Source organism: Streptomyces sp. NPDC022910 (assembly GCF_055561075.1).
The window spans coordinates 54318-109466 of the sequence record NZ_JBVHHL010000025.1 but is presented as its reverse complement, the minus strand read 5'-3'; the positions used below and the strand labels follow the sequence as shown (position 1 = coordinate 109466).

At 71.4% G+C, this 55149-nt stretch carries 51 protein-coding genes and 4 pseudogenes (2 of these 55 running past the window's edge); 25 read left to right on the top strand and 30 right to left on the bottom strand.

Going from position 1 to position 55149, the window contains the following annotated elements:
* The 4 genes from ACZ3TS_RS23675 to ACZ3TS_RS23660 all read left to right on the top strand — a co-directional run.
* Window positions 1-315: the end of an aldo/keto reductase gene (locus ACZ3TS_RS23675; RefSeq protein WP_467621107.1), read on the top strand. Its footprint begins 663 nt before the window's first position; the window shows 315 of its 978 coding nt (coding positions 664-978); its start codon lies off the left edge, out of view; the stop codon is at window positions 313-315.
* Between the two features lie 26 nt (window positions 316-341).
* The gene (locus ACZ3TS_RS23670; RefSeq protein ID WP_467621091.1) at window positions 342-1193 is read left to right on the top strand and encodes an aldo/keto reductase; all 852 of its coding nucleotides are present in this window, start codon (window positions 342-344) and stop codon (window positions 1191-1193) included.
* An 877-nt stretch (window positions 1194-2070) separates the two neighbouring features.
* Window positions 2071-2397: a carboxymuconolactone decarboxylase family protein gene (locus ACZ3TS_RS23665; protein WP_467621088.1), complete on the top strand. Its 327-nt coding sequence runs from the start codon at window positions 2071-2073 to the stop codon at window positions 2395-2397.
* A gap of 321 nt (window positions 2398-2718) precedes the next feature.
* Window positions 2719-4104 (top strand): MFS transporter, encoded by a 1386-nt coding sequence (locus tag ACZ3TS_RS23660; protein ID WP_467621086.1) that lies wholly within the window; start codon window positions 2719-2721, stop codon window positions 4102-4104.
* Window positions 4105-4224: 120 nt separating this feature from the next.
* On the opposite strand, the gene ACZ3TS_RS23655 is transcribed toward ACZ3TS_RS23660, so the two are convergent.
* From ACZ3TS_RS23655 to lnt, 4 genes are all read right to left on the bottom strand, one after another.
* Window positions 4225-6153, bottom strand: a complete 1929-nt coding sequence (locus ACZ3TS_RS23655) for a helix-turn-helix domain-containing protein (protein ID WP_467621083.1) — start codon at window positions 6151-6153, stop codon at window positions 4225-4227.
* 68 nt (window positions 6154-6221) lie between these two features.
* Window positions 6222-7004 carry a 3-hydroxybutyrate dehydrogenase gene (locus tag ACZ3TS_RS23650; RefSeq protein WP_467621081.1) on the bottom strand — a complete coding sequence of 261 codons (783 nt, stop codon included), beginning with the start codon at window positions 7002-7004 and terminating at the stop codon, window positions 6222-6224.
* Between the two features lie 54 nt (window positions 7005-7058).
* Window positions 7059-7538: an NUDIX hydrolase gene (locus tag ACZ3TS_RS23645; RefSeq protein WP_467621078.1), complete on the bottom strand. Its 480-nt coding sequence runs from the start codon at window positions 7536-7538 to the stop codon at window positions 7059-7061.
* A gap of 9 nt (window positions 7539-7547) precedes the next feature.
* Window positions 7548-9209 (bottom strand): apolipoprotein N-acyltransferase, encoded by a 1662-nt coding sequence (gene lnt / locus ACZ3TS_RS23640; protein WP_467621075.1) that lies wholly within the window; start codon window positions 9207-9209, stop codon window positions 7548-7550.
* Window positions 9210-9446: 237 nt separating this feature from the next.
* On the opposite strand from lnt, the gene ACZ3TS_RS23635 reads away from it, so the two are divergent.
* The gene (locus tag ACZ3TS_RS23635) at window positions 9447-10496 is read left to right on the top strand and encodes an O-antigen ligase family protein (RefSeq protein WP_467621073.1); all 1050 of its coding nucleotides are present in this window, start codon (window positions 9447-9449) and stop codon (window positions 10494-10496) included.
* 78 nt (window positions 10497-10574) lie between these two features.
* Here ACZ3TS_RS23635 and ACZ3TS_RS23630 read toward each other — a convergent pair whose 3' ends face one another.
* Window positions 10575-11108 (bottom strand): hypothetical protein, encoded by a 534-nt coding sequence (locus ACZ3TS_RS23630; protein ID WP_467621070.1) that lies wholly within the window; start codon window positions 11106-11108, stop codon window positions 10575-10577.
* Between the two features lie 98 nt (window positions 11109-11206).
* Window positions 11207-11995 (bottom strand): glutamate racemase, encoded by a 789-nt coding sequence (locus ACZ3TS_RS23625; protein ID WP_467621068.1) that lies wholly within the window; start codon window positions 11993-11995, stop codon window positions 11207-11209.
* Between the two features lie 57 nt (window positions 11996-12052).
* Between ACZ3TS_RS23625 and ACZ3TS_RS23620 the strand changes: the two genes are divergently transcribed.
* On the top strand, window positions 12053-13228 hold the full coding sequence (locus ACZ3TS_RS23620) for a glycosyltransferase (RefSeq protein ID WP_467621065.1): 1176 nt from the start codon (window positions 12053-12055) through the stop codon (window positions 13226-13228).
* A 34-nt stretch (window positions 13229-13262) separates the two neighbouring features.
* Here the strand turns inward: ACZ3TS_RS23620 and ACZ3TS_RS23615 are convergent, their stop codons facing one another.
* Entirely contained in the window at window positions 13263-14684 is a 1422-nt protein-coding gene (locus tag ACZ3TS_RS23615; protein ID WP_467621062.1) for a TerD family protein, read from the bottom strand.
* Window positions 14685-14977: 293 nt separating this feature from the next.
* Between ACZ3TS_RS23615 and ACZ3TS_RS23610 the strand changes: the two genes are divergently transcribed.
* From ACZ3TS_RS23610 to ACZ3TS_RS23595, 4 genes are all read left to right on the top strand, one after another.
* The gene (locus ACZ3TS_RS23610) at window positions 14978-15415 is read left to right on the top strand and encodes a DUF6643 family protein (protein ID WP_467621059.1); all 438 of its coding nucleotides are present in this window, start codon (window positions 14978-14980) and stop codon (window positions 15413-15415) included.
* Between the two features lie 48 nt (window positions 15416-15463).
* Complete coding sequence (locus tag ACZ3TS_RS23605) at window positions 15464-16291, top strand: MOSC domain-containing protein (RefSeq protein WP_467621056.1); 828 nt, start codon at window positions 15464-15466, stop codon at window positions 16289-16291.
* A 213-nt stretch (window positions 16292-16504) separates the two neighbouring features.
* Entirely contained in the window at window positions 16505-17110 is a 606-nt protein-coding gene (locus tag ACZ3TS_RS23600) for an Rv1733c family protein (RefSeq protein WP_467621053.1), read from the top strand.
* Between the two features lie 124 nt (window positions 17111-17234).
* Window positions 17235-19673 (top strand): right-handed parallel beta-helix repeat-containing protein, encoded by a 2439-nt coding sequence (locus ACZ3TS_RS23595; protein ID WP_467621050.1) that lies wholly within the window; start codon window positions 17235-17237, stop codon window positions 19671-19673.
* Here ACZ3TS_RS23595 and ACZ3TS_RS23590 read toward each other — a convergent pair.
* On the bottom strand, window positions 19643-22027 hold the full coding sequence (locus ACZ3TS_RS23590) for a hypothetical protein (RefSeq protein WP_467621047.1): 2385 nt from the start codon (window positions 22025-22027) through the stop codon (window positions 19643-19645). The genes ACZ3TS_RS23595 and ACZ3TS_RS23590 overlap by 31 nt on opposite strands.
* 288 nt (window positions 22028-22315) lie before the next feature.
* Between ACZ3TS_RS23590 and ACZ3TS_RS23585 the strand changes: the two genes are divergently transcribed.
* Window positions 22316-23146: a DeoR/GlpR family DNA-binding transcription regulator gene (locus tag ACZ3TS_RS23585; RefSeq protein WP_467621044.1), complete on the top strand. Its 831-nt coding sequence runs from the start codon at window positions 22316-22318 to the stop codon at window positions 23144-23146.
* Window positions 23147-23227: 81 nt separating this feature from the next.
* Complete coding sequence (locus ACZ3TS_RS23580) at window positions 23228-23746, top strand: SRPBCC family protein (RefSeq protein ID WP_467621041.1); 519 nt, start codon at window positions 23228-23230, stop codon at window positions 23744-23746.
* Here ACZ3TS_RS23580 and cds1 read toward each other — a convergent pair.
* Complete coding sequence (cds1, locus tag ACZ3TS_RS23575) at window positions 23714-24838, bottom strand: L-cysteine desulfhydrase Cds1 (RefSeq protein ID WP_467621038.1); 1125 nt, start codon at window positions 24836-24838, stop codon at window positions 23714-23716. The genes ACZ3TS_RS23580 and cds1 overlap by 33 nt on opposite strands.
* Before the next feature lie 394 nt (window positions 24839-25232).
* Here cds1 and ACZ3TS_RS23570 point away from each other — a divergent pair, with 394 nt between their 5' ends.
* Window positions 25233-25556, top strand: a complete 324-nt coding sequence (locus tag ACZ3TS_RS23570) for a hypothetical protein (protein ID WP_467621035.1) — start codon at window positions 25233-25235, stop codon at window positions 25554-25556.
* A 243-nt stretch (window positions 25557-25799) separates the two neighbouring features.
* On the top strand, window positions 25800-26324 hold the full coding sequence (locus ACZ3TS_RS23565; RefSeq protein ID WP_467621032.1) for an ATP-binding protein: 525 nt from the start codon (window positions 25800-25802) through the stop codon (window positions 26322-26324).
* 51 nt (window positions 26325-26375) lie between these two features.
* Here ACZ3TS_RS23565 and ACZ3TS_RS23560 read toward each other — a convergent pair whose 3' ends face one another.
* Genes ACZ3TS_RS23560 through ACZ3TS_RS23550 form a run of 3 tightly spaced genes read right to left on the bottom strand, consistent with a single transcriptional unit; the run spans window position 26376 to window position 29967 of the window.
* Window positions 26376-28937, bottom strand: coding sequence for an FtsX-like permease family protein (locus ACZ3TS_RS23560; protein ID WP_467621029.1), 2562 nt, complete (start codon window positions 28935-28937; stop codon window positions 26376-26378).
* The gene (locus tag ACZ3TS_RS23555; protein ID WP_467621027.1) at window positions 28934-29683 is read right to left on the bottom strand and encodes an ABC transporter ATP-binding protein; all 750 of its coding nucleotides are present in this window, start codon (window positions 29681-29683) and stop codon (window positions 28934-28936) included. The genes ACZ3TS_RS23560 and ACZ3TS_RS23555 overlap by 4 nt, the downstream gene beginning before the upstream one ends.
* Window positions 29680-29967 carry an SHOCT domain-containing protein gene (locus ACZ3TS_RS23550; protein WP_467621024.1) on the bottom strand — a complete coding sequence of 96 codons (288 nt, stop codon included), beginning with the start codon at window positions 29965-29967 and terminating at the stop codon, window positions 29680-29682. Before ACZ3TS_RS23550 ends, ACZ3TS_RS23555 begins: the two co-directional genes overlap by 4 nt.
* A gap of 188 nt (window positions 29968-30155) precedes the next feature.
* On the opposite strand from ACZ3TS_RS23550, the gene ACZ3TS_RS23545 reads away from it, so the two are divergent.
* Complete coding sequence (locus tag ACZ3TS_RS23545) at window positions 30156-30716, top strand: TetR/AcrR family transcriptional regulator (protein WP_467621021.1); 561 nt, start codon at window positions 30156-30158, stop codon at window positions 30714-30716.
* A 94-nt stretch (window positions 30717-30810) separates the two neighbouring features.
* Here ACZ3TS_RS23545 and ACZ3TS_RS23540 read toward each other — a convergent pair.
* From ACZ3TS_RS23540 to ACZ3TS_RS23520, 5 genes and pseudogenes are all read right to left on the bottom strand, one after another.
* Window positions 30811-31029: pseudogene (locus tag ACZ3TS_RS23540) on the bottom strand (DUF7848 domain-containing protein); the annotation flags it as partial.
* Window positions 31030-31275: 246 nt separating this feature from the next.
* Entirely contained in the window at window positions 31276-31788 is a 513-nt protein-coding gene (locus ACZ3TS_RS23535; protein WP_467621104.1) for a DUF6879 family protein, read from the bottom strand.
* Between the two features lie 2 nt (window positions 31789-31790).
* The gene (locus tag ACZ3TS_RS23530) at window positions 31791-32237 is read right to left on the bottom strand and encodes a transposase family protein (RefSeq protein ID WP_467621018.1); all 447 of its coding nucleotides are present in this window, start codon (window positions 32235-32237) and stop codon (window positions 31791-31793) included.
* Window positions 32238-32673: 436 nt separating this feature from the next.
* Window positions 32674-32895, bottom strand: coding sequence for a helix-turn-helix domain-containing protein (locus tag ACZ3TS_RS23525; protein WP_030724363.1), 222 nt, complete (start codon window positions 32893-32895; stop codon window positions 32674-32676).
* A complete protein-coding gene (locus tag ACZ3TS_RS23520) occupies window positions 32895-33386 on the bottom strand; it encodes a DUF2975 domain-containing protein (RefSeq protein WP_467621016.1) in 492 nt (163 codons plus the stop codon). Before ACZ3TS_RS23520 ends, ACZ3TS_RS23525 begins: the two co-directional genes overlap by 1 nt.
* Before the next feature lie 299 nt (window positions 33387-33685).
* Between ACZ3TS_RS23520 and ACZ3TS_RS23515 the strand changes: the two are divergent.
* Window positions 33686-34010: pseudogene (locus tag ACZ3TS_RS23515) on the top strand (phosphotriesterase family protein); the annotation flags it as partial.
* 232 nt (window positions 34011-34242) lie between these two features.
* On the opposite strand, the gene ACZ3TS_RS23510 reads toward ACZ3TS_RS23515, so the two are convergent.
* Both ACZ3TS_RS23510 and ACZ3TS_RS23505 read right to left on the bottom strand, forming a co-directional pair.
* Window positions 34243-35481, bottom strand: coding sequence for an ROK family protein (locus ACZ3TS_RS23510; RefSeq protein ID WP_467621014.1), 1239 nt, complete (start codon window positions 35479-35481; stop codon window positions 34243-34245).
* On the bottom strand, window positions 35478-36167 hold the full coding sequence (locus ACZ3TS_RS23505; protein ID WP_467621011.1) for an alpha-ketoglutarate-dependent dioxygenase AlkB family protein: 690 nt from the start codon (window positions 36165-36167) through the stop codon (window positions 35478-35480). Before ACZ3TS_RS23505 ends, ACZ3TS_RS23510 begins: the two co-directional genes overlap by 4 nt.
* Before the next feature lie 151 nt (window positions 36168-36318).
* On the opposite strand from ACZ3TS_RS23505, the gene ACZ3TS_RS23500 reads away from it, so the two are divergent.
* A complete protein-coding gene (locus tag ACZ3TS_RS23500; RefSeq protein WP_467621008.1) occupies window positions 36319-37461 on the top strand; it encodes a methyltransferase in 1143 nt (380 codons plus the stop codon).
* A gap of 112 nt (window positions 37462-37573) precedes the next feature.
* On the opposite strand, the gene ACZ3TS_RS23495 is transcribed toward ACZ3TS_RS23500, so the two are convergent.
* Together ACZ3TS_RS23495 and ACZ3TS_RS23490 are read right to left on the bottom strand one after the other, a co-directional pair.
* Window positions 37574-38428, bottom strand: a complete 855-nt coding sequence (locus ACZ3TS_RS23495) for a ketose-bisphosphate aldolase (RefSeq protein ID WP_467621005.1) — start codon at window positions 38426-38428, stop codon at window positions 37574-37576.
* Window positions 38429-38440: 12 nt separating this feature from the next.
* Window positions 38441-39343, bottom strand: a complete 903-nt coding sequence (locus tag ACZ3TS_RS23490; protein WP_467621002.1) for an SIS domain-containing protein — start codon at window positions 39341-39343, stop codon at window positions 38441-38443.
* Between the two features lie 125 nt (window positions 39344-39468).
* Here ACZ3TS_RS23490 and ACZ3TS_RS23485 point away from each other — a divergent pair, with 125 nt between their 5' ends.
* The gene (locus ACZ3TS_RS23485) at window positions 39469-40248 is read left to right on the top strand and encodes a DeoR/GlpR family DNA-binding transcription regulator (protein ID WP_467620999.1); all 780 of its coding nucleotides are present in this window, start codon (window positions 39469-39471) and stop codon (window positions 40246-40248) included.
* A gap of 179 nt (window positions 40249-40427) precedes the next feature.
* A complete protein-coding gene (locus ACZ3TS_RS23480) occupies window positions 40428-42263 on the top strand; it encodes a glycoside hydrolase family 15 protein (RefSeq protein ID WP_467620997.1) in 1836 nt (611 codons plus the stop codon).
* An 84-nt stretch (window positions 42264-42347) separates the two neighbouring features.
* On the opposite strand, the gene ACZ3TS_RS23475 is transcribed toward ACZ3TS_RS23480, so the two are convergent.
* From ACZ3TS_RS23475 to ACZ3TS_RS23465, 3 genes are all read right to left on the bottom strand, one after another.
* Window positions 42348-42866, bottom strand: a complete 519-nt coding sequence (locus tag ACZ3TS_RS23475) for an AMIN-like domain-containing (lipo)protein (RefSeq protein ID WP_467620994.1) — start codon at window positions 42864-42866, stop codon at window positions 42348-42350.
* Between the two features lie 116 nt (window positions 42867-42982).
* The gene (locus ACZ3TS_RS23470; protein ID WP_467620992.1) at window positions 42983-44623 is read right to left on the bottom strand and encodes a thiamine pyrophosphate-binding protein; all 1641 of its coding nucleotides are present in this window, start codon (window positions 44621-44623) and stop codon (window positions 42983-42985) included.
* Complete coding sequence (locus ACZ3TS_RS23465; RefSeq protein WP_467620989.1) at window positions 44623-45405, bottom strand: cyclase family protein; 783 nt, start codon at window positions 45403-45405, stop codon at window positions 44623-44625. Before ACZ3TS_RS23465 ends, ACZ3TS_RS23470 begins: the two co-directional genes overlap by 1 nt.
* Window positions 45406-45982: 577 nt before the next feature.
* On the opposite strand from ACZ3TS_RS23465, the gene ACZ3TS_RS23460 reads away from it, so the two are divergent.
* Together ACZ3TS_RS23460 and ACZ3TS_RS23455 are read left to right on the top strand one after the other, a co-directional pair.
* A complete protein-coding gene (locus ACZ3TS_RS23460) occupies window positions 45983-47152 on the top strand; it encodes an MFS transporter (RefSeq protein ID WP_467621102.1) in 1170 nt (389 codons plus the stop codon).
* 148 nt (window positions 47153-47300) lie between these two features.
* Window positions 47301-48041, top strand: a complete 741-nt coding sequence (locus tag ACZ3TS_RS23455) for a maleylpyruvate isomerase family mycothiol-dependent enzyme (protein WP_467620987.1) — start codon at window positions 47301-47303, stop codon at window positions 48039-48041.
* Window positions 48042-48084: 43 nt separating this feature from the next.
* Here the strand turns inward: ACZ3TS_RS23455 and ACZ3TS_RS23450 are convergent, their stop codons facing one another.
* A complete protein-coding gene (locus tag ACZ3TS_RS23450) occupies window positions 48085-48477 on the bottom strand; it encodes a MarR family winged helix-turn-helix transcriptional regulator (RefSeq protein ID WP_467620984.1) in 393 nt (130 codons plus the stop codon).
* Window positions 48478-48561: 84 nt separating this feature from the next.
* Here ACZ3TS_RS23450 and ACZ3TS_RS23445 point away from each other — a divergent pair, with 84 nt between their 5' ends.
* Together ACZ3TS_RS23445 and ACZ3TS_RS23440 are read left to right on the top strand one after the other, a co-directional pair.
* The gene (locus ACZ3TS_RS23445) at window positions 48562-50043 is read left to right on the top strand and encodes an MFS transporter (protein WP_467620981.1); all 1482 of its coding nucleotides are present in this window, start codon (window positions 48562-48564) and stop codon (window positions 50041-50043) included.
* 71 nt (window positions 50044-50114) lie between these two features.
* On the top strand, window positions 50115-50408 hold the full coding sequence (locus tag ACZ3TS_RS23440; protein WP_467620978.1) for a DUF6332 family protein: 294 nt from the start codon (window positions 50115-50117) through the stop codon (window positions 50406-50408).
* On the opposite strand, the gene ACZ3TS_RS23435 is transcribed toward ACZ3TS_RS23440, so the two are convergent.
* The 3 genes and pseudogenes from ACZ3TS_RS23435 to ACZ3TS_RS23425 form a co-directional block, all read right to left on the bottom strand.
* Complete coding sequence (locus tag ACZ3TS_RS23435; protein ID WP_467620975.1) at window positions 50369-51034, bottom strand: response regulator transcription factor; 666 nt, start codon at window positions 51032-51034, stop codon at window positions 50369-50371. The genes ACZ3TS_RS23440 and ACZ3TS_RS23435 overlap by 40 nt on opposite strands.
* The gene (locus ACZ3TS_RS23430) at window positions 51031-52260 is read right to left on the bottom strand and encodes a sensor histidine kinase (RefSeq protein ID WP_467620973.1); all 1230 of its coding nucleotides are present in this window, start codon (window positions 52258-52260) and stop codon (window positions 51031-51033) included. The genes ACZ3TS_RS23435 and ACZ3TS_RS23430 overlap by 4 nt, the downstream gene beginning before the upstream one ends.
* 91 nt (window positions 52261-52351) lie before the next feature.
* A pseudogene (locus ACZ3TS_RS23425) lies at window positions 52352-52528 on the bottom strand (TetR-like C-terminal domain-containing protein); the annotation flags it as partial.
* A 1-nt stretch (window position 52529) separates the two neighbouring features.
* Between ACZ3TS_RS23425 and ACZ3TS_RS23420 the strand changes: the two are divergent.
* Window positions 52530-52853 (top strand): annotated as a pseudogene (locus ACZ3TS_RS23420) (zinc-binding dehydrogenase); the annotation flags it as partial.
* Here ACZ3TS_RS23420 and ACZ3TS_RS23415 read toward each other — a convergent pair.
* Window positions 52850-53542: a TetR/AcrR family transcriptional regulator gene (locus ACZ3TS_RS23415; protein ID WP_467620970.1), complete on the bottom strand. Its 693-nt coding sequence runs from the start codon at window positions 53540-53542 to the stop codon at window positions 52850-52852. The pseudogene ACZ3TS_RS23420 and the gene ACZ3TS_RS23415 sit on opposite strands and share 4 nt — an antisense overlap.
* Window positions 53543-53676: 134 nt before the next feature.
* On the opposite strand from ACZ3TS_RS23415, the gene ACZ3TS_RS23410 reads away from it, so the two are divergent.
* Complete coding sequence (locus tag ACZ3TS_RS23410) at window positions 53677-54126, top strand: nitroreductase family deazaflavin-dependent oxidoreductase (protein WP_467620967.1); 450 nt, start codon at window positions 53677-53679, stop codon at window positions 54124-54126.
* Window positions 54127-54138: 12 nt separating this feature from the next.
* Here the strand turns inward: ACZ3TS_RS23410 and ACZ3TS_RS23405 are convergent, their stop codons facing one another.
* Window positions 54139-55149, bottom strand: partial view of a geranylgeranyl reductase family protein gene (locus ACZ3TS_RS23405; protein ID WP_467620965.1) — the 3' portion only. Its footprint extends 222 nt past the window's final position; the window shows 1011 of its 1233 coding nt (coding positions 223-1233); its start codon lies beyond the right edge, outside the window — the gene reads right to left on this strand; it ends in the stop codon at window positions 54139-54141.

The following is a 55149-nucleotide window of genomic DNA, read 5'->3' as shown; positions in this document are numbered from 1 at the left end:
GAGGACGACTTCCGGCGGGACAACCCGCGCTTCACCGGCGAGAACTTCCAGCACAACCTGCGCCTGGCCGACGAGGTCCAGGCCGTCGCCGCCGAAGCCGGCGCCACCCCGGCCCAGATCGCCATCGCCTGGCTGCTCGCCCAGGGCGACGACATCGCTCCCATCCCCGGCACCAAGCGCGTGAGCCGCCTCGAAGAGAACACCGCCGCAGACGCCGTCCGGCTCACCCCCGCCCAGCTCGACCGGCTGACGAGCCTCCCGCCCGCGGCCGGCGCCACCCACACCGAAGCCCAGCTGAAGATGCTCGAACGCTGAGCCACCCGCACCAAAAGAAAGAACCCATGCAGAACGTCACCCTGAACAACGGCGTCGAGATGCCGATCCTCGGCTTCGGCGTCTTCCAGATCCCGGCCGACGAGACCGAACAGGTTGTCACCGAGGCCCTCGCGGCCGGCTACCGGTTGCTCGACACGGCGGCCTCGTACGGCAACGAGGAGGCCGTCGGCCGTGCGATCAAGAGCAGCGGCATACCGCGCGAGGAGCTCTTCGTCACCACCAAGCTGTACGTCCAGGACGCGCCTGCCGAGGAGAACACCAAGCCTGCCTTCGAGGCGTCGCTGACCAAGCTCGGGCTCGACTACCTGGACCTGTACCTGATGCACCAGCCTTACGGTGACGTGTACGGCCAGTGGCGGGCCATGGAGCAGCTGAACCGGCAGGGCCTCGCCAAGGCCATCGGCGTCTCCAACTTCTACCCCGACCGCCTCCTCGACCTGATCATCAACAACGAGGTCACGCCCGCCGTCAACCAGATCGAGACCCACCCCTTCTTCCAGCGCGCCGACTACCAGCAGCTGATGCGCGAAGAAGGTGTCCAGCTCCAGGCGTGGGGCGGTTTCGCGGAGGGCAAGAACGATCTGTTCACCAACCCCGTGCTGAGCGAGATCGCCCAGCGGCACGGGAAGTCGGTGGGCCAGGTGGTACTGCGCTGGGCGGTCCAGCGTGGCGTCGCCTCGATCCCGAAGTCGGTACGGCCCGAGCGGATGGCGGAGAACCTCGACGTCTTCGACTTCGCGCTCACCGATGCCGAGATGGCGTCCATCGCCGGCCTGGACACCGGAGCCTCGCTGTTCTTCGACCACCACGACCCGGAGATCGTCAAGTGGCTCAGCGCGCGGCGCCTGGACAGCTGAACCGAAGCGCCCTGGCGATGAGCGGATTCACGCTTGCCGACAGGCCGCTCCGGTGCAAGGCGCCGCACGGCCTGTCGGCGAGCGGGGCTGCCGTGTCATCCGGTGTCGCGGCGCCTGCTTGTTCGCCTTCCGCCCTGACGAGGCCGGACCGCCTCCGCCTCGCGACAGCAGAGCGGTCCGCTGCGTCGCCCGTCGGAAGCGCCCCTCGACCGGCCAGTCGAGAACTACCACTACGGCCGGCGCCGGAACTTCGAGGCCAAGACACCGAGATACTGGCCGACAGCGTCTCGCGTCCGTCGCCGTAGGCGGCCTTGCCGCCAAGGCCGTAGCCGACGCTGCGCGCCTCCGTGACCGCGGCGGTCGTGACGTCCGGCGGGGTCTGGAAGACTCCGAGCCGATGGCCGGGATCTTCGCACCGTCGTTCAGGGAGAAGGCGCTGGTGGACATGTTCGACGCCAAGTACCCCGCCGGTGCCCCGCATGCCGGTTGAGGGGTCCTGCCACACCCCTGTCGCCACCCCCACGGCTCGGCACGATCCCCTGCACGACCGGGCCACCACGCCCCGATCCACACAAGGTTTCCCGCAACGCAAGGACTGATCGAGGCGAACTCACGGTGCTCGGGCGGCCAGTCCTTCCGGCTGACCGGCCCCGGCGCATCCGGGCCAGGGCTGCCGCGGGTGACGGGAACCGGAAAGTGGAAGGGCTCTCATCCGATGGCGCGCCTTGGACGCGACCCCGAGACTGCTGCTGACGGGACGGCCGCCCACGCCGTCCGCCCCCCGGGCCGAAGTGATCGTGCCCTTCACCGACTGCCGCCCATGACGCACGGTGCGCCGACCCGCATGCCCTCACCATTCACTAAGGAGAAGTCCTCCATGCCCAAGCAACCCTCCCGGGCTCAGCAGTTGCTCGGTGATCTCGCGCCGAAGATGGTGCGGCTCACCGACGACGTGCTCTTCGGCGACGTATGGCAACGCGAGGGCCGGTCCCCTCGCGACCGCAGCCTGATCACCGTCGCGGTGCTCACCGCCACCTACTGGCCCGGTCAGCTCGACAGCCATCTGAAGCTCGCCCTTCAGAACGGGCTGACCCAGGACGAACTCGTCGAGGCCCTCACCCACGTGGCGTTCTACGCGGGGTGGCCCAGCGGCATGGGCGCGTTGGTGCAGCTCAAGGGCATCGTCGAGGACGAGAAGGCGTAGGAGACCGAACTCATGGAACTCTCGCACGGAAGGCCACCGCCAAAGCCCCGGCCGAGCGGTTCACCGGCGAAGTCTGGCTGACCATGCTCGCCGAGGGGCAGCCACCGTCCCGGCTGACCGCGGGTGTCTGAACAGTGCAACTCAGACAGCGCCCTGCGACCTCATTGCGGCCATCGACGATGCCCGGCAGCGCCTCCATGGTGTGCGCGCGCACTCCGACGCCCAGAACTATGGTGTCCCACCACATACGCCTCTGACCTGCACGTTCCTACGGTGTGGCGACACGCAAACGTCCCCGTCGAACGTCAGGAAGTGGTGCCGATGTCGTCGCCCGCGACCGCTCCGCCAGCCCCGTCCAACCTCAAGCGCATCGTCGCCGCCAGCCTCATCGGCACCACCATCGAGTGGTACGACTTCTTCCTCTACGGGTCAGCAGCCGCGCTCGTCTTCAACAAGCTGTTCTTCCCCGACTCCGACCCGCTGGTCGGCACCCTGCTGTCGTTCCTCACGTATGCGGTCGGGTTTGCCGCCCGGCCGCTCGGTGCCCTGGTGTTCGGTCACTACGGCGACCGGCTCGGGCGCAAGAAGTTGCTGGTGCTGAGCCTGCTGCTCATGGGCGGGGCGACCTTCGCCATAGGGCTGCTGCCCACGCACGCGACGGTCGGCACCGCCGCGCCCGTGCTGCTGACGACACTGCGTCTGGTGCAGGGCTTCGCGCTCGGCGGTGAGTGGGGCGGCGCCGTCCTGCTCGTGTCCGAGCACGGTGACGCGCGGCGTCGTGGCTTCTGGGCCTCCTGGCCGCAGACCGGCGCACCGGCCGGGCAGCTCCTCGCCACGGGTGTGCTGTCGCTGCTGACCGCCGTGCTCTCCGACAGCGCGTTCGGCTCCTGGGGATGGCGCATTCCGTTCCTCCTGTCCGGAGTGCTGGTGATCGTCGGTTTGTGGATTCGTCTGTCTGTCGATGAATCGCCCGTGTTCCAGCAGGCGTTGGCGCAGGCCGAGGCCCGCAAGGGGACCCAGGACACCGACGCGGAGAAGCTGCCGCTGGTGTCCGTTCTGCGTCACCACTGGAAGGACGTGCTGGTCGCCATGGGCGCGCGCATGGCGGAGAACATCAGCTACTACGTGATCACCGCCTTCATCCTCGTCTACGCCACCACCTCGGCCGGCGTCTCCAAGCAGACCGCCCTCAACGCCGTCCTCATCGCCTCCGCCGTGCACTTCGCCGTCATCCCGGCCTGGGGCGCGCTCTCGGACCGGGTCGGCCGCCGGCCCGTCTATCTGCTGGGCGCGGCGGGGGTCGGCCTGTGGATGTTCCCGTTCTTCTCGCTCATCGACACGGCCGACTTCGGGAATCTGGTCATCGCGGTGACGGTCGGTCTGGTGCTGCACGGAGCGATGTACGCGCCCCAGGCGGCCTTCTTCTCGGAGATGTTCGCGACCCGCATGCGCTACTCGGGTGCGTCCATCGGCGCCCAGTTCGCGTCGGTGGCAGCCGGTGCACCGGCCCCGCTCATCGCGACGGCGCTGCTGTCCGAATCCGGCGGCTCCACGCTGATCGCCCTGTACGTCATCGCGGCGTCCGTCCTGACCCTGATCGCGGTGGGCGTCGCGAAGGAGACGCGCAACCGCGATCTGGCCCACGTCGACTCCCCGGCCGACACGGAGCCGGCGGGGGCGCGTACGGCGGACGCGCGTACCGCCTGAGTCCCGCTCAACCACCGGTCCCGTGTGTCTGCGCGCGCGGGGCCGGTTCGTGTCGGCTTCCCCGCCCCTCGGCCCCGTGGCCGCGCGTCGCAGCGCGGGGCCGGCTGTGGCGCGCACGGATCAGCGGGAGCCCGGTGACGCGGACAATCGGTGCAGCCGCAGCGCCAGTTGTATCTCCAGGGCGCGGGCCGGGCTCTGCCAGTCGTCACCGAGGAGCCGGCCGACGCGCTCCAGGCGCTGCGCCACCGTGTTGACGTGCACGTGGAGTTCGTCCTTGGTGCGCGCCGGGCTCGTCCCGCAGGCGAAGTACGCGTCAAGGGTGCGTACGAGGTCGGTGCCGCGTCGTTCGTCGTAGTCGACGACCTCGCCGATCGTGCGCTCCACATAGCCTGCGATGTCCCGGTCCCCTGCGAGCAGCAGCCCCAGGAATCCGAAGTCCTCGGCGGCGGCACCGTCCCCCGCCCGGCCCAGCAGGCGTAGCGCGTCAAGGCAGCGCTGTCCCTCCGCATAGGCCGCGGCCACCGCGTCGGGGCGGCCCGCGAGGTTCTCGAGGGGTGCGGACGCGCCGACCGTGACCTTCTCGTGGACCGCCGTGCCCAGTTGCCGTGCGGTGCGGCGCGCGAGGTCCGTCGCGGTGGCGCCCGGTCCGAGGGGCAGCAGCAGGACCGTACCGCCGTCGCGGGCGGCGGCGAGCCCGTGCCGGGTGGCCGCCAGGTGGGAGGCGGCGGACCACAGACGACGGCGAGCGGCGGCTTCCTGGTCGGCGTCGGCCGACGCGCCGTCGAGGCGGGCGGCGAGCACCACATGAGTGGCGTCGAGATCGGCGCGCAGCCGCGCGGCCCGCTGGCGCAGCACGCGCGGGTCGCGGTCGCGGGCGTCGAGGAGGTCGTCCAACAACTCGCCGCGCACGCGCTGTTCGGCCTCGACGGCCGAACGGCGGGCGAGCAGCAGCAAGGAGGTGACCATCGCGGCGCGCTCCAGGGTGCGCTGGTCGACGGGGTCGAGCCCCGGATGGCCGCGCAGCACCAGCGCGCCGAGCAGCTCGCCGCCGGCCGCCACGGCGGCGATCCAGTCGTCCCCGTTCCGCACGGCGTGGCCCTCGGCGCGGGACGCCTCCAGGGCAGCGGTGGGGGCGGCGTCCGCCTCGGCGAACTGGACCGTGCCGGCGAGGACCTGGGAGACCGCAGCCGCCACGTCGTGGACGCCACCGCCGCGCAGGACGAGCTGGGCGAGCCGGTCGTGGACGTCCGAGGCCCGCTCGATGACGCCGCTGCGGTCGCGGATGATCTCGTTGGCCCGGGCGAGCCGGTCCAGGGCCGAACGGGTCTCGGTGAGCAGGTTCGCGGTGTCGATGGCCGCGGCTGCCAGCGCGGCGAACGAGCCGAGGAGGGCGATCTCCTCCCGCTCGAAGACCCGGGCCCGCCGGTCGGCGGCGAAGAGCACCCCGATCACCTGCGGTCCGATCATCAGGGGCACACCGAGGATCGCCACGAGCCCCTCGTCGCTCACGCCCGTGTCGATCGTCCGCGTGTGCTGGAAGCGGTCGTCCTTGAAGTAGTCGGGCGTCACATAGGGGCGTGCGGTCTGGGCGACCAGTCCGCCGAGCCCCTCCCCCATGCCGAGCCTCAACTGCTGGAAACGCGCGGCGACCGAACCCTCGGTGACCCTCATATAGGTGTCGCCCGCCGCCTCGTCGTGCAGGGTCAGATACGCGACGTCGGTGCTCAACAGCGACCTGGCGCGCTGCACGATTGCCTGCAGGACGGCGTCGAGGTCACGGAGTCCGGCCAGATCGTGCGCCGTCTCGAAGAGCGCGGACAGCTCTGCCTCACGGCGGCGTCTGCCTTCCATCTCCGCGCGCACGCGCAGCGCCAGCCGTTTGGTCTGCTCCAGGACATCGACGCGCTGTGCCGGCAGGCCCTCGGCGCGGGCGAGCAGCACCGGCTGCTCGTACGCGTCGGCCGACGCACCCCGGGCAAGGAGCTCCAGGAACGGCGCCTCAGCACAGGTGCCGGGGCGCTCCGCGGACTGAACGTGATCGCGAGACATGCCCCCAGGATGGACCACACTCGGCCCGCTCCCACCGCCTCTGTGGACAACTTCTGACATGTCCCCGCTCAGTGTGCAGTCCAGCCGCCGTCGAGGACCAGCGACGTGCCGGTGACGAAGGACGCCTGTGGGCTGCACAGATAGGCCACCGCCTCGGCGACCTCCCCCGGTTCGATCAACCGCTTGACGGCACTGTCCTGGAGCAGCACCTCGGACAACACGCGCTGCTCGGGGATTCCGTGCGCCCGCGCCTGGTCCGCGAGCTGCTCCTCGACGAGCGGCGTGCGCACGTACGCCGGGTTCACACAGTTGGACGTGACCCCGTGGGGAGCACCCTCCAGGGCGGCTGTCTTCGAGAGCCCTTCGAGTCCGTGTTTGGCGGCGACGTACGCCGCCTTGAACGCCGAGGCGCGCAGCCCATGGACCGACGAGATGTTGACGATGCGGCCCCAGCCCTGTCCGTACATATGGGGCAGCGCCCCGCGGATGAGGCGGAACGGCGCCTCCAGCATCACCGTCAGCACGGTGTGGAAGACGTCGGGCGGGAATTCCTCCAGCGGGCGGACCAACTGCAGCCCGGCGTTGTTGACGAGGACGTCGGTGCCGGCGGCGGCGAGTTCGGCCGCGTCCAGGTCGGTGAGGTCGAGGACGTGCGGCTCGACGGTGCCCGCGAGGCCGCGGGCAGCGCCGGTGAGGCCTTCGAGGCCGGCGGCGTCCCGGTCGACCGCTCTCACCTTGGCCCCGGCGGCAGCCAACCGCAGCGCGCAAGCGCGGCCGATACCGCCGGCGGCACCGGTGACGAGGGCGGTGCGTCCGCCGAGATCGAGGGCGAGGGCGTGAGGCGCGGTCATGCGTCGACCCTAGGTAGGGCCCACCCCTCGCCCCATATGGTCACCACCCATACTTCACAGCGGATTGGTGGGGTCGAACCATGTGGGTGCATCCGACAGTGCCTGCTTGATCCGGAGTAGCCCGAACTCGTTCAGCTCCGGCAGCGCGTCCACCGCGAACCAGCCCACCTCCAGCGACTCGTCGTCGTTGACGCGCGCCTCGCCGCCGACTGCCCGGCAGCGGAACGTGATGTCCATGTACTGGCACACGTCGCCGTTCGTGTATGTCACCGGTTCCAGTGCCTGGACGAGGACGACTCGTTCGGCGACGCACCGCACCGCCGTCTCCTCGTACACCTCGCGCACGGCACAGACCGCCGGCTGCTCGCCCGGCTCCGGAATGCCTCCGATCACCGACCACTTCCGGGTGTCGGTACGGCGCCCGAGCAGCACCCTGCCGTCGTCGTCGAAGACGATGGCGGTGACGCCCGGGAGCCACAGCAGCTGATGACCGGCGGAGGCGCGGATGGTCCGGATGAAATCGGGAGTAGCCATGGCCAGACCCTAACGGGCCGGTTCCCTCACTCCCGGCTCTTCGGCCCGCACGTCGGGAATGCCATGGTCGCGCCGGCCGCGTGCCGCCGACACCACCGCCCAGCCGAGCCCACCGGCCGCGACGAGCAAGAGAACCATCTCAGGCAGGGTGCCGAGCCGTGTCGCGGGCGTCAGGGAGGAGCGCAGCGGCACCTTCTGGACGAGCGAGGCGGCCACGAACATCCCGGTCCGCTGGGTGATCTTTCCGTCCGGCATGATGACGGCGCTGACGCCGCTGGTCACCGGCACGGTGACGGTACGGCTGTGCTCCACCGCCCGCACCCGGGACATGGCCAGCTGCTGGTAGGTCATCTCGCTGCGGTCGAAAGTCGCGTTGTTGCTGGGCACCGAGATCAGCTGTGCGCCGTCCGTGACGGTGCTGCGCACGGTCCAGTCGAAGGCGGCCTCGTAGCAGGTGACGAGCCCGACTTTGGCGTCCGCCATGGTGAACACGCCCGGCTTGTGTCCCCGGCTGAAGTCCTGGCGCACCATCGACGTCCAGTTCTTGTTGATGACGCCGAGAAGCGAGCGCAGCGGGAGGTACTCGCCGAACGGCTGCACCTGCCGCTTGTCGTACGTGTCCACGGGGCCCTTGTCCGGGTCCCACAGGATCTGCTCGTTGTAGAGCTTGCCGTCACGCTCGACGACACCGCCGACGGAGATGGGCGCACCGATCGCCTTCACGGCACCTTCGATCACGGCGGCGGCGTCGGGGTTGGCGAAGGGGTCGATGTCGGAGGAGTTCTCGGGCCACAGCACGAGGTCGGGCCGCGGGGCCTTGCCTGCCTTGACCTTCTCGGCCAGGCGCTCGGTCTCACGCACGTGGTAGTCGAGGACGGCGCGCCGCTGTGCGTTGAACTCGAGCCCGGCGCGCGGCACGTTGCCCTGGATGACGGCGACGGTCGCGGTGCCGTTCTCGGCCTTGTCGGTGACCAAGGAGCGCGCGGCGACGGCGCCCACCACGGGAGCAGCGACGCTGATCAGTGCGGCTACGGCGGCCCCGCGCCGCAGTACACCGCCGCTGCGCCGCCCGTCCACCACGACGCGCACGATCTCGTACAGCCCGAAGCCGCACAGCACGACCGCGAAACCCAGCACCGGGGTTCCGCCGACGGCGGCGAGCGGCAGGAAGACACCGTCCGCCTGGCCGAAGGCGATCTTCCCCCAGGGGAAACCACCGAAAGGCACGCGCGCGCGTGCCGCCTCCCCCGCGATCCACACGGCGGCCGCCCACACCGGCCAGGCGGGCAGCCGGGAGACCCACGCGACACCGACGCCCACGAGCGCGATGAAGATCGCCTCCACCGCGACGAGCGCGAGCCACGGACCGGAGCCGACCTCGACGCCGGTCCACACGAGCAGCGGCAGCAGAAAACCGAGGCCGAACAGATATCCGAGACCGAGGGCCGCCTTCCAGGTGCGCCCGCGCAGAGTCCAGCCGAAGACGGCGAAGGCCGGAAGGGCCAGCCACCACAGGGTCCGGGGCGGGAAACTGACGTAGAGCAGCACTCCGGAGAGCGCCGCGGCGGCGGCCGGAACGAGGCGCCGAACCCGGCGGGCACCACGGGGTGCGGGCCCGGCCTGGGGTTCGAGCCGCTCCGGCTCTCCCACGGAAGTTGCGGTGACGGTCACCCCGGGAGTGTACGGCGCGTGACCAAGACGCCGACAGGTCGGTCCGCTCCGCACCCGGGACGTTCCATTCACCCTTGCCCCGTTTTTCTCTGCCCTTCTGCTACATCGTTGCTGCGCAACTCATCCACAAATCGCCGCATCACCCGTTAGCGTGTGCCCGGGCCTCTGACGTGCGGCCGGATGCGGCCGGACCGGTCGGGCCCACTACAGGGGGGCGGCGGGGTGGGATCCACTGGGATGGCGTCCGCGACCGGGGCCACGGACGCGGAGGACGAGAGACGAAACGTTTCGGATGCGACGGGCGTCCTGGTGCTCGGCGCGTGCGCGGCATGGTCGATCATCACGGCCACCGCACACGGCGGCCGTCCCGAGGGCGTCCTGCTCGCGGTGCTCGCGGTCGCCGCGGGCTACGCGTCGGGGCGCATCTTCGGGGCGCTTCTGCCGGTCGCCGCACCCACGGCGGGCGCCTTGGCCGGCCTCGGGCTCGCGGTCGCCGCCCCGCATGTCACGGCGGGCCCGCAGTTCATATCGCCACTGGGGCACACCGGCGCGATCGCGGCGCTGCTGACGCTCTCCTCGGGCGCGGCGTGCTGTGCCGCGTGGGCGGCCCGCAGCCAGGCACAGCGGCTCGCACTGCGTCTGTCGGCCGTGGGAATCGCCGTGGCCGCGGCAGCGATCGGCTCGACGACGGGCCTCGTGGCCTCCACCGGGGTGCTGCTCTGCTCGATCGCCGCCGACCGGATGCGGCACCGCGCCCCGGCACTGGCGGGCCTCGCGCTCGTCGCGGCCCTGGCGACCGGAGTGATGTGGGCGATCGCCGAGAACGCCCTGCCGGGCGGCCTCGGTGCCTTTCTGGAGGACCAGCTCGGCCGGCACCGCGTCCTGCTCTGGCGCGACGCGCTCACGCTGGCCCACCGGGATCCGGCATTCGGCGCGGGGCCCGGGCGCTTCGGCGAGCTGAGCCCCACGGCCACACAGTCCCTCCTGCCGGACGGCAAGCCGCACTCCGCACCGCTCCAGCAGACCGCGGAACAGGGCCTGACCGGCGTGGCACTGCTCGCGGCGGTCTTCTGCTGGGTCCTGTACGCGCTGTGGCGCACCCGGCGGCCCACGCCGGTCGCGCTCACGGCGGGCGCCGCGCTGACGGCGCTGGCGGTCATCGCATCGGTCGGCAACGCGCTGAGCTTCACCACGGTGACGGCGGGGGCGGGGCTGCTGGCAGGTATCGCGACGGCTCGTCCGCTCGCGGACGAGCACGGGGGCAGGCGGGAGCCCGAGTCGCAGTAGAGCCAGGGATGTGTCCAGGGCTCAGCAAGTCTCGGTAAATAAGGAGAGGGGAGACCAGGAAACGTCCCACCGGGCGGGTCAGTGTGTGGCGCCGGGCAGGCTCGGATGCAGTCGGGCCCGGATGACGCGCACCGCCGTCTCGGCGTTGTCCACGGTGATCGTGAAGGTATGACCGTCCCAGAGACGCAGGACGACGCCCTCGCCCCGCCGTACGACGACGGCCGTGCCCTTCTCGGGCCGCCAGCGGTAGCCCCAGCCGCCCCACTGGCGCGGGGTGACCCGGGGCACGAATTCGGCCCCGGCGACGAGCGAGAGGGGGATGCGGCGGCGCGGGACACCGATGTGGCCGCAGCGCACCTCGAGGCAGTCCTTGTCGACCTTCACCGCGACGTGCACGAACGCGAGGGTGCCGAAGAGGACCAGCAGCCCGGCGGCGATGCAGCCCACGACGGACATGACGAGCGGGGCGATGCCGGACGTCCACGCGGAGTCGACGGCCAGTTGGATGCCAAGTGCCATGAACGCGGCACCGCCGAGCGCCAGCAGCCACTGTGCCCGGTTGGTCGCGCGCCCCGTCCAGATCTCGGGGTCGCCCTGGGGGTGGTCCCTCATGCCTCGAGAGTACCCAGCTTCCCGAGCGCGGGCACGGGGTTGCTCAGAGTTACTGGTCCGGAGGGCGCTCAGGCGCGCTGAGGGCGGGCCGACGCCCCTCAGCGCGCGGGGCTGACCGCCTCCTGCAGGAACCTGCCCTCGGCGTACGCCAGCGCCTCGGGCGGCAGCACGCCCTCGCGACCGCTCAGCAACACGGTCAGACCGCCCTCGGCGGGAGCCTGCGGCGCCGAGGGCTCGCCGATCCGGCGCAGCGCCTGGGCGACCACCGCCCCCGCGGTTCCATGCAGGATGAGCGGTGGCAGGGCGGGATTCTGCACGGCCGCGCGGATGCGGTCGGCGACCAGTTCGTAATTGGTGCAGCCGAGAACGACGGTCGTGACATCGTCGGGGGTGAGCACGGCGGCCGCGGCGATGGCGGCGTCGACCGCCGGGTCGTCCGCGTGGTGCACGGCGTCCGCAAGCCCGGGGCACGGCACCTCGGTCACGGTCACCCCGTCGGCGAACTCCCGGATGAGACCGCGCTGGTAGGCGCTCCCGGTGGTGGCGGGCGTGGCCCAGATCGCGACGGGTCCACCGCCCGCCGCCGCCGGCTTGATCGCCGGAACCGTGCCGATGATCGGCAGGTCCGGTTCGAAACGGGCACGCAGGGCGGGCAGGGAGTGCACGGATGCGGTGTTGCAGGCAACGATCAGGACGTCGGGACGGTGCGCGGCGGCGGCCACGGCGACGGCCAGGGCGCGCTCGGTGATGTCCTCCGGAGTGCGGGGTCCCCATGGCATCCCCTCGGGGTCCCAGGAGAGGACGAGATCCGCATCGGGCCGCAGACGACGTGCGGCGGCGGCAGCGGGGAGCAGACCGATTCCGGAGTCCATGAGCGCGATCTTCACCCGGCCACGATAGACGATGTGCCCCGAGCGGCCCGCGCGGTGGGGCAGACTGCGCGGGTGAGCGCCATCGTGTGGACTGCTGCGGTATCACTCGCCGCCTGGTTGTGGCTGCTGCTGTGCCAGGGCTTCTTCTGGCGCACGGATGTCAGGCTGCCGCCCCGCGGGGACCCCGGGGACTGGCCGTCGGTCTGCGTCGTCGTGCCGGCGCGGGATGAGACCGCGGTGCTGCCGCACAGTCTTCCCTCGCTGCTCGCACAGGACTATCCGGGGCGTGCCGAGGTCTTCCTGATCGACGACGGCAGTTCGGACGGCACCGGGGAGCTGGCACGCGATCTGGCGCAGCGCCACGGCGGGCTGCCGCTCACCGTCGACTCCCCGGGCGAGCCTCCCGCGGGCTGGACCGGCAAGCTGTGGGCGGTGCGTCACGGAATCGCTCTGGCACGCGCGCGTGCGCCCGAATACCTGCTCCTGACGGACGCCGACATCGCACACGCTCCCGACAGCCTGCGGGAACTGGTGGCGGCGGCGCGCACCGGCGGCTTCGACCTTGTCTCACAGATGGCCCGGCTGCGGGTGGAGAGCGTCTGGGAACGGCTTGTCGTGCCCGCGTTCGTGTACTTCTTCGCCCAGCTGTATCCGTTCCGCTGGATCGCGGAGCGGGGCTCGCGGACGGCGGCCGCGGCGGGCGGCTGCGTGCTGCTGCGCGCCGACGCCGCCGAACGCGCGCGGGTTCCCGACGCCATCCGGCAGGCGGTCATCGACGATGTGGCGCTCGCGCGGGCGGTCAAGAACAGCGGCGGCCATATCTGGCTGGGTCTGGCCGACCGGGTCGACAGCGTGCGCCCGTATCCGCGGCTGCACGACCTGTGGCGGATGGTCTCGCGCAGCGCATACGCCCAGCTGCGGCACAGTCCGCTGCTGCTCGCGGGTACGGTGCTCGGACTCGCCGCCGTGTACCTCGTGCCGTCCGTCGCGTTGGTCGCCGGGCTCGTCACCGAGAACGTCGCGGCGATGGTGGTCGGCGGACTCGCGAAGCTGGTGATGACGGCGACGTACGTCCCGATGCTGCGTTACTACCGTCAGCCTCTGTGGCTCGCGCTGCTCCTGCCGGTCACCGCGCTCCTGTATCTCCTCATGACGGTCGATTCGGCGGTGCAGCACTACCGGGGGCGCGGTGCGGCGTGGAAGGGCCGCACCTACGCGCGTCCGGACGCGGCGCTCGACGAGCAGTGACCGGGCCTGTCGCCTGCACGATCGGCCCGGTGGGTCACTTCCTTCCGGGGGTCCAGTTCATGCCCCACCCGTAGACGTGGTCGATCGTGCGCTGCGGGCTGACGCCGCGCTCCGGAACCAGGTAGCGGGCTTCGCGCTGGACGACCAGGTCACCGCCGGTGTTGGTGATGAGGGCGAGCGCGCACACGGTCGAGGGCACCGTGCACTCGTCGAGGAAGAACTCGACGGGTGCGCCGTACTGCGGCTGGAGCGTGACCGTGGCGTGCAGGTCGGCGAAGGAGCGGGCGCCTTCGTAGATGGTCACGAAGATGAGGATGCGCCGGAAGCTCTGCTTGTGGTCGAGATTGACGGTGAGGTTCTCGCCGCTCTCCACGGCGCCGGTGCGGTCGTCGCCGTCGAGGTGGATGTACGGCGGCTGGTGCAGCGCCCCGAAGGCGTTGCCCAGCGCCTGGACGACCCCCTTGCTGCCGTCGGAGAGCTCGTAGAGGGCGCACAGGTCCAGGTCGAGGTCCGCGTGCAGGGCCACCGCCCGGCCGCGCTTGCTGCCCCAGCCGGAGAACTGCTTGCGCACCTGCCAGTTGAGGTTCACACGCATGGCACCCGAGGTGCCGCCCTGCTTGGTCAGCGAGACCGAGGGTGCCTGCTTGGTGAGCGTGACCTTGGTGAGGCGGACCGGAGCCGCGGGCGCCGACGGGGGAACAGGAGGCGGAGGCGCACCGTACGGGCCGGTCGGAGGCTGGGACGGCGGTGCGCCGTAAGGGGAAGGAGGAGGTGGCGGTGCGCCGTATGGGGAGGTGGAAGGCAGCGCGGTCACCGGCGGCGGAGGCGCGGCGACGGGCGGTGCGGACGGCGAAGGCGCGGTGGCCGGCGGGGTCGCCTGCGCGTTGGGCCGGTCCACTCGTGTGACGGGCGCGGAAGGCGGCGCCGCGCGCTGCGGCTCGTCCACCGTGATTCCGTAGTCCGTGGCCAGGCCCTCGAGTCCACTGCTGTAGCCCTGTCCGACGGCGCGGAACTTCCATGCGCCCTGACGGCGGTAGAACTCCCCCAGCACGAACGCGGTCTCGACGGTCGCCTGGGGATCGAAGCGTGCGACCTCCGCACCCTTCCCCGCGTCGAGCACACGGATGTAGAGACCTGGCACCTGCCCGAACGTTCCTCCGTCGGCGGAGGCGGCCAGCACCACCGTCTCGATCGCGGGCTCCAGACGCGCGAGGTCGACGAGGAGGGTGTCCGTCACCTGACCGCCCACGTCGCGCTTGCCCTCGTGGCGCACCGCGCCGGTGGAGTGGGTGGGCTGGTTGTAGAAGACGAAGTCACCGTCGGTACGGACCCTCCCGGAGACCAGCAGCAGCGCCGAGGCGTCCGCGTCGGGCACACCCGGTCCGGAACGCCAGCCCAGTTCTACGCGCAACGCTGTCGTCGGAACCTGAAGGTTCGATCCCTTCGGCATCGACATGTCCGCCCCCTCACGTGTCGCCGCACCAGGACCGAGGCCCGGGCAGTCGGTTTGCATCCGCTCCGGCCAACCTAATCCTCGGGGACCCCAAACTCCCATGCCCCGTACCGGAAGCCCCCTGCTCAACCCCCGGTAACCCGCCGGGAACTCCGGCTTTACACGATCCGAACCCCGCCCGCTGACCTTTTTTGCCAAGTTCGCTCGCATTGGGGATCCCGCGTCACCACGGACACGGAAAACAACCCTCTTATCGGTCTCCCCAACCAGCACATCGTGGGCTTAACTTATGTGCCATGACCTCCCCCCGCTCCACCTATGGCGGCGGTTACTACTCCGCGTCGCCCTTCCCGGACACTCCGATCTACGACAGGCTCGTCGCCGAGCGGGGCACCCCGCAGATCGCTCCGATCCGGGTCCCCTCCGCGTACGAGACGCCGGGTAGCAACCTGCCCGCACTGCCGTCCGCGCTTCCCGCGCTGCCGGCCGCACCCTCCCCTCACATGCCCTCCTACGGCTACCCCCAGGCGCCGCAGCCCGCCCCGCTACAGCAGGCCCCGACCGCGTACATTCCGCAGCAGACGGGGCCGCGCGGCTACCCCGGTCCCCAGCAGATGCAGCAGCCGCGCCCCACGGGCACGGGCTACGAGGCGATGCGCCCCGCGGCGCCGCGCCCGGCCCCGGCGCCGTACCAGGACCCGTACAACAACGGGCAGCAGTACCGCGGATACTGATCCGCCTCACGGCATGAGGCCGTCGGTGCCCGGTGGCACGATGGCCTCATGCCGAAACCAGCGCTGCACTCGATTCACGTCCACCCGGTCAAGGCACTGCGGGGCCAGGCGCTCCACGAGGCCGTGGTGGAGCCATGGGGGCTCGCCGGGGACCGGCGCTGGGCACTGATCGACAAAGCGGGAAGGGTCGTCACCCAACGCGAACACCCGCGCCTGGCGCTGGCCGCCGCCGAGCTCCTGCCCGGCGGCGGGATCCGCGTGTCCGCGTCCGGTCTGGAACCGCTGACCGTCGCCGTGCCGCACCCGGGCGTCACCACGACCGCGAAGTGGTCGGGAGAGAAGATCGAGACGGTTCCCGCCGGCCTCGATGCGAGCGACTGGTTCAGCGCGTACCTCGACAAGGCCGTGACCCTCGTCCACCTCGACGACCCCGCCGTCCGCCGCCCCATCGACGACCCGCCGTACGGGCGCCCGGGCGAGACCGTCAGCCTGGCCGACGGCTACCCGCTGCTGCTCACTTCGCTCGCCTCCCTGGACGCTCTCAACTCGCTGATCGAGGAGGGTGACCACCCGGGCGAGGGCCCACTGCCCATGAACCGGTTCCGGCCGAATGTCGTCGTGGCCGGCACGCCGCCCTGGGCCGAGGACGACTGGAAGCGGATCGCCATCGGGGAGATCGTCTTCCGGGTCGCCAAGAAGTGCGGGCGCTGCGTCGTGACCACCACGGACCAGGCCACCGCCGAGCGCGGCAAGGAGCCGCTGCGCACCCTCGGCCGCCATCGCCGATTCGGGGACAAGCTGGCCTTCGGACAGAACCTGGTGCCAGAGACGCTCGGTGCGGTCCGCATCGGCGATCCGGTCACGATCCTCGAATAGGGCCCGCCCGCGGGCCTGCTCCTGTCGTTCAGGCTCCTCGATGCGTCGCCCGGTCGGGAAGTCGGTCGGCCGACGCGGTCGTTGAGGTCAGCGTGAGAGGTCCATGAGAGGCGCGTGAGGCACGAGAGAGGTGATTTCGCTCTCTCTTCCCCGGCCCCGGGAGTGAACGGCCGGGCACGGGGGTTATCACAGACGGGAAGGGGGTGCGGGACGGTGCGAGCAATCAGCGGCCTGTGGCGCTGGCGGCGCAGTCCGCTGCGCCGTGGAACCGATCTGGCCGAGGCCTGGGTGGCACTGGCCGCCCTCTTCCTGGTCCTTGTCGCCGCGCCCCTCGTCGGGGCTGTGATCGGATCGGTCGCGCAGGCCTCCCTGCAGAAGTCCGTGCGCGCCCAGCAGCACTCCCGCCACCTCGTGGCGGCCACCGTCGTCAAGAAGCTCAACGACGTCCCGATGAACCCGGATCCGGAGTCCTCGACGTCGCGCGACACGAACAGCCGCGTGCTCGCCGACTGGACCGCACCGGACGGCACAGAACAGCACGGCACCGTCCTCTCCGACCTCAAGTCCCCGCACCCGGGCGACCACTTCACTCTCTGGACCGACCGTCACGGCCGAACAGCGGCCCGTCCGCTGGACAGCACCACTGCGACGACCCACGCCGTGCTGGCGGGCGTCGGCGCGGCCGCGATGACCGTGGGGCTCATCGAGGGCGGCCGTCGGCTGATCGTCTGGCGCATGGTCCTGCGCCGGTACGCACGCTGGGACCAGGCATGGGACAAGGCGGGCCCGGACTGGGGCCGCACCGGAACGGGCAGTTGACCGCCTTCCGGCTCCGGTCAACCGGCCACGTCCGCGCACGCTACGGTGGACCGGCTGAACTGTCCGGCGGTTCGGCATCTTCGCGAGAACCCGCGTGAGTACGAGGTGGGGGCACAGCAGCGCCATGGCACAGGGCACGGTCCAGGTGACGCACACCGGCACATCGCGGTGGCGGCGCCGCACGGGTGAGTACGCGTCGCTCGCCGCCGCCCTGGAGGCCGCGGGCGACGGAGACGTGCTCACCGTCGCTCCCGGCACCTACCGGGAGAACCTCGTCGTCCAACGGGCGGTGACACTGCGCGGGCCCGAGGGCTCCCCCGGCTCCGTGCGCATCGCGCCGGTGGACGGGGTGCCGCTGACCGTGCGGGCCTCCGCGGTGGTCCAGGACCTGCATGTCGAGGGCCAGGACGCGGCCGCGCCCGCGCTGCTCATAGAAGAGGGTGCGCCGGAGCTTGTGGACGTGCGGATCATGACGCGGTCCGCGGCCGGCATCGAGGTCCGCGGCGGCGCTCGCCCCACGGTGCGGCGCTGCACGGTCGACAACCCGGCTGGCATCGGCATCGCCGTCGTGGACGGCGGCGGCGGTGTGTTCGAGGAGTGCGAGGTCGTGGCGGCGGCCCAGTCGGGCGTCGCGGTCCGGGGCGGCGGGCGCCCGCGACTCGAGCGCTGCCGGGTGCACCACGCCTCGGGCGCGGGCCTGTCGGCGACGGGTGAGAACTCCTCGCTGGAAGCGGTCGGTTGTGAGGTATACGAAGTCCGGGGCTCCGGTGTGCAGGTGACCGCGCGGGCCACGGCACATCTGACGGACTGCGATGTGCACCGCACCACCGCGGACGGCGTCACGCTCGACACGGACGCGGTGCTGACGCTCGCCGACTGCCGCATTCACGACATCCCGGAGAACGCGGTCGACCTGCGGTCCCGCTCGGTGCTCACGCTGACCCGCACGACGGTGCGGCAGTTCGGCCGCAACGGCCTGTCGGTGTGGGACCCGGGCACCCGTGTGGACGCCAACCAGTGCGAGATCTTCGACAGCACCGGTGACTACCCGGCGGTGTGGGTCAGCGACGGCGCGACCGCGGTGCTCGACTCCTGCAGGGTGCACGATGTGCCGGACGCCCTGTTCGTCCTCGACCGCGGCTCGCGCGCGGACGTCGTGGACAGCGACCTCACCCAGGTGCGCAACACGGCGGTGTCGGTGAGCGACGGCGCCACCGCGCAGCTGGACGACTGCCGGATCCGGGACGCGGCGACGGGCGCCTGGTTCCGGGACCACGGCAGCGGCGGCACGCTGTCGGGCTGCACCATCGACGACATCCAGACGGGTGTGATCGTCACCAAGGGCGCCGACCCCAGCATCGAGCGGTGCACGGTGACTTCACCCGCGGAAGCGGGCTTCTACATCTCGGCGGGCGGCCGGGGCAGCTTCCTGAACTGCCGGGTCACGGGCAGTGGCGGCTATGGCTTCCATGTGATCGACGGCTGCCGCGCCACGCTGAGGAAGTGCCGAACGGAGCGGTGCGCGCGCGGGGGGTACGAGTTCGCGGACGGCGGCCCGGGCGCGTCCGGCGGCGGTGCGGTGGTCGAGGACTGCACCAGCGACGAGAGCGCCGGACTGCGGCCCGTGGCGGCCCAGGAGACCACCGTGCAGACGGCGGGCCAGTCCTCCGGCCTGCTGGGCTCCATCCCGGGCCAGCGCACCACGGAGCAGGAGCATCTCGTCACCGCCGTCCCGGAGCCGGAGCAGCCCGCGCGCACCTCGAAGGCCGTGCTCGGGGAACTCGACGCGCTGGTCGGCCTGGAGAGCGTCAAGCGCGAGGTGCGCGCCCTGACCGACATGATCGAGGTGGGGCGCCGACGACAGCAGGCCGGCCTCAAGGCGGCGTCCGTACGGCGGCATCTGGTGTTCACGGGCTCCCCCGGCACCGGCAAGACGACGGTCGCCCGGCTGTACGGCGAGATCCTGGCCTCACTCGGTGTCCTGGAGAAGGGCCACCTGGTGGAGGTGTCCCGGGTCGACCTGGTCGGCGAACACATCGGCTCCACCGCCATCCGCACTCAGGAGGCCTTCGACCGGGCGCGCGGCGGGGTGCTGTTCATCGACGAGGCCTACGCGCTGTCGCCGGAGGACTCCGGGCGCGACTTCGGGCGTGAGGCGATCGACACACTCGTGAAACTGATGGAGGATCACCGGGAGGCGGTCGTGGTCATCGTCGCCGGCTACACGGCCGAGATGGAGCGCTTCCTGTCGGTCAACCCCGGGGTGGCCTCCCGCTTCTCACGGACCATCACCTTCGGCGACTACGGCCCCGAGGAGCTGCTGAGGATAGTGGAGCAGCAGGCCGAGGAGCACGAGTACCGGCTGGGCCCCGGGGCCACCGAGGCGCTGCTGAAGTACTTCGCGGCGATCCCGAAGGGACCGGCGTTCGGCAACGGCCGCACCGCGCGCCAGACGTTCGAGGCGATGGTGGAGCGCCACGCGGGCCGCGTCGCCCAGCTGGCGGAACCGAGCACCGACGATCTGACCCTGCTCTACCCGGAGGACCTGCCGGAGCTGCCCTGATCCGCGCCCCCACGCTTCGCGCCCGGCTCTGGAGGCGCTTGGGCGGACCGCGGTTCCGGCAGCCCCGGCCGCAGGCGCGCCAGCAGCCGCTCGCGCTCCTCGGCGAAGGCCGGGTCCGCCTGGTAGTCGCCGTGTCCGAGGATCGGCGCGGGCAGCGGGTGCTCACTGGTGCGCCCGTATGCCAGCGGGTCCTTGAGCGGTGCGCGGTCCACCTGCGGGCCGCAGTCGCCCGGCAGTCGAATCGGGCCGCCGATCGGGTCGGTGAGCCGGTACAGGTTGCGCCAGCAGTCGACCTCGCGGTGCAGGGAGCTGAGCGCGGCCGGACCGAAGTACGCCGGGAACCAGCGCCCGTACAGCCGCTCCAGGGGCGAGCCGTACGTCAGTAGGGCCACCCGTCTGCGTACAGAAGGCTTGAGCTGCCAGGCCGCGGCCGCCGCCAGCACGCTGCCCTGCGAGTGACCGGAGAGGACGAGCCGCCCCCTGGTGGCACTCGTCCAGGTGGCCATGCGCCAGGTCAGGTCGGGCACCGCGCGCTCGGCGTAGCAGGGCGGGGCGAAGGGGTGGGCGGCGCGCGGCCAGAAGGTGCCCACGTCCCACAGGATGCCGATGGTGCGGCGCGCGGAGGCGTCCTTGTAGGCGCGGCGCCCCCAGGTGACGAGCAGGAGGAAGCCGACGCCGATCAGCCAGGATCCGAGCGCCTGTGCGGTCTCGGCGGCGCCCCTGACGAAGGGGTGCGTACCCTGCGCGGCCACCTGCAGCGTGTCGCCGGTGGCGAAGGCCCCGGCGAGAGCCACGGCACCCAGGAGCAGCGTCACGGCGGACGTGACGGCGACGACGAGTGGGGCCCGGTCGGTGAGGGCGGCCATGGCGCGCGTGCTCGCGATGCGCTGGGTGCGCGCGTCGTCCTTGGGCTCGCCCGGGTAGTCGAGTTCGACCGCGACCGTCTCGGCGCGTCGCAGCACCATACTGCGCCGAACGAGCCGGGCGACGACCACGAGCAGGACCAGGAGCAGCGGCGGGATCGTGGACGCCTGCCAGGTGAGCAGGACGGGCGGCCCGGCCATGATGTGCCCGGTGCCGTCCAGCCAGTCGGCGACCCGCTGGGCCACACCGCCGGACATCACCCCGCCGAGCGCACAGGCCAGCATCGCGACGGCGGGTCCGGCCAGTCCGCGCATCGCGGTGCGCGTGTCGGGACGGGCGCGATACAGGACATGGGCCACGACACCGAGCGCGATGACGAGGAGCCCCTGCGCCAGGGCGAGCGTCCCGAACGTGGCGTCGCCCGGCAGCCGGCCCGCCGACCGCCAGCCCGGGCGCGACCATCCGGCATACACCGCGGTCACTACGAGCAGAGCGAGCGCGCCGGCGGGCAGCAGACGTACGACCGCGCCGTCGAGTTCCTTGTCGAGCCGGTTCTCGGTGCGGCCCCGGCGGCACACCACCCAAACCACAACCACGGCGCCCACGACAAGAGTTGCGCCCAGGAGCCAGCCGACGACTTCGAGTCCGGCGGGACCGTGGCGTCGGTCGTGACGGACGGCGGAGGTGCCCAGCGCGGCGGCGACGGTCAGAAAACCGGCGGCGGTGTGCGCGGCGCGCAGCCGGGCCACCAGTCGGCGCCCGTACCAGAACCCTGGGCGGCCGAGGGCGGTGCGGTGCTGCGCCTCGTCGGGCTCGGCCCGGCGGGAGAGGGGCTGCTGGGACTCGTACGCGCTCCAGGTGCGGTGGGACAGGTACCAGAGCAGGCCGGTGAGTGCGGTGGGCACCAGAGACGCCAGCACCAGGCGCCGTCCCGGCTGGCTCCACCAGCCGTGGTGGGATGCGACGGGCGAGAGGAAGCCGAGCCATGAGTGGCGGCCGGCACACGCGCGGGTGCCCGCGCACTGCCAGGCACCCAGATCGAGGGCGACCTCGCAGGCGGCGGCGACCAGCAGCACGGTCAGGGTGAGCCCGATGAGGCGGACGATCAGTCCGTACAGGCGGACGGTTCTTTGCCGGTCGGTCGTCGTCGGGCGCATCCAGTGCGCGAGGTTGGCCACCATGAAGGGCAGCAGCAGCAGCCACAGGGCGCGGGCGGCGTTTCCGGAGGTGAGGTTGCACCACACGTACGCCTCGGGCACCGGACGGCCCTTTCGGTCCTCGGGGTGCCGTTCCGCGTCGGCGTCGTCGGCGCGCCGGTAGACGGCGGCGGTCCCGTCACCGGTGATCCGGACCGTCCGCGGATCGTCCAGCAACTCCTCGGGCGTGGTGCCGCCTACTCCGTGAATCAGGAGTTCCAGGGCCGTCCCGCCCTGCGCGGCCCGCTGCCGGGCGTCGCCGCGCTCCCCCTCGTGTTCCCGTGCACGCTCCACTGTTCTGCACTTCCCCCGCGTTGCGTAGCGTGTGTCATGTGCAGGCAGAGGATCTCCGTTGTCACGGGTGTGCACACCCGTTGTCACGGAATCTCCTCCGGAATCTCCCCGATACGGGTGATGCGACGGACAGCCGATGGTGATTCCTCAGGTACGGGGGATGGCACTGCTGACGGCGACCCGTGCGAGGATGGGGCGTCCTGAGCACCGGTGGCGGGAGAATGGCCTTGTCGTAGCCGGTATGGACGCCATGTCGTAACAGATCGGGCGAAAGGGAGCGAAGCGGACGTGAGCGAGAACCAGAACCTCCTCGCCGAGCAGCGCCGCGCCCTGATCCTGGACGAGGTACGACGGCGCGGCGGCGTCCGTGTGAACGAACTGACCCGCAAGCTCGGCGTCTCCGACATGACGGTCCGCCGCGACCTCGACGCGCTCGCCCGGCAGGGTGTGCTGGAGAAGGTGCACGGGGGTGCGGTGCCCGTGGTCGAGGCGAGTACGCACGAGCCGGGCTTCGAGGCCAAGTCGGGTCTGGAACTGACGGCCAAGGAGGACATCGCGCGGACCGCGGCCGAGCTGGTCGCTCCGGGCACGGCGATCGCCCTGTCCGGCGGTACGACGACGTACGCGCTGGCCCACCATCTCCTCGACGTGCCGGAGCTCACCGTCGTCACCAACTCGGTACGGGTGGCCGACGTCTTCCACTCGGCGCAGCGCACGTCCGGCCAGCGGCAGGGCGGCGCCACGGTCGTCCTGACAGGCGGTGTGCGGACCCCGTCCGACTCGCTCGTGGGGCCCGTGGCCGATCAGGCGATCGCGTCTCTCCATTTCGACCTGCTGTTCCTCGGCGTGCACGGGATATCGGTGGAGGCGGGGCTGTCCACGCCGAATCTGGCGGAGGCCGAGACCAACCGGCGGCTCGTGCAGTCCGCACGGCGTGTGGTGGTGGTCGCCGACCACACCAAGTGGGGCACGGTGGGCCTGAGTTCGTTCGCGGCGCTGGAGCAGGTCGATACGCTGGTGACGGACGCGGGCCTGCCCGCCGATGCGCGGGTGGAGATCGCGGAGCACCTGAGGCGGCTGGTGGTGGCCGGGGAGCCCGAGGACGCTGCAGACATCTGACGGCCCGCCAGCTATGGTGGCGCCGACCCGCTACCACCCCTTCCGTTCGGGAACTCCGCTTCCCGCGAGGAGGTTCCGTCCATGGCACGCCGTCTGCGCCCGGTGGAACTCGATTTCACGCAGACCGCTCCCGTCCGGCTGGTGTTCGCACGGGAGATCTCGGCACCTCCGGCGGCGGTCTTCGGGGCCCTCGCCGACGACGTCCCGAGCTGGAGCCAGTGGTTTTCCGCCGTGACCTACGCCCGGCCGCTCGACGGGGGCGCCCGGCGCGAGGTGCGCCTCGCGGGCGGCACCCGATTCCGGGAGACGGTCGTTGCGGCCCAGCCGAACGAGCTGTACGCGTACCGGGTCGACGAGACGGGCGTGCCCGGCATTCACGCGCTACTGGAGGAATGGCGGCTCGCGCCCGTCGCCGCCGGCACCCGCGTGCAGTGGACCTTCGCGGCCGACGGGTCCGCGGTCTTCCGTTTCGTACTGAAGGGCGCGCGCCAGGGCCTGGGACGCGCGTTCCGCGGCGCGGTGACGGCGCTGGACCGGAGACTGGCGGCACAGGGGGCCGGACCGGGGTCAGTCCGGCCACACCCCGGTCTCCAGCAGTGACTCGATGGCCGCGGTGTACGGGGCGATGTCCAGCCCCTGCTCGGCGAGCCAGGAGTCCGAGTAGTACTTGTCCAGGTAGCGGTCGCCCGGGTCGCACAGCAGAGTCACGACGCTGCCCGTTCGCCCCTCGGCCACCATCTCCGCAACGATCTTCAGCGCGCTCCACAGGCCCGTGCCGGTCGAGCCGCCCGCCTTGCGGCCGATGGCCCCCTCCAGGGCCCGTACGGCGGCGACACTGGCCGCGTCCGGGACCTTCATCATCCGGTCGATGGCGCCGGGCACGAAACTCGGCTCCATCCGGGGTCGGCCGATGCCCTCGATGCGCGAGCCGCGGTCACAGGTGACGTCCGGATCGCCCGTCGTCCACCCCTCGAAGAAGCACGAGTTCTCCGGGTCGGCGACGCAGACGCGGGTGTCGTAGCTCATGTAGTGCACGTACCGCGCGATGGTCGCCGAGGTGCCGCCGGTGCCTGCCGTGGCGACGATCCACGCCGGCTCCGGGAACCGCTCCAACTCCATTTGGCGGAAGATGGATTCGGCGATGTTGTTGTTGCCCCGCCAGTCCGTGGCCCGCTCCGCGTAGGTGAACTGGTCCATGTAGTGACCGCCGGTTTCCGCCGCGAGGGCGGCCGAGGCCTCGTACATCTTGCGCGAGTCGTCCACGAAGTGGCAGCGCCCGCCGTGGAATTCGATGAGCCGGCACTTCTCGGCGCTGGTCGTGCGCGGCATGACCGCGATGAAGGGCACGCCGACGAGCTTGGCGAAGTACGCCTCGGAGACGGCCGTCGAACCGCTGGACGCCTCGATCACCGGGCGGCCCGGCCGGATCCAGCCGTTGCACAGTCCGTACAGGAACAGCGACCGGGCGAGCCGGTGCTTGAGGCTGCCGGTGGGATGCGTCGACTCGTCCTTCAAATACAGGTCGATGCCCCAGCGCTCGGGCAGCGGGAAGCGCAGCAGGTGCGTGTCGGCCGAGCGGTTGGCGTCCGCCTGGACCTTCCGGACGGCTTCTTTGAGCCAGGTGCGGTACTCGATGTCGCTGCGGTCGACGTCGTACGTCCCGCCGGGGCGGGTGATCTGCGGGGTACTCACCGCGGGGCTCCTTACCGGGGGGTGCCGCGGCCGGGTTCACGCGGTCGGACGCCTCGATCATAGACACCTTTCGCACGCTTCTCACCTGCATAAACTCCCCTTTGAGGCGCTCAAAGGAGCCCCTGGGGCAGACGGCGGAAACGAGTGGGGGCGCATCCGCGCGAGTGCGCCGGACACCCGGCGCGACCTCGTCATGCACACTGGTGCGAGGCGCCGGGTGCGGGCAGACTGCACGGCAGCGGCCCACGGATCGCCGCGGTTGGACGCTGCGCGGACGCCGGCCCGTAGGTGGAGCACACTGGACCACGACCGAACTCGATCAGGGCCAGGCCGGATCGCGAGCCACGAACGATCCGTACCGGGCACAGCCGAATGCACAAGGGGGCGGGGCATCATGGGGGAGCCGGAGTTCACGGCCACGGGTGTGCGGATCGGGAAGAGGCTGCGTTCGCTCACCCGGGCCGGGCAGGTCCGGATCAGCGACGGCAGGCTGCGGCTGCTCACCAGCTACGGCAGTGAGATAGACAGCGCGCCGGTACAGGCGGTACGCGCGTCGAAGCCCTGGTTCGCGCCGGAGGACCGGGCGTTGGCCGATCTCAACGGCACCCGCTACTCCCTGACCCTGGGCGACCACGACCCCGCGCCGGGGCAGCCGGGGCCGCCGTCGGCCCGTCGGTTCATCGAGGCGGTACGCAGGGCGGCCGGGCGCGGCGGCTGAGCGCGGCGCGAGTTGCAGGACATCACCCGTTGGGTCACGCTGGTCTCACATCACTCTGGGTTTACCGGCGATAACGCTGAAGAACCAGCCCGCCGGTCACGACAGCGGGCGGCCCCCGTACGAAGCCGTTCCGCACCAGGCGGCCGGAGTACTCAGCCGCACAGCAGGCGGCACGTACGACCGGCCCTCCTGCTGGATCCGATCTCCGTCTTCTTCCGGACCTCAATTCGGGGAGTCGCAGCCGTGATCAGCCAGCCAAGCAGGCACTGCACGGTGGAGCTCCAAGCCCTGCCGTCGCGGATCGGCCAGGTCCGCAGAATCGTATCGGCGCAGTTGCGCTACTGGCACCTGGATCCCTTGATAGACCGGGCCGCACTCGGTGTGACGGAGCTGTTGACCAACGTCCACCTGCATGTCAAGCCCGACAAGACCTGCATCGTCGAGATGGAGTTGCTGCCCGACCGGCTCACCGTCTCGGTCCACGACCACGACCCACACCTGCCGGAGCTGTGCAACGCGGATGTCTCCGCCACCAGCGGGCGCGGTCTCGCGATGGTCGCGGCTGTCGCCGACAGCTGGGGGGCGTGCCCGGACGGGGACTCGGGCAAGGTCGTGTGGTTCACACTTCCCGCGCTGTCCTCGGCTGCGCCCCGGCCGCTGCGGAGGCTCACACCGTATGAAAAGGCCCTGGATGCCCCGGCCCGCACGCTCGCCGTGGACGAGCGCCGGACAGAACAGGCTCCCGCCCGGTCCGCCGTTGCCGGCTGACCGGGCGGTGAGCCCGCCTCGGACACGTCACCGACGCGGGCATCGCGCGGGTCATTCCGCGGCGATGGCGCGCAGGACGTCCAGGCGGGCAGCCCGCCGGGCCGGGCGCAGCCCGGCGAGCGCACCGGCCGCGAGGCCCACCAGCGCCACCACGACGAGCTGCGCGGGCGGCAGGGCGAAGGCGAAGGCGGTGGCGGACGCGCCGTCGGAGGCCTTCACCAGGACCCAGCCGAGGAAGACGCCCAGGACCAGCCCGCCCGCCGTGCCGAAGGCGGCGACGAGGACCGACTCCCAGCGGACCATGGCCCGCAGCTGGGACCGGGTCTGGCCGACGGCCCGGAGCAGGCCCAGTTCGCGGGTGCGCTCGTGGATCGCGAGCGTGAGGGTGTTGGCGATGCCGAGCAGGGCGATGAGCACCGCGAGGGCGAGAAGCGCGTAGACGAGGGTGAGCATCATGTCGATGCCTCCGGCCGACGACTGGGCGTACTCGTCCCGCGTCTGCACCGACGGATTCCCGTACTGTGCCGCGACCTTCGCCACCTCGGCCTTTCCCTCGACCGCGCCGACACCGGGCCGGAAGGAGACGGCGACAAGCGTGTCGGAGTCCTGTGTGCGGTGCGGGGCCCAGGCGGCGCGGGTGATGACGTAGTCCCCGGCGAGTTCGGACCGGCCGTAGACCGCGCGAACCGTGAAGGGCCGCGTCGTGCCGTCGGTGAAGGTGAGGCGAGCCGTCTCGCCCAGGGTCAGGTGCTGCTTGTCGGCCTCCGTCTCGGTGATCGCGATGCCGTCGGTGCCCAGGTCGTCGAGGGAGCCGCGTACGGTACCGAGGTCGAAGACCCTGCCGAGGGCGACGGGATCGGTGACGGTCAGCGCCCGCCCCTTGCCGTCGACCTTCGCCACTCCGCGGCCGAGGCCCACGACGTCCTGGACGGCGGGCTGCCGGGCGATGGCGAGCGCCAGCTTCGGACTGAGCCCGCTGCCGCCCGCGCCGAACGACGGGGTGCTGACGGCGATGTCGCCGGCGAAGGACCGGGACACGGTCTGGTCCATGGTGGCCTTCAGCGACGCCCCGAACACGGTGAACAGCGAGACGACGGCCACGCCGATCATCAGGGCGCTCGCGGTGGCGGAGGTCCGCTTGGGGCTGCGCAGGGCGTTGCGGCGGGCGAGGCCGCCGGTGACGCCGCGCAGTCGGTCGAGCGGGGCGCCGAGACCGCGCACGGCCGCGCGGGAGGCGACCGGGCCGAGCACCACGAACGCGGCCAGGGCGAGCAGGGCACCCCCGCCGGCCAGCCAGAGGGAAGGACTCACCAGCACCCCGGTCAGGGTGCTCGCGAGGGCCACTGCCGCGAGTGCGCCACCCAGGACCGCACGGGTGCGCGAGGCACCGGACTGGTCGACGGCGGTCTCCCGCAGCGCGGCCAGCGGTGCGGTGCGTCCGGCACGCACGGCGGGCAGCAGGGCGGAACCTAGGCAGACCACGATGCCGACGGCCAGCGGCAACAGCAGGGACAGGGCACTGACCACCAGGTCGCCCTCGGGGAAGGGGAATCCGATGGCCGGGAAGAGGGCCTGCAGGCCGGCCGCGATGCCGAGGCCGCCCAGCAGTCCGACGCCCGACGCCACCACGGCGACGGTGCTCGCCTCGACGAGGGTGGAGACGGTGACCTGGCGGCGCGAGGCGCCAAGAGCCCGCAGCAGGGCGTTCTCCCGGGTGCGCTGGGCGACGACGATCGCGAACGTGTTGTGGATGGAGAACGTCGCCACGAGCAGCGCCACGCCGGAGAACACCAGCAGGAAGGTGGTGAAGAGGGTCAGGAACTGGCTGGAGATCATGTCGGTGTTCTCCTGTGCCGACTCCTGTCCGGTGATGGCCTCGACTCCCTTGGGCAGTACGGGAGTCAGCTCGGAGACGAGCTTCGTCTCGCTCACCCCTGGCCCGGCCCGCACCTGGATGCTCGCGGCCTGACCGGGCCTCGCGGTGAGGTACTTCTCGGCGTCGGCCTGGGTCATGCCGGTGAAGGTCACCTGGGCCATGCCGTCCTGGCCACCGAAGGTCGCGAGGCCGACGATCACGACCTTGACGGGGTCGGGCGTTCGCAGCGTCGTCGTGTCCCCGATCCTGAGGTGGCCCTTCTTGGCAGCGCCCCGGTTGACGACGACCTCGCCGCTCTTCCCCGGTGCCCTGCCCTCGGCGAGGTGGTAGGGGTTGAGCCGTGGGTCCGGGATCCAGTTGCCCGCCAGGGTGGGCGGGCCCTGGCCGCCCACGGGCTTGCCGTCGGCGCCGACGAGCTGGCCCCGGCCCTGGATGCTCGGCACCGCCGCGGCGACGCCGGGAACCTTCTCGAGGGTGCGGACCAGCGAGGTGTCGATGGGCTGTCGCACGCCCTGGCTCTCGCCGGGAGTGGTGATCGTGTCGGCGCTGCGCACGACGGCGTCGGTCCCGGCGGTCGCATCGCCGAACATGGTGCTGAAGCTCGCGCGCAGTGTGTCGCCCATGACGAGCGTGCCCGCCAGGAAGGCGACGCCGAGGAACACCGCGAGGAACGTCCCCGCGAAGCGCCTCTTGTGGGCGCGCAGCGAGGAGACGCTGAGGCGCAGGGAGGCGTTCACGGCCTCACCTCGAATGCCTTCATACGATCCAGGACGTTGTCGGCGGTCGGTGATTCCATACGGTCCACCAGACGCCCGTCGGCGAGGAAGACGACCTCGTCGGCGTGTGCGGCGGCGACCGGGTCGTGGGTGACCATGACGACGGTACGATTCATCTGGCGCACCGCACGGCCCAGCAGGCCCAGCACCTCCTCACCGGAGCGGGAGTCGAGGTTGCCGGTGGGTTCGTCGGCGAAGACGACGTCGGGGCGGCCCGCGAACGCCCTTGCCACCGCGGCCCGTTGCTGCTGGCCGCCGGAGAGCTCGGCGGGCCGGTGATGCAACCGGTCGCGCAGTCCGACGACGTCGACGAGGGCATCGATCCACTCCTCGTCGCCCCGGCCGCCGGCCAGGTCTATGGGGAGCGTGATGTTCTCCGCGACGGTCAGCGTCGGCACCAGGTTGAAGGCCTGGAAGACGAAGCCGATCCGGTCGCGGCGCAGGAGGGTGAGACGGCGGTCGTCCAGGCTGCTCAGATCCGTGTCGCCGACGAAGGCGGAACCGCCGGTGAGCGTGTCGAGTCCTGCCGCACAGTGCATCAGCGTGGACTTGCCGGAGCCCGACGGCCCCATGATCGCGGTGAAGCGGCCGGCCGGAAAGCCCACGCTCACCCCGTCCAGGGCCCGCACGGCCGTGTCGCCGCTGCCGTACACCTTGACCGCGTCGACGACCCGGGCGGCCGTACGCGTGGCGGTCGCGGTCCTCATGCGGCACCGCCCTTGCCTGTACGGCCGAACTGCTCGTCCAGGACGGACAGTCGGCGCCAGTACTCGTCCTCGTCGATCTCCCCGGATGCGAAGCGGCGGCCGAGCACGGCGAGCGGCGCGTCGCCCGTCGGAGGGCCGTCCACACCGCGCCAGGGTGCACCCCGACCGCGCCGGGCGGTGCGGCGCAGGACGGTCACGACGCCGAGCACGACGGCCGCCCAGATCAGCGGGAAGAAGAGGATCCATGGGCCTGGGCCGCCGTCCCAGTGGGCCAGGGTCTGCATCTCGGGTCAGCTCCTCGGTTCGTTCTTCGGTGATGCCCCGAGCGTCGCGCCCGGAGGGGATCCGGGTCGTCGTACGGCCAGCGGCAGTGTGACTACCTCCCGGGGAGTACGCGGGCGGTCGACCACTGCTCCCTTCAGGACACTCCTCGGTCTCGACTTCTGTAACTACTAGTATGTACAGTCCTCGTATGAGCACCCCGGAGCGACTGATCGAGTCCACCCGTGAACTGCTGTGGGAACGCGGCTACGTGGGCACCAGCCCCAAGGCGATCCTGGCGCGCGCGGGCGCAGGCCAGGGCAGCATGTACCACCACTTCAAGGGCAAGCCCGACCTGGCGCTGGCCGCCATCCGCCGTACCGCCGCGGAGATGCGCGCTACCGCGCAGGGCGTACTGAGCGGCCCCGGAACGCCGTACGAGCGGATCGAGGGGTATCTGCGGCGCGAGCGCGACGTGCTGCGCGGCTGCCCCGTCGGCCGGCTCACGATGGACCCGGAGGTGATCGCGAGCGACGACTTGCGGGCCCCCGTCGACGAGACGATCGACTGGCTGCGCGAACAGCTCGCCGGGCTCGTCGAAGAGGGCAAGGAACAGGGCCAGTTCGCACAGTCCCTGGACGCGGAGGAGATCGCGGCCACGATCCTCGCGACGGTCCAGGGCGGCTATGTGCTGGCCCGCGCGTCGGGTTCGCCGACGGCCTTCGACGCGGCGGTACGGGGCCTGCTCTCCGTTCTGCGCCCCACTTCCTGAGGAGCCTCGCCGTGCAGATCACCGCAAAGCGTTCGACGGACGGTACGCGCACGTCGGCCCCGAGGACCACCCCGGCGTCGGCCGGTTTCGGCACAATGCGCCAACCGGGCTGCCGGACGATGCGGTAGCGATCGTGCAGCGGATTACTCGTCAGATGCTCTTCCACCCACACCTCCGCCTCGGTCGTGTGCTCGATGTCCTTCGACTCGATGCATGAGGCGCATTCGACCCAGCGACGTGACGGGAGACCGTCGACGACTGTCCGTGTGCGTGGTACCGCGGGGTACGCGTAGTTCTTCGTGGGGACGGTCATCGCGCGCTCTGGTCGGCGTGGTGACGCTTGATCTCTACGGCAATGTCTGACGCCCTTGACGGGTTGTACGTCGGACTACTGGCGTCGCTCGTCTCCCGCCATTGCTTGGCCAGTGCGGCGCAGACGTCGCAACCAGGTACGGGCGTGGGCTCCATTGACGTCGGTTCCAGAAGTTGAACCGGCCCTCTCAGCGTTCGCTCCAACGCCATTCCTCCACCTCCGCCGTGGGCTTCGATGGGTCGGCGCTCAGATCCTGTAGTCCGCGTGCGGGATGGCACGGTCCCACACCGCTTCGAACGCCTCCGCGTGGCGCTTCACGACGTCGGGCGCATCCTGCAGGACGTTGGCGACGAGTGCTCCGTCCCCAGCGAACAGGCCGAACCGGATTAGGCGCCCGTCGAAGATCCACAGGTCATTGCCTGGCAGCAACAGGTCCGACGCGAGCCGGCGTGGAAGCCATCGCACCTCTTCGCCGGCCGCAATGTTCTGCGGCGTACAGGCGTGCTCGAATCGGATGTAGTCCGTCACGGGCTCCGACACGACGCGCGCACGGCGCACGACGACTCCGCGCTCTGTCGGCCCCGCAGTGCGGGCACTGGACAGACTGGTTCTTCGCTGGCTGACCGAGCATGGTTGCTCCTCCTGAAAGTCGAGAGCCCCGGGGCCGTGGTGGCGCCCGGGGCGTGGTGTGGTGTGGTGTGGTGTGCGAGCCGCCCCGCCCTGCAGGGCTTCGGCGTAGTCGCGTGACGTCCGCTTCATGATCATGTGAGTCCGAGGAGGGCGAGCGGTCGGCTGTCGTCACGGGGGTTGTGCCGGAGGCCGGCGGCGATGCTGCTCATCCCGGCGAGGCGAAGGGCGCCGATGGCGAGGTTGCGCCAGGTTGCCCATGACGCGCGGCGCGGAGCCGGTTCGCAGCTGGGAGGCGTTGCGTCGCCGTCGATGCGGCTCAGCAGCCGCCGCACCGTCGCCTCCGTCGGCAGGCACCGCTTCGGGGACAGGGGATCGGGCCGTACGCCGATGCGCTCCAGGACGGAGGGCGGGGCGTCGCTGATCCACTCACCCACCGCCAGCAGGGAGGTCGCTCCGGCCAGAACCGCGCACGCGGTCAGCGCGAGCACGACGACCAGAGCGTGCCGTACGCCGCGCGGATCGCGAGGGTCGGGCACCTCGGCCAGTCGTTCCAGCAGGCCCGGGATCTCCTCGGGCACGGCCCTGGGATGCTCGCAGAGTTGGTCAAAGGCAGGCGAGATCGGCGATGACGCGTCGGCAGGCACGGTCTTCCACTCGGATGACGGGGCGTGGACAACTCCATGATCTTGGAAGCCCTGCCTGTCACGTTCCCAGAACCCCGTTGAACTGACATAACGTCACGAATCTGGCATCAAGCGCCTACGGCGAAGCCCTGGCTGCCCACCCAACGACGAACCCCCGCCTTCCGCGCCGGAAGGGCGGGGGTTCGTCGTTGGGGAGGTCACGTTCGCAGGTCGCGATCAACGACCAGGACGGTGCGGTGCAGGTCAACCGGAATCTGCCCAGCGGGGTCAGGGCAGTGCTGCGGGTGATCGGCGATCCACGTCCATACGGTCCACGCGCCGCGTCACGGGCCGGTGGTGCCAGGCGTCTTCACGCCCGCCCTGGGGTACGTCATCCGCCCGCGGCATCCTCGGCCTCCCAACGCAGCAGGTCGCCCGGCTGGCACTCGAGTACCTCGCAGAGCGCGGCGAGCGTCGCGAAGCGCACTGCCTTGGCGCGGCCGTTCTTGAGTACCGCCAGGTTGGCGGGAGTGATCCCTACGCGGTCCGCGAGCTCGCCCACGGACATCTTCCGCCTGGCCAGCATCACGTCGATGTCGACGGCGATCGGCATCAGATCACCTCGTCCAACTCGGCCTGCATCTGTGCCGCTTCGACGTCGCGCGTGACGGCCTGGGCGAGCAGCATCCGCAGCACGAGCACGATGAGCGCGACCCCCAGGATGGCCACGCCAACTCCGCCCATGATGACGGTGACGCCCGGGTCGGCCCGCTGGCCCGGCGCATTGATGACCGTGACCGCGAACCACAAGAGGGCAGCCGCCACGATCGCGCCGATCACGACGTCCACGTACCGGAAGGCGGCATGGGAGAACACGGTTCCGCGTCGCACCATCGTCACCAGCCGCCATACGCAGACCAGGGCGACCTGGGCCGTTACCATGCCCAGGATCGTGATCACGCGCAGCGGGGTCAGCGGGAGCGACCCGTCCTCCGGGTCGCTCCCGCTGACCAACACCCACACCATCCCTGCCTGTACGAACACGGTGCCGGCGAGCACCACCACGAGCACGACGCGAAGCGCACGCACTGCCAGCTTTCCCATGACCCACCCTTCCATCGAATTGCGATGAAAATCTATCGAATCTCGATAGGCTAGGCAAGGGCTGGGGCGGAAGGTGGGCGGCGGTTTCGCACCGTGGCGGGACGCCGCGGCCCCCTCCTGTGGGCATGACGTTCGCGCGATCCGTCTTGATCTTGTCAACGTCGACCTCGCTTGAGCACAAATCGGACGCTACCCGACGACGCCGAGGCCCTACAGCCGACCGCTCGCCCTCCTCGGACTCGCATGATCATGAAACGGACGTCACGCGACTACGCCGAAGCCCTGCCCCGCCCTGTCGGCGAGCCCCGGACTACGTGATGCACCGCGAAGCCGCTGAGACCGGCGCCTACCTCGCCTTTGACGGACCGTCACGCGCGAACCACGCCACGGACTGGCGCATGCCCAACGCCCTGCGCGCCCTGGCGGAAGCCGGGTTCGGCGACCGGCTGCGGCTCGGCGGTGACACGACCACCGCCGCGGCCCGCTCCGTCGACGGCGGTCCCGGACTGCCCTATCTGCTGCGCCGGGTGCGACCCCGACTGACAGGTCGCCCTGGGCGGCGACCTGGTACGGCGGATCTTCACGGAGAACCCCGGTCGGGCCTTCGCCGTGGAGTGGCGCTGAGCACCGCCCCTGACGTGCCCGATCGTGTTGATCCCCATATCGACGCGCCGGGGACCGACGGCGCCCGACTCGACGGCGCTCGGCCGAGCCGTGCACGACACGCTCGTCGAGCCGCCCGGCGTCCCGCCCGAAGACCGGTTCCAGGTCCTCACCGGCCACCACGGCACCCGCCGCACGCTGCGCTACGAACCGAACTCGCCCACACGCACGCGGGGACGGAGCCCCGCAACGCTCAGGCCAGCGCCGCCAGTGGATCGTCCAGCACGGGCTGCCACGCCAGCTCCGCCGCGCCCACCAGGCTGTTGTGGTCGAGAGTGCAGGCGAGGATGGGGACTCCACCACTGCGGCCCCACAGGCTGCGATCGGCGACGACGGCGCGCAGCCGCTCGGGATCGGCGTCGAGGAGGGTGCGGTGCAGTCCGCCGAGGATGATGCGGTCCGGGTTGAGGATGTTGACCAGGCCGGCGAGCCCGAGGCCCAGCCGGTCGATCAGCACCTCGACGGCGTTGCGGACGGCCGAGTCGGCCGGGTACATGGTGTGGATGAGGTCGTTGGCCTGCTGGAGCTGCGAGACCTCGGGGCCTGCGTCGAGACCGGCCTCCTCGAGGAAGGCCAGCGGGTCCGCCTCCACGTCGAGGCAGCCGCGGCTGCCGCAGTGGCAGGGTCGGCCCTCGGGGTTGACGGTGAGGTGCCCCACCTCGAGCGCGAGCCCCGAACTGCCGGTGTGCAGCCGCCCGTCGAGCACCAGGGCGCCGCCCACCCCCCGGTGTCCGGTGGCCACGCACAGCAGGTCCCGGGAGCCGCGGCCCGCGCCGTGCCGGTGCTCGGCGAGCGCGGCGAGGTTGACGTCGTTGGCGGCGAAGGCGGGCCCGCTGATGCCCGCGGCCCGCACGCACTCGGCGAAGATCTCCCGCACGGGCGCGCCCGGTGGCCAGGCGAGGTGGAGGGGGTTGAGCGCGAGGCCCTCGGGTTCGGCGACCGCGGACGGCACCGCGAGTCCTGCGCCCACACAACGCCGCCCGGTCTCGCGCAGCAGGCCGGCGCCCGCCTCGACGACCGAGCGGAGCACCTTCGCCGGGTCGGCGTCGACGGTCTCGCAGCCGGGCGCGGTCGCAACGATCCGGCCGCCGAGTCCGACGAGCGCGGCCCGGAAGCCGTCCGCGTGCACCTGGGCGGCGAGCGCGACGGGCCCGTCCTCGGCGACCTCCAGCCGGTGCGAGGGCCGGCCCTGAGTACCGGCGGCCGCACTGGGGTGCGCGTCGACCCGGATCAGGCCCAGCGCCTCCAGCTCGGCGGCCACCGCTCCGGCGGTCGCCCGGGTGACGCCCAGCTCGGTGGTGAGCACGGCGCGCGTCGGCGCACGTCCGGTGTGGACCAGTTCCAGCGCGGGACCGAGCGCCCCACGCCCCCGGTCCAGCCGCGTCCGTGTGTTCCCTTCCCCTGTCGCCCGGGGGCCCGCCTTGCCAGTCATGAGGGCGAGTCTCCCATGATCCGCTCCGGGTCCGACCGGAAGCCGCTGACCCTCAGCGTGATGTTCAGCCGGCCCGCGAGCCCCAGCTCGGACGGTGCCGTCCCCGGATGCACCCGCAGCACCCCGTGGTAGGCGAGCCGCTCCGGACCGCCGAAGACGAACAGGTCCCCGCTGCGCAGCTCCACGTCCGTGTAAGGCCGCGACCGGGTCTGCGTGTTGCCGAAGCGGAAGACGCAGGAGTCGCCGAGGCTCAGCGACACGACGGGGGCGTCCGACCTCTCGTCGCTGTCGCGGTGCATGCCCATGCGGGCGTCCGCGTCGTAGAAGTTGATCAGGGCGATGTCGTACGCCTCGGACGGCACCGCCCGCGGGCCGAGGGCGGCCCCGACCGCCTCGCGGCCCAGCGCGGCCAGCCAGTCCGGCAGCGGCTTCACGGGGGCGCCGTCACCGTCGACGACCGTGCGGGCGTACCCGTACGGGTACCAGTGCCAGCCGAGGCAGATCTGCCGCGAGGTCATCGTGCCGCCGCCGGGGGTGTGCACGGTGCGCAGGCCGGCGGGCGGCCGGGCCCACTCCCGGCATGCCTCCAGGAGCCGGAGTCGGCGGTCCGCGTCCAGCCAGTCCGGCAGATGGACCGCGCCGGGTGCGACCTCTCTGCGGCTTCGCGGGAACAGCTCGGCGTCCATGGCCCCATCATCACGCATCCGGCCCGGCCGGCGGTCCGCGCGCAGCGGCCGGAGAACGGGGCCGGGCTGCGGCTCGGCGACGGAATGGCGGATCCGTGCGCAGCGGCGGCAGACGGGGGCCGAACCACGGCTCGGCTAGCCTGGACGCACGATGGACGACCGTTTGACCACGCCCTGGGGCGCATACGCGCTGACCCGCTTCCCTCAGGATCCCCGCGACCGGCTGCGCGCCTGGGACGCGTCCGACGCGTATCTGCTGCGGCATCTCGCGGCGAGCGGCACCCCGCTGGACGGCACGGTCGTGGTCCTCGGAGACCGGTGGGGCGCGCTCACCACGGCACTCGCGGCGCACCGTCCGACCCAGATCACCGACTCGTTCCTCGCCCGCGAGGCGACCCGGGCGAATCTTGTGCGGGGCGGCGTCGACGCGGACGCGCTGCGGCTGCTCACCACCCGGGACACGCCACCCGGCCGTATCGACGTGCTCCTGGTCCGGGTTCCGAAGAGCCTCGCGCTGCTGGAGGACCAACTGCACCGGCTGGCGCCCGCCGTGCACGAGGGGACGGTGGTGGTCGGCACCGGGATGGTCAAGGAGATCCACACCTCGACGCTGAAGTTGTTCGAGCGGATCCTCGGCCCGACCCGCACCTCGCTCGCCGAGCAGAAAGCCAGGCTCATCTTCTGCACCCCCGACCCGGGAGTCGAACGGGGCGCGGACCCGTGGCCGTACCGCTACCGGCTTCCTGACGGTATCGGCCCGCTGTCCGGCCGGACCGTCACCAACCACGCGGGGGTCTTCTGCGCCGACCGCCTCGACGTCGGGACCCGGTTCTTCCTTCGTCATCTGCCGGGCAGCCGGGGCGCCGAGCGGATCGTGGACCTGGGCTGCGGCAACGGGGTCGTGGGGCTGGCGGCCGCGCTGGCCAACCCCGAGGCCGAGGTGGTGTTCGTCGACGAGTCGTACCAGGCGGTGGCCTCGGCGGAGGCGACGTACCGGGACAACGCCGCGGGAACGGCGGACTTCCGGGTGGGCGACGGTCTGTCCGGGGTGCCGGCCGGAAGCGTCGACCTGGTGCTGAACAACCCGCCGTTCCACTCCCACCAGGCGACCACGGACGCCACGGCCTGGCGAATGTTCACCGGGGCGCGGCGGGCCCTGCGGCCGGGCGGCGAGCTCTGGGTGATCGGCAACCGCCATCTGGGCTACCACGTGAAGCTGCGCCGCCTCTTCGGCAACAGCGAACTGGTCGCCAGTGACGCAAAGTTCGTGGTCCTCAGGGCGGTCAAGAAGTAGTCGGTCCGCCAACTCCGCCGCCGCGCGGTCGCGACCGCGGGGCGGATGGCGCAGAGGTGCTTCCAGCAGCCCCGCCGGCGGAAGCGGACCGTGGTGCCCGGCAGTACGTGGCTCATCCGTTCCGGAGGACGGCGACGAGGTGGGCCACGGCCTTGACCATGGCCTCCCGCCCCACGGCGAGGTACAGACGCGAGTCGGCCGCCTCGGGGTGTGCCGCGAGGAACTGCCGGATCGCGCCGGTCATGGCGACGTTCAGGGCGGTCCCGATGTTGACTTTTGCCATGCCGCCCGCGACGGCCGCCCTCAGCTCGGCGTCCGGCAGTCCGGAGGAGCCGTGCAGCACGAGCGGTACGTCGAGCGCGGCGCTCAGCCGCTTGAGCAGGCCATGGTCGAGCGCGGCGGTGCGCGTGGTCATCGCATGGGTGCTGCCGACAGCGACGGCCAGGGCGTCGACACCGGCATCGGTCACGAAGGCGACCGCCTCGCCCGGGTCGGTCCGGGCGCCGGGGGCGTGCGGGTCGGTCGGCGGTTCGCCGTTCTTCCCGCCTACCTGCCCCAACTCCGCCTCGATCCACAGCCCTTGGGCGTGGGCCCAGTCGGCGGCGGCGCGAGTGGCGGCGAGGTTCTCCTCGTAGGGCAGCCGGGCCGCGTCGTACATCACGGAGCTGAACCCGGCCTCGGGTGCCTGCCGCAGCAGGTCGTCGCTCTGCACGTGGTCGAGGTGCAGGGCGACGGGCACCGTGGCGCGGTCGGCGGCCGCCGCTGCGGCGCGGGCGAGCGGAAGCAGGCGTCCGTAGCGGAACTTCACGGCGTTCTCGCTGACTTGGAGCACGACCGCGGCTCCCACGGCCTCCGCGCCCGCGATCACGGCCTCGACGTGTTCGAGGGTGATCACGTTGAACGCGGCGACGGCACCGCGCGCCGCGGCGGCAGCGGCGATCAGTTCACCGGTGGCTGCGAGGGGCACGACTCCTCCTCCTCAGCGGGCGCCCGGATCGGCGGCGGGAGTGAGGATCACCGAGCGGGTGAGATGGCGCGGCCGGTCGGGATCGAGCCCGCGTGCGACGGCGACGGCGACGGCGAGCCGCTGGACGCGGACGAGTTCTGCGAGCGGATCGAGACCGCCGGCCACCCACAGCCCCCCGGCCTCCCCCACCTGCCGGGCGAGTCCTTCGGGCGCCTCGCCGAGCATCCAGGTGGCGGTTCCGCGGGTGGTGATGCTGATGGGTCCGTGCCGGTACTCCATCGCCGGATAGGCCTCCGTCCATGCCAGCGCGGCCTCGCGCATCTTCAGCCCGGCCTCGTTGGCGAGCCCGACGGTCCAGCCGCGCCCGAGGAAGGTGAACTGGGCGCAGCCGACGAGTCCTTCGGGCAGCGGGGTCTCGAGCGCCGTCCGGGCGTCGGCGACCACGGCGTCCGTGTGCCGGCCGAGGTGGGCGCGGAGCAGGGTGAGCGCGGTGGTGGCGAACCGGGTCTGGACGACGGAGCGTTCGTCGGCGAAGTCGAGCACGACCACGTCGTCGGCGGATTCCATGACGGGTGTGCGCGGGTCGGCGGTGATCGCGGTGGTCCGCATCCGTCCCCGGACCCGGCCGAGGAGGTCGAGGACCTCGGTGGTGGTGCCGGACCGGGTGAGGGCGACGAGCCGGTCGTACGGACGTCCGTGGGGGAACTCGGAGGCGGTGAAGGCGTCGGTCTCGCCCTGGCCGCTCTGCTCGCGCAGCACGGCCGCGGACTGCGCCATGAAGAACGAGGTCCCACACCCCACGATGGCGACCCGCTCCCCTGTCCTGGGCAGCGCGCTCTTGTGCACGTCGGCGTCGGCGACGGCGCGGACCCAGCACTCGGGCTGGCTGTTCAGCTCATCTTCGACATGGGCCATGCCGCACTCCTCCCAGATGTGCGTGTTCTTGCAAGATAGAGGCAGATTTCAAGCACGATCAAGCATTCGGCTCAAGTTGAAGTGCGTTAGGGTCGCCGAGGCGGTCAAGGAAACGGAGAGTGCGGATGTCGCGCGACGCCCGCTGGAAGGCTCTGCTGGAACTGCTGGTCGAGCGGGGCCGGCTGGATGTCGAGGAGGCCGCGGCCGAGCTGGATGTGTCGGCCGCGACGATCCGCCGGGACTTCGACCAGCTCGCGGAGCAGCAGATGCTGGTGCGCACGCGGGGCGGCGCGGTGGTGCACGGTGTCTCGTACGAGCTGCCGCTGCGCTACAAGACGGCCCGGCACGCCTCCGAGAAGCAGCGCGTCGCGAAGGCCGTGGCCGCACTGGTCACGCCCGGGGAAGCGGTCGGCCTGACCGGTGGCACGACCACGACGGAGGTGGCGCGTGCCCTGGCGGTGCGCAGCGACCTGGCGTCGGGCTCGCCCGCACTGACCGTCGTCACCAACGCGCTGAACATCGCCAACGAGCTGGCCGTGCGGCCCCAGTTCAAGATCGTGGTGACGGGGGGCGTGGCGCGCCCGCAGTCGTACGAGCTCATCGGCCCCCTCGCGGACGGCGTGCTCGGCCAGATCACCCTCGACGTGGCCGTGCTGGGCGTGGTGGCCCTCGACGTCACGCACGGCGCGGCGGCGCACGACGAGGCGGAGGCCGCGACCAACCGTCTGTTGTGCGAGCGCGCCGAGCGCGTGGTCGTGGCGGCGGACTCCAGCAAGCTGGGGCGGCGCGCGTTCGCGTGGATCTGTGACGTGGAGGCGGTGGACACGCTGGTCACGGACGCGGCGGCGGGTGCGGAGACGGTGCGGCGGTTCGAGGAGGCGGGCGTGCGGGTGATCGCGGTCTGAGTCGCGGCTCAGGGCGGCGGAGGCCGCCGCGTTCCCTTGCGGCCCCGGCCGCTTCGCCTCCCGTGCCGGGATCGGGGCGATACGCCCCCGCCCCGCTCGGCTCGCTGCCCGCGCCCGCTCGTTTCCCTGCGCCTAAGCTGGACGTGCGCCGCGCGCACGGGTGATCACAGGAGGCTGCGATGGCCGAGAAGCCTTGCGAACAGTACACATCCGGAGGCTCTCGGTATCTGCCGATCGCAGACCACGGCCTGATCGGTGATCTGCGCACTGTGGCCCTGGTGGGAACCAACGGCACCATCGACTGGTACTGCTGCCCCGCCTTCGATCGCCCGAGTGTTTTCGGCGCGATCCTGGACGCGGAGCGGGGCGGCGCCTTCGAGCTCGCCGCGACCGTGCCGACGCGGACCAAGCAGTTCTACTTCCCCGACACCAACGTCCTGATCACGAGGTTCTTCACCGAGGACGGCGTCGGCGAGGTACAGGACTTCATGCCTGTCGGCGCGGGATGTGTCGAGGCCGAGCGCCACCGGCTGATACGGCGGGTCCTGTGTGTGCGCGGCTCCCTCCCCTTCCGGGTACGGGTGGCTCCGCGGTTCGACTACGGCAGGCAGGCGCACACCGTTCGGCTGCTCGGCGACGTCGCCGTCTTCGAGTCCACGGACCTGTCGTTGGCCCTGACCTCCACCATCCCCCTCGAAGGCGACGACCTTGACGTGTGGGCGGACTTCAAACTCTCCGAAGGCGAGTCCGCGGTGTTCGCCCTGGACCAGGTCGGTGCCCGTCTGGCGCCGCGCATGTGCGCGCACACCGAGGCGGAGCGCCAGTTCGCCACCACGGTGGCGTACTGGCGGCACTGGCTGTCCGCCTCGCGCTACCGCGGCCGGTGGCGGGAAATGGTGCACCGCTCGGCCCTCACGCTGAAACTGCTCACCTACGCCCCGACCGGCGCCATCGTGGCCGCGCCGACCACCAGCCTGCCCGAGACGCTCGGGGGCGAGCGCAACTGGGACTACCGGTACGTCTGGGTGCGCGATGCGGCCTTCTGCGTCTACGCCCTGCTGCGCCTGGGCTTCCCCGGCGAGGCGGAGGCGTTCATGCAGTTCGTGACCCGGCACATCATCCCGGGCGACGGCGGACCGTCGGGCCCGCTGCAGATCATGTACGGGATCGACGGCCGCACCGACCTGCCCGAGCAGGAACTCGACAACCTGGAGGGCCACCAGGGATCCGCGCCGGTGCGCATCGGCAATGCCGCCGCCGACCAGCTCCAACTCGACATCTACGGCGCCCTCATCGACTCGATCTACCTCTACGACAAGTGGGCGCAGCCCATCTCCAGCGACCAGTGGGACAACGTCTGCGGGCTGGTCGACTGGGTCTGCGCCCACTGGGACCAACCCGACGAGGGCATCTGGGAGACCCGCGGCGGCCGCAAGAAGTTCCTGTACTCGCGGCTGATGTGCTGGGTGGCGATCGAACGGGCCATCCGGATGGCCAACCGCCGAGGTCTGCCCGCCGACCTGCCACGCTGGAGGCAGTGCCGCGACACGATCTACCGGCGGATCATGCAACGGGGATGGTCCGAGACGCGCTGCGCCTTCGTCCAGCACGAGGACGACGACGTACTCGACGCGGCGCTGCTCATGATGCCGCTGGCCAAGTTCATCGCGCCCACCGATCCCAAGTGGCTGTCCACGCTCGACGCCCTCACCCAGGAACTGGTGTCCGACTCGCTGGTCTACCGCTACGACCCACAGGCGAGCCCGGACGGCCTGCGGGGCGACGAGGGAACGTTCTCCATCTGCTCGTTCTGGTACGTCGAGGCGCTGGTCCGGGCCGGCCGCCTCGACGAGGCACGGCTGGCCTTCGAGAAGATGCTCACCTACGCCAACCATCTGGGCCTTTACGCCGAGGAGATCAGCCAGTCGGGCGAACAGCAGGGCAACTTCCCACAGGCGTTCACACATCTGTCGCTGATCAGCGCGGCGTTCAATCTGGACCGGGCGCTCGGCTGAGGCGCGCCGGTCAAGGGCCGGGCACGTGCTCACGCCGCCCGGACCGCACGACCGGGCGTCGTGGCGGCGCGCGGCTGTGCCAGGTCAGGCACAGCGGTCGGCGTGATTGATGTCGAGGACGAAGCGCTCCGGGGAGTGGAGCTTGAAGCTGTGGTAGGCGGGCTTGGTGTGGTAAGCGGTCCCGAACGTGACCGCGCCCTCGAAGTCGCCGGTCAGGGCGAGGCCCTTGAGCCCGGTCAGGTGGATCCTCACGAGACGGGGCCCCTGATAGACCGACTGACCCGCCTCATTGTGCGCGACGGCCGGAGACAACTTGATCTCCAGGAAGTACTTCCCGGGGAGCGGAACCTTCTTCCCGGAGGCGTCGTAGCGCAGCTCCTTGACCGGTTTCACGGTGACCGGGGGCAGGGTGCCCCGGACGTCGACGACAAGCCGGTCGTAGGTGCAGTGCCCGGCCCATCGGGCGTTGACGACGAGTGCGGTTGCGGGGGCCTGCCCGGATGCCACGGACCGAGTGGCAGCGGAGGCAGGAAGGGTGGTGCCGACGGCGGCGGTCAGAAGGATGCTCGCGGCGACGGCTGTGCGGCGCGGATGATGCGGCATGACGCCCCCCGATCTCTCTGTGAGGGGACAGTGATTTCACTATGGGGGACATTCGGGCGAACCACACGGTTGCAGCACCTGTACAAGGGTTTTTGCCCTTTTCGACTTGCAGCACATCAATGTCCTCGGAACGCCTCCTCGAGCCACCAGGCCCCTCGGTCTTTGACCACCTTGGCGTCGATGAGCAAAGGCGCGGACCGTGACCCGGCCACCCAGTCCTCGACCGCCTTCAGGTCCGTCCGCGAGCGCACGGTCACCGCCTCGAAGCCGTACCCCCGCGCCACGGCGGCGATGTCCGTCGGCGGGAACTCGACCGTCTCGAGCGGATGTCCGTCGGGCCCGAAGTGGTGCACCTCCGCTCCGTATGCGTCGTCGTTGTACACGACGACCACCATCGGCAGCCCGAGCCGGCGTACCGTGTCGAGTTCCGCGGCGCCCATCATCGCGCCGCCGTCCCCCAGCGCGGCCACCGCAAGCCGTTCCGGCTGCGCCAGTGCCGCGCCGATCGCGGTCGCCAGCCCCAGGCCGATCGACTGGAACGCCTGCGTGAAGCAGAAGCCGTTCTCGTCCGGGACCGACAGGTACATGCTCGGATAGCCCATGAAGTTGCCGGAGTCCACGCCGAGCACCCGCTCCGCGGGGAGGATGTCGTCGAGCGCGATGCTCAGTGTTCGCGGGTCGATCCGCTCGCGCGTGCTCGTGTCCTTGTACGGCACGTCCCGCCAGCGCCCGCGCGCGGCGATGGCCGCGGCGATGTCGGCGCTCCGGTAACCCTGCTGTTTCCCGCCGCCCGTCCGGAGCACCCGCCGCGCCGTGAGTTCCACGTCGCCGGTGACACCTACATGCACCGCCCTGTGCACACCGAGCGCCGACGCGTCGTCGTCGACCTGCACCACGGTGGTGTCGGCACCGATCAGGCGGCCGTGCCGCATCGTCCACATGTTCAGCGCGCAGCCCCAGCCCACGATCGCATCGGCGGCCCGGATCAGCTCGGCCGCCAAGGGCGACGAGAAACCTCCGGACACGTCGAGCGACCACGGATTGCCGTGAAACAGGCCGCGAGCCACGGCCGACGTCGCCAGCAGCGCACCGTAGCGCTCGGCGACGGCCTCGAGGGCATCCCGGCCACCGGGGGTGCGGGAGCCCCGGCCGGCCACGAAGACCGGCCGCCGAGCATGCTCCAGCACCTGCGCCAGTGCCGCCACGTCGGGCGCTGTCGGCTCGACCGCTGCCCGTTGTGGTGGCGGTGCGGCCTGCGTCAGGACACCGTCGGGCACGTCCAGCGCCTGCACCTCCAAGGGCAGGTTGAGCACTACGGCGCGCCGTTCGTGCAAGGCCCGCCGGACCGCTGCGCAGGCCTGCTCCACCGCACCCTCCGCCGACGTGATCCGTGCCGTGAGCGCCCCGAGCGCGTGCGCCAGCGCCTCCTGGTCGACGTGGAAGTTGGACCTCGGCTCCGTCACCTCGGCTGCCAGCACCAGGAGCGGCGTACGGCTCTTGGCCGCCTCGGCGACACCGGTGAGGGCGTTCGTCAGACCAGGTCCCTGATGGACGCTGAGCGCCGCCACCGTGCCGCTCATCCGCGTGTACGCGTCGGCCATCGTCGCCGCGCCGCCTTCGTGGCGTGCGGCGACGAATCTCGAGCCCGCCGCGACCATGGCATTGGTCAGATGGAAGTTGCCCGATCCGACCACGCCGAAGACACGGCCGACCCCCGCCGCGGACAGCGCACGCCCGACCGCCTCCGCGACCTTCATCAGCGCTCCACCAGCGCGAGCACGCGTGCGGGAGCCCCGGACCCCGCGACGATGGGCAACGGTCCCGCGACGAGGACGCAGCCGGTCGCGGGCAGTGCCGCCAGGTTCTGCAACTGGGTCAGCCCGTACTTGTCATTGCCCATGAGGTACGAGTGACACGGGAAGGCCGGGTCGAACGCGTGCCCACGTCCGGCGTCGGTGCCCACCGTCTCGACCCCGAGGCCGATCACCGGTGCCTCCTGAGCCACCCAACGGGCGCATTCCGGCGACAGGCCGGGCGTGTGCGGGCCGTTCTCGTCCGCGTTGAGGAACGCCTCCTGGGAGTCCGAGCGGGCGTCCCACCCGGTGCGCAGCAACAGCCAGCCGCCCTCGGGCAACGGCCCGTGCTCGGCCTCCCAGGCCCGCACGTGATCGACCTCCACGAGGAAGTCGGGGTCCTCCTCCGCCTCGGCGGTGAAGTCCAGCACGGCGGCCGGTGCGATCAGCCGACGTGCCGGCACGGACGCCACGTCGGCGAGGTCCTTCCCGGTCACCCAGTGGTTCGGGGCGTCGAAGTGGGTGCCGGTGTGCTCACCGCTGCGGAAGTTGTTCCAGTACCAGGCCGGTCCCCGGTCGTCGTACCTGCTGATCTCCTGCAGTTCGAACACCGCCGTCTGGCCGAACTCGGGCGGCAGCTGGATCACCGGTGTCGAGGAGGACAACGGCGAGGTGAGGTCGACGACCTCGATCGACCCACCGCGCAACCCGGACACCAGTGAAGCGAGGACGGACGGCTCGGGCATGAGGACCTCCTGAGGCAGTACGGAACTGACAGCACGGCAGCCTGCCATGACCGTCGCTCAGATGAATGATCCAGGCGATACCCCGTACGTGGCCACCGGGCGCCACGGTGTCAGGACGGCTCCGGTGAAGGGGTTCCGGGCGCTGTCCTCCGCGCGCTCGGGTTCACCCGCCGCGATGGCCTCGTACAGAGCCTTGTGAGCCCACGTTCATCGACGCCTCCGGACTGCTTCCCGCGGGCCCGCCAGTAGAGGCCGGATCGCAGAGGAGACCGCTGTGTCCATCACCGCCGGGATGGTCGCGCCCGGGCACCGGCCCATCGCCGACCGGCGCGCACACCCCGATCCACCACGACGGCGTGACCGAACCACTCGGCACGCCCGCTGCAGCGAGCGCCGCCGGGTGACTGCCGCATCGGCCAGGAGAAAGGGACCGGCAGTCGGCGGGCGAGCCGTTGACAGGCACGCGTATGGCCCGGATCTCGCACCCAGGAACCCGACAACACCCTTGCCCGGCCACCCACTCCCACCCTAGCCTGAGTTTGTGCCGCTGATAAACAAAACCCGATCGCACAGCGTAGTGCCGGGCAACGACCTCACCCGGCTCCGGATCGCCCTCACCGCCTTCTTCACTTTGGACGGCTTCGTCTTCGCCGGCTGGGTGGTCCGCATCCCCGCCATCAAGCACCAGACCGGCGCCTCGGCCAGCGCGCTCGGCCTCGCCCTGCTCGGTGTCTCCGCAGGCGCGGTCGTGACCATGACGCTCACCGGACGCCTCTGCCGCCGCTACGGCAGCCACCTGGTGACCGTGGTCTGCGCCGCCCTGCTGTCCCTCAGCGTCGCCCTCCCCCCGCTCACCCACTCCGCCGCCGCACTCGGTGCCGTGCTGCTGGTGTTCGGCGCCGCCTACGGCGGGATCAACGTCGCCTTCAACAGTGCCGCGGTCGACCTGGTGGCCGCGCTGCGGCGCCCCGTCATGCCCAGTTTCCACGCCGCCTTCAGCCTCGGCGGCATGGTCGGGGCAGGGCTCGGCGGGCTGGTCGCCGGATCACTGTCCCCCGCGCGCCACCGGTTCGGGCTCACCGTGACCGGACTGCTCGTCACCGCCCTGGCGGGCCGGACTTTGCTGCACCATGAGCCTCCGGCACCGGAAGAGGGTGCACCACACCAGACGGGCTCCCCACGCCACCTGGACGCCCGCACCCGCGGCCTCGTGATCACCTTCGGCCTGATCGCCCTGTGCACGGCCTACGGGGAGGGAGCCCTGGCCGACTGGGGCGCACTGCACCTGGAACAGGACCTGGATGCCACGCCGGGTGTCGCGGCGGTCGGCTACCTGTGCTTCGCCCTCGCCATGACCGTCGGCCGAATGACCGGGACGACACTGCTGGAACGCCTGGGGCGGACCCGCACCCTGGTGGCCGGCGGCACGACCGCGGCGGTCGGCATGCTGCTCGGCTCGCTCGCCCCCACCGTGTGGGCTGCGCTCTTCGGTTTCGCGATCACGGGCCTCGGTCTCGCCAACATCTTCCCGGTGGCCATCGAACGCGCCGGTGCCCTGGCCGGCCCCGGCGGCGTCGCGACCGCGTCCACGCTCGGCTACGGCGGCATGCTCCTCGGGCCGCCCGCGATCGGGTTCATGGCGGACTGGTTCTCCCTGTCCGCGGCCCTCACCAGCGTGGCCGCCCTGGCCGCGACCGCCGCCCTCATCGGGTTCACGACTCGACACGCGGCCGCCGGCCGCCCGTGAGGCCGGGGGGCGGCTTCCATCTGCTGCGGCTTCCGGTACGGCTCTGAGCAGCGGCGCCGGGGCAGTGGTACCGGATGGCTGCCCCGGCACCTCCTCTCTGCCGACGACACCCTCCCCTCGACCGCACTCCATCCGGCACACTCACCTCATGGAGACCGCCGAGTTCATACAGGCCCTGGACCGGGAGGGCAGGCTGCTGGCCGCCGCGGCCGAGGAGGCGGGTGCCGACGCGAAGGTGCCGACCTGTCCCGACTGGCAGGTGCGGGATCTGTTGCGGCACACGGGCATGGTGCACCGCTGGGCGGCCGCCTTCGTCGCCGAGGGGTACACCACGTACCAGCCCGACGGAGGGCTGCCAGAACTCGAGGGTGACGAATTGACGGCCTGGTTCCGGGAGGGTCACCGCTACCTCGTGGGCACCCTGTCCTCCGCCGCACCCGACGTGCGGTGCTGGCACTTCCTGCCCGCACCCTCGCCGCTCGCCTTCTGGGCCCGGCGGCAGGCGCACGAGACGACCGTGCACCGGGTCGACGCCGAGTCGGCGCGCGGCGGCACGCCCGTCGGCATCGGCCAGGACTTCGCGCTCGACGGCATCGACGAGCTGCTGCGCGGCTTCCACGCCCGCCGCGGGAGCAGGGTCCGCAGCGAGGAGCCGCGCGTCCTGCGACTGCGGGCGACGGACGCCGACGACGCCGTGTGGACCGTACGGCTGTCGGCCGAGCCGCCCGTGGCCGAGCGGGACGATGCCGGGGAAGCCGACTGCGAAGTGGCCGGACCGGCCGAGCGGTTGTATCTGTCGCTGTGGAACCGGCTGCCCTTCCCGGACGTGACCGGTGACGCCTCCATCGCGGCGCTGTGGCGTGAGAAGTCGGCCGTCACCTGGAGCTGAGCCGGACCCGTCGGCCGGCACCGAAGCCGCAGGGCAGCGGGCGTCAGCGCGCCAGCATCCTTCCGAGCACCGTACGTTGCACCGGCAGCACCTCTGTATACAGTGCACGTCCCTTCGCCGTGAGCGCCACGCGCACGCTGCGCCGGTCCTCCGCGCACATGGCGCGCTCGACCAGGCCGTCCTTCTCCAAGCGGGCGATGAGCCGTGACAGCGCACTCTGGCTCAGATGGACCCGTTCGGAGATCTCCTGGACGCGACAGGTGTCGGCGCCGTCCCCCGCCGCCTCGTAGAGGACGTCGAGCACCTCGAAGTCGCTGGCGCACAGGCCGTGCGAGTGGAGCGCGCGGTCGAGTTCGCACTGGGTGCGTGCGTGCAGCGCCAGGATGTCGCGCCACTGCTCCACGAGCGCCCGCTCGGCCCTGTCCACAGCCACCATGGCCGCACCGTAACAAAGAACGGTCTTTGTTGCATCCGAATTAAATGCGCTTGCATTGAATGCATGCGCATGTAGTCTCGGTCCATGACCTCTCCGCTCACCACCCCCGCGTCCGAGGGACGCTGGACCCCGCGGCTGTGGGGCACCCTGCTGGTGCTCTGCGCCGCGATGTTCCTGGACGCGCTGGACGTGTCGATGGTCGGCGTCGCCCTGCCGTCCATCGGTTCCGATCTCCATCTGACGACGTCGTCACTGCAATGGGTCGTCAGTGGCTACATCCTGGGCTACGGCGGCCTGCTCCTCCTCGGCGGACGCACCGCGGACCTGCTCGGCCGACGCCAGGTCTTCCTGGTGGCCCTGGGCATCTTCGCGCTCGCCTCACTGCTCGGCGGGCTCGTGGACTCCGGTCCGCTGCTGATCGCCAGCCGCTTCGTCAAGGGCCTGAGCGCTGCGTTCACCGCCCCCGCCGGCCTGTCCATCATCACCACGACCTTCGCCGAGGGCCCGCTGCGCAACCGAGCCCTGTCGATCTACACCACCTGCGCGGCCACTGGCTTCTCGATGGGCCTGGTGCTGTCCGGTCTGCTCACCGAGGCCAGCTGGCGCCTCACCATGCTGCTGCCCGCGCCCATCGCGCTGATCGCCCTGCTCGCGGGCCTGAAGCTGCTGCCGCGCAGCGAACGCGAGAAGGACCACAACGGCTACGACATCCCCGGCGCCGTCATCGGCACCGCCTCGATGCTGCTGCTCGTGTTCACCGTCGTCCAGGCGCCGAACGTCGGCTGGGCGTCCGCACGCACGCTGCTGTCGTTCCTCGCCGTCGCCGTCCTGCTCACCGTCTTCGTGTTCGTCGAGCGGCGCTCGCCCGGGCCGCTGATCCGGCTCGGTGTGCTGCGCTCCGGCAACCAGATCCGCGCCCAACTCGGAGCGATGGCGTTCTTCGGCTCGTACGTCGGCTTCCAGTTCCTGGTCACCCTGTACATGCAGTCGCTGCTCGGCTGGTCCGCGCTGCACACGGCGCTCGCCTTCCTGCCGGCGGGCGCGCTGGTGGCCGTCTCCTCGACGAAGGTGGGCGCCATCGTGGACCGCTTCGGCACCCAGCGGCTGATCGCGGCGGGCTTCGCCCTGATGGTCGTCGGGTACGCGCTCTTCCTTCAGGTCAGCCTCGACCCCGTGTACGCGGCGGCCATCCTGCCGAGCATGCTGCTGATCGGCGCGGCCTGCGCACTGGTCTTCCCCTCGCTCAACATCCAGGCCACGAACGGGGTCGAGGACCACGAACAGGGCATGGTCTCCGGGCTGCTCAACACCTCGGTCCAGGTGGGCGGCGCGATCTTCCTGGCCGTGGTGACGGCGGTGGTGACCGCGAACGCACCCGCCCACGCCTCGCCGCAGGCCGTCCTGGACAGCTACCGGCCCGGTCTGATCGTGGTCACCGGCATCGCGCTGGCGGGTCTGCTGATCACGCTCACCGGACTGCGCACGCACCAACCCCAGCGGTCGGTCGTGGTCGCGAGGTCCCTTCCGGAGGAGGCAGACGCGGAGCCCGTGGCGGTCCGCGACTAGGGGGACGCCTCCACAGGTGCGCCCGGCGGGGTTCCTTGCCCCGCCGGGCGCACGTCTGTTGGACTCGGTACGTGGAGAACCGCGGGGGACGTCGACGCAGCCGGGCCGAGCGCGACGCGATCACCGTCGAGATCGGATACGCCCTGTGCAGCGCGGCGTTCGCGGCGGCCCTGGTGTTCGGGGCCGTGGCGGGACCGGCGTTCGCCTTCCATCTGTCCGACGGCCCGCGGCGCGCGCTCGTCGCCTCGGGAGTCACGGTGGCCGTCGTGGTCTTCGCCGCACGCGTCGTCGGCGTACTGGTCCGCTTCGGGCACGGCGCCGGGACTCAGCCCAGCCAGCCCGGCCGTACCAGCCCCGACTCATAGGCGAGTACGACGAGTTGGGCCCGGTCGCGAGCCCCCAGCTTCACCATCGTGCGGCTTACATGGGTCTTCGCCGTGAGCGGGCTGACGACGAGCCGGCGGGCGATCTCGTCGTTGGACAGACCGATGCCGACCAGAGCCATCACCTCCCTTTCCCGCTCGGTGAGTTCGGCGAGTGAGGCGGCGGCCGCGGGCTCCTTGGAACGGGCCGCGAACTCGGCGATGAGCCGCCGGGTCACACTCGGGGAGAGCAGGGCGTCGCCCTGGACCACGGCCCGTACCGCGCGCAGGAGTTCCTGGGGTTCGGTGTCCTTGACCAGGAAGCCGGAGGCACCGGCGCGAATCGCCTCGAAGACGTACTCGTCGAGTTCGAAGGTGGTGAGCATGACCACCTTCACGTCCGCGAGTTCGGGGTCCTCCGTGATGCGGCGGGTCGCGGCCAGCCCGTCGACCAGCGGCATGCGGATGTCCATCAGCACGACGTCGGGCCGCTGTTCGCGCACCCCGTGCAGCGCCTGCTCGCCGTCGGCGGCCTCCCCGGCCACCTCGATGTCCGGCTGGGCATCCAGCAGCGCCCTGAACCCGGCCCGGACGAGCGACTGGTCGTCGGCGAGCAGTACTCGGATCACACGTCCTCCTTGTGCTCGATGAACTCCTGGGACGATGCCCTCAGCGGCAGTACGGCGAGCACCCGGAAACCGCCCTCGGCGCGCGGGCCGGCCTCGATCGTGCCGCCGAGGGCGGCGGCCCGCTCCCGCATCCCCGCGAGGCCGTTGCCGCTGCCGCCCGCATCGGCACCGCTCGCGGGCCCGTCGTCGTCGATGCGAAGGCGCAGTACGCCCTCGGCAGCGTCGACGTGTACGCGGGCGTGCCGCGACCCCGAGTGCCGTACGACATTGGTGAGGGCCTCCTGGACGATCCGGAACGCGGCGAGGTCGGTACCCGGAGCGAGCTTCGGCGCCTCGCCCTCGACCGTGACCGTGAGACCGGCGCTCGCCGCCTGTTCGGCGAGCTCCGGCAGCCGGTCGAGCCCGGGCGCCGGCGCGCGCGGCGCGTCGCCGGGCGTGCGCAATGTGTCGAGCACCTGGCGCACCTCCCCGAGCGCCTCCTTGCTGGCGGCCTTGATGGTGGTGAGCGCCGTGCGCGCCTGCTCCGGGTCGGAGTCGAGGAGCGCGAGGCCGACGCCCGCCTGAACGTTGATCACCGAAATGCTGTGGGCGAGGACGTCGTGGAGTTCGCGGGCGATGCGCAGTCGCTCCTCGTCGGCGCGCCGCCGGGCGGCCTGCGCCCGTTCGGCCCGCTCGCGCGCCCACTGCTCGCGCCGGACGCGCACCAGCTCTGCCATCGCCACGATCGCCACCACCCAGGCGGCGATGACCAGCTCCTGTCCCCAGGGAGGGGCCGAGTCGCCGGGCGGCGGCAGCCACCGGTACAGCCAGTGCGACACCAGGACGTGCCCGGCCCAGAACATCCCCACAGCCGTCCATGCGGACTTGCGCCGTCCGGCGACGAGGGCGCTGAAACAGCCGACGGCGACGGTGAGGAAGACCGGACCGTACGGGTATCCGGCGCCCAGGTAGACCATGGCGGCCGCGGCCGTCACGAACACGACGGGCACGGGGTGCCGCTGCCGCCACAGCAGCGCCCCCGATGCCACGAGCAGGAGCACATAGGCGAAGGCGTCGAGGTGCGCGCGGTCGCCCTTCTGGTTCAGGGCCGAGAAGTGCGTGCCGACGACCACGAAGGCGGTGAACAGCAGGGTGGAGCGCCAGGGCAGCCGGGAGCCGCGGGGCTCGTTGCTCCGCCACGGCGACCCGTGCCACCGCCAGGGAACGTCTGCGTGCTGCTCCTCCATGGGGTTCACGCTAGACGGCCCCGGCCGGGCACGACGTCGGCCGGGCGAGGTGATCACGCCTACTCCCCGGGGAGTACGCCCGCCGGCGTGCTCAGTGACCGGCCCCGAGTTCGTCGACCTCGGCGGCGAACAGCAGGTCGGGGTCGAAACCCATGCCCGTGAAGTGGCCGGAGAGTTCCAGTGACAGGACCCCGTGCAGACGGGTCCAGTACACCAGCGCGCGGTGCGGGACCGCAGGAGGGGCCGGGTGGTCCCCCGCCCACTGCCGGTACGGCAGCGCCGCGAGCCGGGACGACACGGGCTCCAAGCAGTGGCCCGTTCTGAAGATCCTGGGCCGGGTGTGGCTGTGGAACGCGCTGCCCAACGGCCGCCACGCGTACTTCTTCAACGTCTGGGCGGGCCGCGCCCTGAGCAAGGACCGTTTCCGGGCTCGTCTGCGCTCCGACCTCACCGCGGCGTTCGGCGCCCTCCAGCGCGGCGAGGTCACCGCCCGGATCGCCGCCCGGCTGCCGCTCACCGATGTCGCCGAGGCCATGCGACTGGCCGAGTCCGGCACGGTCGCCGGCAAGATCGTCCTGGTCCCGCAGGACTAGGGGAACACCAGCCCCACACCATGGGCGAGTTGGGCCGCCGCATGCCGGAAGAACGCCTCGCGGTCCTCCACCACCTTGTTGAACTGCCCGAACAGCTCGAACCCGACCAGTCCGTACAGCTGCGCCCAGGCGGCCACCAGGGCCGTGACCACCTCCGCCGGAAGGTCGGGCGCCAGCTCGGCGGCCATGCGCCGGGCCTCGGGTTCGAGTTCGGCGGGCACCGGGGTGCGGGCGACGCCGCGCTGCCGATACGCGTCACGCACGATCCCGATCAGCAGGACCCCCACCCGGGCGGCGGCCGGAACGGTCGTCTCGGGCGCGGAGTAACCGGGCACCGGCGAGCCGTAGATCAGCGCGTACTCGTGCGGATGCGCGAGCGCCCACCCGCGCACGGCCTCGCACACCACGACCCAGCGCTGCGCGGGGGCGATGCCGCCGGCCTTGGCGACGGATGCCTCGGCGGTCTCACCGAGGGAGTTGTAGGCGTCGATGATGAGCGCGGTGAGCAGTTCGTCGCGACTCGGGAAGTAGCGGTAGAGCGCCGAGGAGACCATGCCCAGCTCGCGGGCCACGGCACGCAGCGAGAGCCTGGCGGCACCTTCCGCGGCAAGCTGTCTGCGCGCCTCGTCCTTGATGGCGGCGGTGACTTCGATTCGGGCACGGGCGCGGGCTCCTTGTGCTGTGCTCATGCAGGCAGTGTCGCACGAGAGCGGAGCAGTGCACACAAAGGAGAGCAGCGCTCTTGCTTTGGAGCGCCGATCACGCGCATACTCATCCGGAGCGAGAGCACTGCTCACACTTTCCCCTCCAGGAGGATGGCCGCATGTCCACACACGTTCAGAAGCCCGGCTGGTTCACCGTCAACGTCTTCAACCGTGCCGTCGCCTGGATGGCCCGCCGCGGCATCAGCATCTGGGGCTCCCGCGTGCTGGCGGTCCGCGGCCGCAAGAGCGGCGAGTGGCGCACCACCCCCGTGAACCTGCTGACCGTGGACGGCCGGCAGTACCTGCTCGCCCCCCGCGGCCACGTCCAGTGGACCCACAACATGCGCGCGGCCGGCGGCGGCGAGCTCCGCCTCGGCAGGAACGTGGACGTGTTCACCGCGACCGAGGTCGCCGACGACGACAAGGTTCCGCTCCTGCGCGCCTACCTCAAGCGCTGGAAGGCCGAGGTCGGCGCCTTCTTCAACGGTGTCGGACCCGACTCCCCGGACGAGGACCTGCGCCGCATCGCCCCCGACCACCCCGTCTTCCGCATCACGGTCACGAGCTGACCCCGATCAGGGTCAGGAACCGACACTGTCGCCCGCGGACCCCCGGTCCAGCGCGGTCAGGGCGCGCTGGGCGATCGGGCGACTGCGGACGATCTCCCCCAGGGACGTGGACCCCTGTGTGATGTCCTTGAACGCCTTCCAGGCGGGACGGAAACCGGTCAGGGCCGCGTGGAAAAGACCGGGGCGGCGCTCGAACACCGTCAGCAGCCGCTTGCCGACGCTCATCTCGACACCCAGTCCAGCCTTGATCGCGAACGCGTAGTTCAGAGCCTGCCTGCGCGTGTCCACCGCGTCGTGTGCCTCAGCGATCCGCACCGCCCACTCCCCAGCAAGCCGCCCCGACCGCAGCGCGAACGAGATTCCCTCGCGGGTCCACGGCTCCAGCAGTCCCGCCGCGTCCCCGCACACCACCACCCGCCCGCGCGACAGGGGCGAGTCGTCGGCACGACAGCGGGTCAAATGCCCGGAGGAGATGCTCGGTTCGAAACCGGAGAGCCCGAGCCGGGCGATGAAGTCCTCCAAGTACCGCTTCGTCGCGGCGCCTTCACCGCGCGCGGAGATCACGCCGACCGTCAGCGTGTCGCCCTTCGGGAAGACCCAGCCGTAACTGCCGGGCATCGGCCCCCAGTCGATGAGCACCCGCCCCTTCCAGTCCTCGGCAACGGTCTCCGGCACCGGGATCTCCGCCTCAAGGCCCAGATCCACCTGGCCGAGCTTGACCCCGACGTGTGCTCCTATGCGGCTGGCACTGCCGTCCGCGCCCACGACGGCTCGCGCGAGCAGCGTCTCGCCGCCCTGCAGGACGACGGCCACCGTGCGCCGGTCCGGCACCGCCGAGCCGTGCTGCTCGACCCGCGAAACCGTCACGCCCGTACGCAGTTCCGCGCCCGCCTTCTGTGCGTGCTCGACGAGCTGCTGGTCGAACTCGGGGCGGTTGATCAGCCCGAACAGCATGTGCTTGGAGCGCCGCGTGCGGGTGAAACGGCCGTTGTTCGAGAAGGTGACGGCGTGCACCCGGTCACG

What these genes read in the sequence shown, in the direction of transcription:
- ACZ3TS_RS23670 (WP_467621091.1), top strand. Translation starts at nt 342, where the DNA reads ATGCAGAACGTCACCCTGAACAACGGCGTCGAGATGCCGATCCTCGGC.
- ACZ3TS_RS23665 (WP_467621088.1), top strand. Translation starts at nt 2,071, where the DNA reads ATGCCCAAGCAACCCTCCCGGGCTCAGCAGTTGCTCGGTGATCTCGCG.
- ACZ3TS_RS23660 (WP_467621086.1), top strand. Translation starts at nt 2,719, where the DNA reads ATGTCGTCGCCCGCGACCGCTCCGCCAGCCCCGTCCAACCTCAAGCGC.
- ACZ3TS_RS23655 (WP_467621083.1), bottom strand. Translation starts at nt 6,153, where the DNA reads ATGTCTCGCGATCACGTTCAGTCCGCGGAGCGCCCCGGCACCTGTGCT.
- ACZ3TS_RS23650 (WP_467621081.1), bottom strand. Translation starts at nt 7,004, where the DNA reads ATGACCGCGCCTCACGCCCTCGCCCTCGATCTCGGCGGACGCACCGCC.
- ACZ3TS_RS23645 (WP_467621078.1), bottom strand. Translation starts at nt 7,538, where the DNA reads ATGGCTACTCCCGATTTCATCCGGACCATCCGCGCCTCCGCCGGTCAT.
- ACZ3TS_RS23635 (WP_467621073.1), top strand. Translation starts at nt 9,447, where the DNA reads ATGGCGTCCGCGACCGGGGCCACGGACGCGGAGGACGAGAGACGAAAC.
- ACZ3TS_RS23630 (WP_467621070.1), bottom strand. Translation starts at nt 11,108, where the DNA reads ATGAGGGACCACCCCCAGGGCGACCCCGAGATCTGGACGGGGCGCGCG.
- ACZ3TS_RS23615 (WP_467621062.1), bottom strand. Translation starts at nt 14,684, where the DNA reads ATGTCGATGCCGAAGGGATCGAACCTTCAGGTTCCGACGACAGCGTTG.
- ACZ3TS_RS23610 (WP_467621059.1), top strand. Translation starts at nt 14,978, where the DNA reads ATGACCTCCCCCCGCTCCACCTATGGCGGCGGTTACTACTCCGCGTCG.
- ACZ3TS_RS23605 (WP_467621056.1), top strand. Translation starts at nt 15,464, where the DNA reads ATGCCGAAACCAGCGCTGCACTCGATTCACGTCCACCCGGTCAAGGCA.
- ACZ3TS_RS23595 (WP_467621050.1), top strand. Translation starts at nt 17,235, where the DNA reads ATGGCACAGGGCACGGTCCAGGTGACGCACACCGGCACATCGCGGTGG.
- ACZ3TS_RS23580 (WP_467621041.1), top strand. Translation starts at nt 23,228, where the DNA reads ATGGCACGCCGTCTGCGCCCGGTGGAACTCGATTTCACGCAGACCGCT.
- ACZ3TS_RS23570 (WP_467621035.1), top strand. Translation starts at nt 25,233, where the DNA reads ATGGGGGAGCCGGAGTTCACGGCCACGGGTGTGCGGATCGGGAAGAGG.
- ACZ3TS_RS23555 (WP_467621027.1), bottom strand. Translation starts at nt 29,683, where the DNA reads ATGAGGACCGCGACCGCCACGCGTACGGCCGCCCGGGTCGTCGACGCG.
- ACZ3TS_RS23550 (WP_467621024.1), bottom strand. Translation starts at nt 29,967, where the DNA reads ATGCAGACCCTGGCCCACTGGGACGGCGGCCCAGGCCCATGGATCCTC.
- ACZ3TS_RS23545 (WP_467621021.1), top strand. Translation starts at nt 30,156, where the DNA reads ATGAGCACCCCGGAGCGACTGATCGAGTCCACCCGTGAACTGCTGTGG.
- ACZ3TS_RS23535 (WP_467621104.1), bottom strand. Translation starts at nt 31,788, where the DNA reads ATGAAGCGGACGTCACGCGACTACGCCGAAGCCCTGCAGGGCGGGGCG.
- ACZ3TS_RS23525 (WP_030724363.1), bottom strand. Translation starts at nt 32,895, where the DNA reads ATGCCGATCGCCGTCGACATCGACGTGATGCTGGCCAGGCGGAAGATG.
- ACZ3TS_RS23520 (WP_467621016.1), bottom strand. Translation starts at nt 33,386, where the DNA reads ATGGGAAAGCTGGCAGTGCGTGCGCTTCGCGTCGTGCTCGTGGTGGTG.
- ACZ3TS_RS23510 (WP_467621014.1), bottom strand. Translation starts at nt 35,481, where the DNA reads ATGACTGGCAAGGCGGGCCCCCGGGCGACAGGGGAAGGGAACACACGG.
- ACZ3TS_RS23505 (WP_467621011.1), bottom strand. Translation starts at nt 36,167, where the DNA reads ATGGACGCCGAGCTGTTCCCGCGAAGCCGCAGAGAGGTCGCACCCGGC.
- ACZ3TS_RS23500 (WP_467621008.1), top strand. Translation starts at nt 36,319, where the DNA reads ATGGACGACCGTTTGACCACGCCCTGGGGCGCATACGCGCTGACCCGC.
- ACZ3TS_RS23490 (WP_467621002.1), bottom strand. Translation starts at nt 39,343, where the DNA reads ATGGCCCATGTCGAAGATGAGCTGAACAGCCAGCCCGAGTGCTGGGTC.
- ACZ3TS_RS23485 (WP_467620999.1), top strand. Translation starts at nt 39,469, where the DNA reads ATGTCGCGCGACGCCCGCTGGAAGGCTCTGCTGGAACTGCTGGTCGAG.
- ACZ3TS_RS23480 (WP_467620997.1), top strand. Translation starts at nt 40,428, where the DNA reads ATGGCCGAGAAGCCTTGCGAACAGTACACATCCGGAGGCTCTCGGTAT.
- ACZ3TS_RS23475 (WP_467620994.1), bottom strand. Translation starts at nt 42,866, where the DNA reads ATGCCGCATCATCCGCGCCGCACAGCCGTCGCCGCGAGCATCCTTCTG.
- ACZ3TS_RS23470 (WP_467620992.1), bottom strand. Translation starts at nt 44,623, where the DNA reads ATGAAGGTCGCGGAGGCGGTCGGGCGTGCGCTGTCCGCGGCGGGGGTC.
- ACZ3TS_RS23465 (WP_467620989.1), bottom strand. Translation starts at nt 45,405, where the DNA reads ATGCCCGAGCCGTCCGTCCTCGCTTCACTGGTGTCCGGGTTGCGCGGT.
- ACZ3TS_RS23455 (WP_467620987.1), top strand. Translation starts at nt 47,301, where the DNA reads ATGGAGACCGCCGAGTTCATACAGGCCCTGGACCGGGAGGGCAGGCTG.
- ACZ3TS_RS23450 (WP_467620984.1), bottom strand. Translation starts at nt 48,477, where the DNA reads ATGGTGGCTGTGGACAGGGCCGAGCGGGCGCTCGTGGAGCAGTGGCGC.
- ACZ3TS_RS23445 (WP_467620981.1), top strand. Translation starts at nt 48,562, where the DNA reads ATGACCTCTCCGCTCACCACCCCCGCGTCCGAGGGACGCTGGACCCCG.
- ACZ3TS_RS23430 (WP_467620973.1), bottom strand. Translation starts at nt 52,260, where the DNA reads ATGGAGGAGCAGCACGCAGACGTTCCCTGGCGGTGGCACGGGTCGCCG.
- ACZ3TS_RS23415 (WP_467620970.1), bottom strand. Translation starts at nt 53,542, where the DNA reads ATGAGCACAGCACAAGGAGCCCGCGCCCGTGCCCGAATCGAAGTCACC.
- ACZ3TS_RS23410 (WP_467620967.1), top strand. Translation starts at nt 53,677, where the DNA reads ATGTCCACACACGTTCAGAAGCCCGGCTGGTTCACCGTCAACGTCTTC.